54 protein-coding genes, 1 other RNA gene and 1 pseudogene (1 of these 56 cut by a window edge) are annotated in these 57317 nt (G+C 62.9%); 40 read left to right on the top strand and 16 right to left on the bottom strand.

Going from position 1 to position 57317, the window contains the following annotated elements:
- The 14 genes from C266_RS17365 to C266_RS17300 all read left to right on the top strand — a co-directional run.
- Nucleotides 1-210, top strand: the final stretch of a protein-coding gene (locus tag C266_RS17365) for an SCP2 domain-containing protein (protein WP_010805065.1). 426 nt of this gene lie to the left of the window's left edge; only the last 210 of its 636 coding nucleotides appear in the window; its start codon lies beyond the left edge, outside the window; it ends in the stop codon at nt 208-210.
- Between the two features lie 3 nt (nt 211-213).
- Entirely contained in the window at nt 214-1773 is a 1560-nt protein-coding gene (ubiB, locus tag C266_RS17360; protein WP_010805066.1) for a ubiquinone biosynthesis regulatory protein kinase UbiB, read from the top strand.
- A 47-nt stretch (nt 1774-1820) separates the two neighbouring features.
- Nucleotides 1821-2507 carry a methyltransferase domain-containing protein gene (locus tag C266_RS17355; RefSeq protein WP_010805067.1) on the top strand — a complete coding sequence of 229 codons (687 nt, stop codon included), beginning with the start codon at nt 1821-1823 and terminating at the stop codon, nt 2505-2507.
- 372 nt (nt 2508-2879) lie between these two features.
- On the top strand, nt 2880-4325 hold the full coding sequence (locus C266_RS17350; RefSeq protein ID WP_010805068.1) for a sodium:solute symporter family protein: 1446 nt from the start codon (nt 2880-2882) through the stop codon (nt 4323-4325).
- Nucleotides 4326-4486: 161 nt separating this feature from the next.
- Nucleotides 4487-4825 (top strand): FmdB family zinc ribbon protein, encoded by a 339-nt coding sequence (locus C266_RS17345; protein ID WP_010805069.1) that lies wholly within the window; start codon nt 4487-4489, stop codon nt 4823-4825.
- Between the two features lie 144 nt (nt 4826-4969).
- On the top strand, nt 4970-5614 hold the full coding sequence (locus C266_RS17340) for a DUF502 domain-containing protein (protein ID WP_010805070.1): 645 nt from the start codon (nt 4970-4972) through the stop codon (nt 5612-5614).
- Nucleotides 5615-5661: 47 nt separating this feature from the next.
- On the top strand, nt 5662-7464 hold the full coding sequence (gene aspS, locus C266_RS17335; RefSeq protein ID WP_010805071.1) for an aspartate--tRNA ligase: 1803 nt from the start codon (nt 5662-5664) through the stop codon (nt 7462-7464).
- Between the two features lie 172 nt (nt 7465-7636).
- Nucleotides 7637-8131, top strand: coding sequence for a dihydroneopterin triphosphate diphosphatase (gene nudB / locus C266_RS17330; protein WP_371257117.1), 495 nt, complete (start codon nt 7637-7639; stop codon nt 8129-8131).
- 18 nt (nt 8132-8149) lie between these two features.
- Complete coding sequence (gene clsB, locus C266_RS17325; RefSeq protein ID WP_010805073.1) at nt 8150-9307, top strand: cardiolipin synthase ClsB; 1158 nt, start codon at nt 8150-8152, stop codon at nt 9305-9307.
- 223 nt (nt 9308-9530) lie between these two features.
- Complete coding sequence (locus tag C266_RS17320; protein WP_010805074.1) at nt 9531-10124, top strand: TetR/AcrR family transcriptional regulator; 594 nt, start codon at nt 9531-9533, stop codon at nt 10122-10124.
- A gap of 48 nt (nt 10125-10172) precedes the next feature.
- Entirely contained in the window at nt 10173-11960 is a 1788-nt protein-coding gene (locus C266_RS17315; RefSeq protein ID WP_010805075.1) for an acyl-CoA dehydrogenase C-terminal domain-containing protein, read from the top strand.
- A 17-nt stretch (nt 11961-11977) separates the two neighbouring features.
- The gene (locus C266_RS17310; RefSeq protein ID WP_010805076.1) at nt 11978-14422 is read left to right on the top strand and encodes a 3-hydroxyacyl-CoA dehydrogenase/enoyl-CoA hydratase family protein; all 2445 of its coding nucleotides are present in this window, start codon (nt 11978-11980) and stop codon (nt 14420-14422) included.
- Between the two features lie 17 nt (nt 14423-14439).
- Nucleotides 14440-15639, top strand: coding sequence for an acetyl-CoA C-acyltransferase (locus C266_RS17305; protein ID WP_010805077.1), 1200 nt, complete (start codon nt 14440-14442; stop codon nt 15637-15639).
- A gap of 186 nt (nt 15640-15825) precedes the next feature.
- Nucleotides 15826-16593 (top strand): enoyl-CoA hydratase, encoded by a 768-nt coding sequence (locus tag C266_RS17300; RefSeq protein WP_010805078.1) that lies wholly within the window; start codon nt 15826-15828, stop codon nt 16591-16593.
- 99 nt (nt 16594-16692) lie between these two features.
- Here the strand turns inward: C266_RS17300 and C266_RS17295 are convergent, their stop codons facing one another.
- Complete coding sequence (locus C266_RS17295; protein WP_010805079.1) at nt 16693-17112, bottom strand: acyl-CoA thioesterase; 420 nt, start codon at nt 17110-17112, stop codon at nt 16693-16695.
- Between the two features lie 204 nt (nt 17113-17316).
- Between C266_RS17295 and C266_RS17290 the strand changes: the two genes are divergently transcribed.
- The 7 genes from C266_RS17290 (at nt 17317) to C266_RS17260 (ending at nt 25207) form a co-directional block, all read left to right on the top strand.
- On the top strand, nt 17317-19221 hold the full coding sequence (locus C266_RS17290) for an ABC transporter ATP-binding protein/permease (protein ID WP_010805080.1): 1905 nt from the start codon (nt 17317-17319) through the stop codon (nt 19219-19221).
- A gap of 126 nt (nt 19222-19347) precedes the next feature.
- Entirely contained in the window at nt 19348-20304 is a 957-nt protein-coding gene (locus tag C266_RS17285; protein ID WP_010805081.1) for a LysR family transcriptional regulator, read from the top strand.
- A gap of 290 nt (nt 20305-20594) precedes the next feature.
- Complete coding sequence (locus tag C266_RS17280; protein WP_010805082.1) at nt 20595-21881, top strand: Glu/Leu/Phe/Val dehydrogenase; 1287 nt, start codon at nt 20595-20597, stop codon at nt 21879-21881.
- 165 nt (nt 21882-22046) lie between these two features.
- On the top strand, nt 22047-22955 hold the full coding sequence (locus tag C266_RS17275; protein WP_010805083.1) for a glutamate/aspartate ABC transporter substrate-binding protein: 909 nt from the start codon (nt 22047-22049) through the stop codon (nt 22953-22955).
- Nucleotides 22956-23064: 109 nt separating this feature from the next.
- The gene (locus C266_RS17270) at nt 23065-23805 is read left to right on the top strand and encodes an amino acid ABC transporter permease (RefSeq protein WP_010805084.1); all 741 of its coding nucleotides are present in this window, start codon (nt 23065-23067) and stop codon (nt 23803-23805) included.
- Nucleotides 23805-24485: a glutamate/aspartate ABC transporter permease GltK gene (gene gltK, locus C266_RS17265; RefSeq protein WP_010805085.1), complete on the top strand. Its 681-nt coding sequence runs from the start codon at nt 23805-23807 to the stop codon at nt 24483-24485. Before C266_RS17270 ends, gltK begins: the two co-directional genes overlap by 1 nt.
- Nucleotides 24482-25207, top strand: coding sequence for an amino acid ABC transporter ATP-binding protein (locus C266_RS17260; RefSeq protein WP_010805086.1), 726 nt, complete (start codon nt 24482-24484; stop codon nt 25205-25207). The genes gltK and C266_RS17260 overlap by 4 nt, the downstream gene beginning before the upstream one ends.
- A 92-nt stretch (nt 25208-25299) precedes the next feature.
- Here C266_RS17260 and C266_RS17255 read toward each other — a convergent pair whose 3' ends face one another.
- Complete coding sequence (locus tag C266_RS17255; protein WP_010805087.1) at nt 25300-26130, bottom strand: class II glutamine amidotransferase; 831 nt, start codon at nt 26128-26130, stop codon at nt 25300-25302.
- 194 nt (nt 26131-26324) lie between these two features.
- Between C266_RS17255 and pyrC the strand changes: the two genes are divergently transcribed.
- The 3 genes from pyrC to rnpB all read left to right on the top strand — a co-directional run bounded on the left by pyrC (nt 26325) and on the right by rnpB (nt 28677).
- Nucleotides 26325-27362, top strand: a complete 1038-nt coding sequence (pyrC, locus tag C266_RS17250) for a dihydroorotase (protein WP_010805088.1) — start codon at nt 26325-26327, stop codon at nt 27360-27362.
- Nucleotides 27359-28192, top strand: a complete 834-nt coding sequence (locus C266_RS17245; protein ID WP_010805089.1) for a DUF3025 domain-containing protein — start codon at nt 27359-27361, stop codon at nt 28190-28192. The genes pyrC and C266_RS17245 overlap by 4 nt, the downstream gene beginning before the upstream one ends.
- A gap of 75 nt (nt 28193-28267) precedes the next feature.
- An RNA gene (gene rnpB / locus C266_RS26410) (RNase P RNA component class A) lies at nt 28268-28677 on the top strand.
- Between the two features lie 66 nt (nt 28678-28743).
- On the opposite strand, the gene C266_RS17235 is transcribed toward rnpB, so the two are convergent.
- The gene (locus C266_RS17235; protein WP_010805090.1) at nt 28744-29166 is read right to left on the bottom strand and encodes an OsmC family protein; all 423 of its coding nucleotides are present in this window, start codon (nt 29164-29166) and stop codon (nt 28744-28746) included.
- A gap of 648 nt (nt 29167-29814) precedes the next feature.
- Between C266_RS17235 and rplM the strand changes: the two genes are divergently transcribed.
- The 4 genes from rplM (at nt 29815) to erpA (ending at nt 32338) form a co-directional block, all read left to right on the top strand.
- Nucleotides 29815-30243 carry a 50S ribosomal protein L13 gene (gene rplM / locus C266_RS17230; RefSeq protein ID WP_010805091.1) on the top strand — a complete coding sequence of 143 codons (429 nt, stop codon included), beginning with the start codon at nt 29815-29817 and terminating at the stop codon, nt 30241-30243.
- Nucleotides 30244-30252: 9 nt separating this feature from the next.
- Nucleotides 30253-30648, top strand: a complete 396-nt coding sequence (gene rpsI / locus C266_RS17225) for a 30S ribosomal protein S9 (RefSeq protein ID WP_010805092.1) — start codon at nt 30253-30255, stop codon at nt 30646-30648.
- Between the two features lie 183 nt (nt 30649-30831).
- Entirely contained in the window at nt 30832-31875 is a 1044-nt protein-coding gene (gene argC, locus C266_RS17220) for an N-acetyl-gamma-glutamyl-phosphate reductase (protein WP_010805093.1), read from the top strand.
- 97 nt (nt 31876-31972) lie between these two features.
- Complete coding sequence (gene erpA, locus C266_RS17215) at nt 31973-32338, top strand: iron-sulfur cluster insertion protein ErpA (protein WP_010805094.1); 366 nt, start codon at nt 31973-31975, stop codon at nt 32336-32338.
- Nucleotides 32339-32492: 154 nt separating this feature from the next.
- Here the strand turns inward: erpA and C266_RS17210 are convergent, their stop codons facing one another.
- The 4 genes from C266_RS17210 to C266_RS17195 all read right to left on the bottom strand — a co-directional run bounded on the left by C266_RS17210 (nt 32493) and on the right by C266_RS17195 (nt 37190).
- Nucleotides 32493-33647 carry a PLP-dependent aspartate aminotransferase family protein gene (locus C266_RS17210; RefSeq protein WP_010805095.1) on the bottom strand — a complete coding sequence of 385 codons (1155 nt, stop codon included), beginning with the start codon at nt 33645-33647 and terminating at the stop codon, nt 32493-32495.
- Between the two features lies 1 nt (nt 33648).
- Nucleotides 33649-34161 carry an SET domain containing protein gene (locus C266_RS17205; RefSeq protein ID WP_036663415.1) on the bottom strand — a complete coding sequence of 171 codons (513 nt, stop codon included), beginning with the start codon at nt 34159-34161 and terminating at the stop codon, nt 33649-33651.
- 406 nt (nt 34162-34567) lie between these two features.
- A complete protein-coding gene (locus C266_RS17200) occupies nt 34568-35716 on the bottom strand; it encodes an anhydro-N-acetylmuramic acid kinase (RefSeq protein WP_010805097.1) in 1149 nt (382 codons plus the stop codon).
- 103 nt (nt 35717-35819) lie between these two features.
- Nucleotides 35820-37190, bottom strand: coding sequence for a M23 family metallopeptidase (locus C266_RS17195; RefSeq protein ID WP_010805098.1), 1371 nt, complete (start codon nt 37188-37190; stop codon nt 35820-35822).
- A gap of 199 nt (nt 37191-37389) precedes the next feature.
- Here C266_RS17195 and tyrS point away from each other — a divergent pair, with 199 nt between their 5' ends.
- The 4 genes from tyrS (at nt 37390) to C266_RS17175 (ending at nt 40700) form a co-directional block, all read left to right on the top strand.
- Complete coding sequence (tyrS, locus tag C266_RS17190; protein ID WP_010805099.1) at nt 37390-38634, top strand: tyrosine--tRNA ligase; 1245 nt, start codon at nt 37390-37392, stop codon at nt 38632-38634.
- 49 nt (nt 38635-38683) lie between these two features.
- Nucleotides 38684-39151: a D-aminoacyl-tRNA deacylase gene (dtd, locus tag C266_RS17185; protein ID WP_010805100.1), complete on the top strand. Its 468-nt coding sequence runs from the start codon at nt 38684-38686 to the stop codon at nt 39149-39151.
- 149 nt (nt 39152-39300) lie between these two features.
- A complete protein-coding gene (locus C266_RS17180) occupies nt 39301-39927 on the top strand; it encodes a YbhB/YbcL family Raf kinase inhibitor-like protein (RefSeq protein WP_010805101.1) in 627 nt (208 codons plus the stop codon).
- Between the two features lie 56 nt (nt 39928-39983).
- A complete protein-coding gene (locus C266_RS17175; protein WP_010805102.1) occupies nt 39984-40700 on the top strand; it encodes a histidine phosphatase family protein in 717 nt (238 codons plus the stop codon).
- 79 nt (nt 40701-40779) lie between these two features.
- Here C266_RS17175 and C266_RS17170 read toward each other — a convergent pair whose 3' ends face one another.
- The 3 genes from C266_RS17170 to ruvC all read right to left on the bottom strand — a co-directional run bounded on the left by C266_RS17170 (nt 40780) and on the right by ruvC (nt 43498).
- Nucleotides 40780-41769: an oxygenase MpaB family protein gene (locus C266_RS17170; RefSeq protein WP_010805103.1), complete on the bottom strand. Its 990-nt coding sequence runs from the start codon at nt 41767-41769 to the stop codon at nt 40780-40782.
- Between the two features lie 36 nt (nt 41770-41805).
- The gene (ruvB, locus tag C266_RS17165) at nt 41806-42876 is read right to left on the bottom strand and encodes a Holliday junction branch migration DNA helicase RuvB (protein WP_010805104.1); all 1071 of its coding nucleotides are present in this window, start codon (nt 42874-42876) and stop codon (nt 41806-41808) included.
- A gap of 79 nt (nt 42877-42955) precedes the next feature.
- The gene (gene ruvC / locus C266_RS17160) at nt 42956-43498 is read right to left on the bottom strand and encodes a crossover junction endodeoxyribonuclease RuvC (RefSeq protein WP_010805105.1); all 543 of its coding nucleotides are present in this window, start codon (nt 43496-43498) and stop codon (nt 42956-42958) included.
- Nucleotides 43499-43797: 299 nt separating this feature from the next.
- Here ruvC and C266_RS17155 point away from each other — a divergent pair, with 299 nt between their 5' ends.
- From C266_RS17155 to C266_RS17145, 3 genes are all read left to right on the top strand, one after another.
- Nucleotides 43798-44214: a CopD family protein gene (locus C266_RS17155; protein ID WP_010805106.1), complete on the top strand. Its 417-nt coding sequence runs from the start codon at nt 43798-43800 to the stop codon at nt 44212-44214.
- 89 nt (nt 44215-44303) lie between these two features.
- Complete coding sequence (locus C266_RS17150) at nt 44304-44924, top strand: 2-hydroxychromene-2-carboxylate isomerase (protein WP_010805107.1); 621 nt, start codon at nt 44304-44306, stop codon at nt 44922-44924.
- Nucleotides 44925-44994: 70 nt separating this feature from the next.
- Nucleotides 44995-45978 carry an NAD(P)-dependent oxidoreductase gene (locus C266_RS17145; RefSeq protein WP_010805108.1) on the top strand — a complete coding sequence of 328 codons (984 nt, stop codon included), beginning with the start codon at nt 44995-44997 and terminating at the stop codon, nt 45976-45978.
- A 54-nt stretch (nt 45979-46032) separates the two neighbouring features.
- Here C266_RS17145 and C266_RS17140 read toward each other — a convergent pair whose 3' ends face one another.
- Nucleotides 46033-46878, bottom strand: a complete 846-nt coding sequence (locus C266_RS17140) for an SIS domain-containing protein (protein WP_036663648.1) — start codon at nt 46876-46878, stop codon at nt 46033-46035.
- Between the two features lie 415 nt (nt 46879-47293).
- On the opposite strand from C266_RS17140, the gene edd reads away from it, so the two are divergent.
- The 5 genes from edd (at nt 47294) to C266_RS17115 (ending at nt 53235) form a co-directional block, all read left to right on the top strand.
- Entirely contained in the window at nt 47294-49129 is a 1836-nt protein-coding gene (gene edd, locus C266_RS17135; protein ID WP_036663414.1) for a phosphogluconate dehydratase, read from the top strand.
- 36 nt (nt 49130-49165) lie between these two features.
- A complete protein-coding gene (gene eda, locus C266_RS17130) occupies nt 49166-49792 on the top strand; it encodes a bifunctional 4-hydroxy-2-oxoglutarate aldolase/2-dehydro-3-deoxy-phosphogluconate aldolase (RefSeq protein ID WP_010805111.1) in 627 nt (208 codons plus the stop codon).
- A gap of 94 nt (nt 49793-49886) precedes the next feature.
- The gene (locus C266_RS17125) at nt 49887-51242 is read left to right on the top strand and encodes a GntP family permease (RefSeq protein WP_010805112.1); all 1356 of its coding nucleotides are present in this window, start codon (nt 49887-49889) and stop codon (nt 51240-51242) included.
- A gap of 78 nt (nt 51243-51320) precedes the next feature.
- On the top strand, nt 51321-51854 hold the full coding sequence (locus tag C266_RS17120) for a gluconokinase (RefSeq protein WP_010805113.1): 534 nt from the start codon (nt 51321-51323) through the stop codon (nt 51852-51854).
- A gap of 49 nt (nt 51855-51903) precedes the next feature.
- Nucleotides 51904-53235, top strand: coding sequence for a class I SAM-dependent RNA methyltransferase (locus C266_RS17115; protein ID WP_036663646.1), 1332 nt, complete (start codon nt 51904-51906; stop codon nt 53233-53235).
- Nucleotides 53236-53314: 79 nt separating this feature from the next.
- On the opposite strand, the gene C266_RS17110 is transcribed toward C266_RS17115, so the two are convergent.
- The 5 genes and pseudogenes from C266_RS17110 to C266_RS28130 form a co-directional block, all read right to left on the bottom strand.
- Nucleotides 53315-54400, bottom strand: coding sequence for a hypothetical protein (locus tag C266_RS17110; RefSeq protein ID WP_010805115.1), 1086 nt, complete (start codon nt 54398-54400; stop codon nt 53315-53317).
- A gap of 150 nt (nt 54401-54550) precedes the next feature.
- Nucleotides 54551-55312: a 5'-methylthioadenosine/adenosylhomocysteine nucleosidase gene (locus C266_RS17105; RefSeq protein WP_010805116.1), complete on the bottom strand. Its 762-nt coding sequence runs from the start codon at nt 55310-55312 to the stop codon at nt 54551-54553.
- A gap of 91 nt (nt 55313-55403) precedes the next feature.
- Nucleotides 55404-56846: an NAD(P)(+) transhydrogenase (Re/Si-specific) subunit beta gene (locus C266_RS17100; RefSeq protein ID WP_010805117.1), complete on the bottom strand. Its 1443-nt coding sequence runs from the start codon at nt 56844-56846 to the stop codon at nt 55404-55406.
- On the bottom strand, nt 56843-57163 hold the full coding sequence (locus C266_RS17095; protein WP_010805118.1) for an NAD(P) transhydrogenase subunit alpha: 321 nt from the start codon (nt 57161-57163) through the stop codon (nt 56843-56845). The genes C266_RS17100 and C266_RS17095 overlap by 4 nt, the downstream gene beginning before the upstream one ends.
- Before the next feature lie 16 nt (nt 57164-57179).
- Nucleotides 57180-57317, bottom strand: a pseudogene (locus C266_RS28130) (NAD(P)(+) transhydrogenase (Re/Si-specific) subunit alpha); the annotation flags it as partial.

Here is a 57317-nt window from a genome sequence, read left to right as displayed (position 1 = left end):
GACACGCTGGCACGATCGCTCGCGGATTACCTCGTGGAAGAGAATCCGTTGCTCGTGGCGCGTGGGCGCCTCGACGCGATACGCAACGATATCGGCACATTGCGCGACGACCTCGCGCGTCTGGAGAAACGCATCGAAAAGCTCGAACGCCAGAAGGGCGTGCGCAACAACGCGCCCGCCCCGGCATCCCGCACTCAGGGAGGCCGCTGACCGATGCGTCTTCTGCGCCTGATCAAGATCTTTTTCGTCTGCTATCGATACGGGCTCGATGAGCTGGTGCTCTCGAGCATTCCCCATCCCTTCGCGCGCGGGGTGTTGCGCGTGCTGTCGTTCGGACGCAGCGGGCTGAAAGCCCCGCGCGGCGAACGCCTGCGCCTCGCCCTCGAATCGCTGGGCCCGATCTTCGTGAAGTTCGGACAGGTGCTCTCGACGCGTCGCGATCTGATGCCGCCCGACATTGCGCAGGAGCTGGCCCGACTGCAGGATCAGGTGCCGCCGTTCGATCCCGAGGTGGCGCGCGCCGCCATCGAGAAGTCGCTGGGGCACCCGCTCGAAGAGGTGTTCGTGGAGTTCGAGCGCACGCCGGTTGCGAGCGCGTCGATTGCGCAGGTGCACTTCGCACGCATTCGTCACGGCGAACATGCGGGCAAGGAAGTCGCCGTCAAGGTGCTGCGCCCGAACATGCTCGGCGTGATCGACAGCGATCTGGCCCTCATGCGCGATCTGGCGGGCTGGGTGGAGCGCCTGTGGCCGGATGGCAAGCGTCTGAAGCCGCGCGAGGTGGTCGCCGAATTCGACAAGTATTTGCATGACGAACTCGATCTGATGCGCGAAGCCGCCAACGCAGCGCAGCTTCGCCGCAATTTCCTCGACTCGGGCATGTTGATGGTGCCCGAGATCTACTGGGAGTTCAGCTCCAGCTTCGTTCTCGTGATGGAACGGATGCACGGGGTGCCGATTAGCCAGATCGAAGTGCTGCGCGAGGCGGGTGTCGATCTGAAGAAGCTCGCACGCGAGGGCGTCGAGATTTTCTTTACGCAGTTCCTGCGCGACGGCTTTTTCCACGCCGATATGCACCCAGGCAACATTCTTGTCAGCCTCGACCCCGCAACGTTCGGCCGTTACATCGCGCTTGATTGCGGCATCGTCGGCGCGCTGTCCGAATTCGACAAGAATTATCTGGCCCAGAACTTCCTCGCGTTCTTCCGTCGCGACTACCACCGGGTGGCTTCGCTGCACCTCGAGTCGGGCTGGGTGCCGCAGGATACGCGCGTCGAAGAGCTGGAAGGGGCCATTCGCGCAGTCTGCGAACCGTACTTCGACCGGCCGCTCAAGGAAATTTCGCTGGGGCTGGTGCTCATGCGTCTGTTCCAGACGTCGCGCCGGTTCAATGTCGAGATTCAGCCGCAACTCGTGCTGCTGCAAAAGACGCTGCTCAATATCGAAGGACTCGGTCGTCAGCTCGATCCGGATCTGGATCTGTGGAAGACGGCCAAGCCGTTCCTCGAGCGCTGGATGGCCGAGCAGATCGGCCCGCGCGGCTGGCTCGAACGCCTGAAGACCGAGGTGCCGCAGTGGAGCAAGACGATGCCGCAACTGCCGCGTCTCATTCATCAGGCGCTGGCGGCCCATGCACGTCCGCAAGACGACACGCTGCTGCTTGCGCTGCTGCAGGAGCAACGCCGCACCAACCGGCTGCTGACGGGCGCGTTCTGTCTGGTGGGCGGGCTCGCCATCGGCGTGTTGGCGGCCTTCGCCTGGCTCTATAGCTGATTCTCGAACAGGAGCCGATGGTGCCCTTCGCTCGGAAAATATCTGTCATGCCCGCCGCACCTCGCGGCGATGACCGCCCGGAAGCGGGCGGGGCGCCCGTGCCATCAACGGCGCCGTCGACGGCATCCGTGCCATCCGCACCCTCTTTTTCCCACCGCGATCCGTCGCGTGCGGAATTCTGGGATGAACGCTTCGCAAACGCGTTCATGCCGTGGGATGCCGCCGGTGTGCCGCAGGCGCTGCGCGATTTCGTGGCGGCAGAGAGCGCACCACGCGCCACGCTGATTCCAGGCTGCGGCGCGGCGTACGAAGCGGCGTGGCTCGACGCACAAGGCTGGCCTGTGCGCGCCATCGATTTCTCTCCGGTCGCCGTCGAATCGGCGCAAGCCCAACTGGGGCCGCGTGCATCGCTTGTCGAGCAGGCCGATTTCTTCACCTACACCCCACCGTTCGCGCTCGACCTGGTCTACGAGCGGGCGTTTCTCTGCGCCTTGCCTCGCAAACTTTGGCAGGACTATGCCCGCCGCATGGCGCAACTGCTGCCGCAAGGGGCGCGTCTGGCCGGATTCTTTTTCCTCAAAGAGACGGTAAAAGGCCCGCCGTTCGGCATCGCGCCCGACGCGCTTGACACCCTGCTGGCCCAGGACTTCGTCTGCGAGACGAATCGGCAGGTCGACGACTCGGTGCCGGTCTTTGCCGGGGCCGAGCACTGGATGGTCTGGCGCCGCCGCTGAGCCGCAACCTGCTGTTGCGGCGAACTGACCGCAGCCGAGCGTTGATGCCAACTGCCGGTAAGTCGCCCCAGACATTGGGCATTTCCCGATATTTGCCATGATCCGCGGGGGGAATTGTGATTTTTTCCCCGCGCGTCTTTCGCGCCGCTATAATCGGCCGGAAATTTTTTCGCCAGGTGGCAAAACGGGCGCCCCCGAGTGCTGAATCGCATCAGCCCCGTCATGCTCGACCTGATTTTCTGTTGCCCGGAAGGCTGCGGCCCAAGGCTCGGTATCGTTAGCTCGCGCGGCGGCTTCATGCGGCCGGATCATGCCCGCAGCTGACGCCGCTCTGCCAAGACCGTCGCCCTGGGGCTTGGCTGGGGCCGCGTTATGCTGATCTGGTTTGTCATTCTGTATTGGGTCATTTCGGTGGCCATCGGGCTGTTGGCCGCCCTCAAGGTCCGCAATACCAAGGATTTCACCGTCGCCGGCCGCCGTCTGCCCTACGGCATGGTCGTTGCCGTCGTGTTCGCCACGTGGTTCGGCTCGGAAGCGGTGCTCGGCATCCCCGCCACCTTCCTCGGAGAAGGCCTGCGCGGCGTGGTCTCCGATCCGTTCGGGTCGTCGATGTGTCTGGTTCTCGTGGGCATGTTCTTTGCCCGCAAGCTGTATCGCATGAACCTGATGACGATCGGCGACTTCTACAAGCTCAAGTACAACCGCACGGTCGAACTCGTGACCAGCATCGCCATCGTGATCTCGTACCTCGGCTGGGTCGGTGCGCAGATCAAGGCGTTGGGCCTCGTGTTCCATACCGTGTCGGGCGGTGCGATGTCGGAGCCGACGGGCATGATCATCGGCGCGATCTCGGTGCTGGCCTACACGCTGCTCGGCGGCATGATCTCGGTGGCGGTGACCGACTTCATCCAGATGATCATCATCGTCGTCGGCCTCGTGTACATCGCCGTGGTCGTCTCGGGTATGGTGCCGGGCGGGGCGAGCGCCGTGATCGCGCACGCCTCGGAGGCCGGCAAGTTCGTGTTTCTGCCTGAGATGAATCCTGCGGACGTATTGGCGTTCATTGCGGCCGGTGTGACCATGATGTTCGGATCGATTCCGCAGCAGGACGTGTTCCAGCGTGTCATGTCGTCCAAGTCGGAGAACATCGCGGTGTCCGGCTCGGTGACGGGCGGCGTGCTGTATTTCTTCTTCACCTTCATCCCGATCTTCCTCGCCTACTCGGCGCTGCTGATTGCCCCGTCGATGGTGCAGAAATACATTGGTACCGATCCGCAACAGATTTTGCCGCAGTTGGTGCTTACTAGTGTGCCGATCGTCGCCCAGGTGATGTTCTTCGGTGCACTGCTCTCGGCGATCAAGAGCTGCGCGTCGGCCACGCTGCTGGCGCCGTCGGTGACGTTTGCCGAGAACATCGTTCGCCCGATGCTCAAGGGCCGTATCGACGACAGGCACTTGCTGCGCCTCATGCGTATCGTCGTGCTGTGCTTCACGGCGCTCGTGCTGGTGTATGCGCTGAATTCGAAGGCATCGATCTTCCAGATGGTCGAAAGCGCGTACAAGGTCACGCTCGTGTGCTGCTTCGTGCCCCTGGCCTTCGGTCTGTACTGGAAGCGTTCGAGTTCGCTGGGCGGCACGCTGGCCGTCTTCTTCGGGCTGATCGTGTGGATCGCCTGCGAAGCGATGGTGCCCGACGCGCTGGTGCCGCCGCAACTGGCCGGTTTGCTGGCGTCGATCACCGGTATGGTGCTCGGTTCGCTCCTGCAACCCGCGTCGGCGCGCGATCAGCCGCCGGAGCAGCAGATTTCGACGATCTGACGGCGTGCGACGGCAGGTGGTGTGCCCGCTACGCCAAGTGCGGGCACGCTGCCATCTTGATCTTGCGCGGCTGTGGCCCCATATATCTCCGACAAATCCCGAAAGCCTTGTGAAGCGGTTATAATTCAAGGCTTTGCGCGCCTTTTTCCGTCGGAAGAATCATGCCTATCTACGCTTATCGTTGCGAAACATGCGGTTTCGCCAAGGATGTGCTGCAAAAAATGAGCGATGAACCGCTCTCCCAATGCCCGGAATGCGGCAAGGACACGTTTCGCAAGCAGGTGACTGCGGCCGGGTTCCAGCTCAAGGGGTCGGGATGGTATGTGACTGACTTCCGCGGTGGTTCGGGCGGCACGAGTGCCCCGGCTGCCGGGGCATCGTCGTCCGCAGCGGCACCGGCAGCATCGTCGGGCGAGAGCGCATCGTCGGCATCGTCGTCCGGCGGCGAGTCGTCCGGCACCCCGTCGGCAAGCTGTGGCGGCGGTTGCGCCTGCCACTGAACGAGACAAACGAGACAAGACACTGCACGCCGAGCCTGGCGGCCTGGCGTGCAATAGTACCGAAGCCGCCCCGGGCGCCTCTGGCGTCTGGCGCTGTGAAACCCTGCTGATACCCCGTAGCCGCCAATATTCGCGAGTCCTGCCATGAGCGTTAAGAAACCCGCGCTGAAGACGATTTTCCTCACCGGCCTGCTGGTGCTGGTGCCTCTCGCCATCACGCTGTGGGTACTGGGTCTGATCATCGGTACGATGGATCAGACCTTGCTGCTGCTGCCGGACGAATGGCAGCCGTCGCGCCTCATCGGCATGCGCGTGCCGGGCTTCGGCGTGGTGGTCACGCTGGCGTTCGTTTTCGTCGTCGGTCTTCTGGCGCATAATTTCATCGGCCAGAAGCTGGTCGGCTGGTGGGAGGCCGTTCTGACGCGCATTCCCATCGTTGGACCGTTGTACGGCAGCGTCAAGCAGGTATCCGACACATTGCTCTCGAGCAACGGCAACGCGTTTCGCAAGGCGTTGCTCGTGCGTTATCCGCATGCGGATTCCTGGACCATCGCCTTCCTGACCGGCGCGCCGGGCGGCGATGTGGTCAATCACTTGCAGGGCGACTACGTGAGCGTCTATGTCCCGACGACACCGAACCCGACGTCAGGCTTCTTCCTGATGATGCGGGCGAGCGACGTCGTTGAACTCGACATGTCGGTCGACGCGGCCCTCAAGTACATCGTATCGATGGGCGTGGTGGCGCCCGCCCACAACCCGCGCCAGCAACGTCCCGGCCCGCTCCTTTGAGCCACTGGGAATCGCCGGCGCCATTTTTTGAAAATCGGAACAGCAAAATGTCCATGCGTACCTCCTACTGCGGTCTGGTGACCGAGCAACAACTGGGCCAAACGGTCAAGCTTTGTGGCTGGGTCAATCGCCGCCGTGATCACGGCGGGGTCATCTTCATCGACCTGCGTGATCGCGAGGGTCTGGTGCAGGTCGTGTGCGATCCGGACCGCGCGGAGATGTTCAAGGCCGCTGAAGGCCTGCGCAATGAGTTCTGCGTGCAGATCACGGGCCTGGTGCGCAGCCGTCCGGCCGGCACCGAGAACGCCAACCTGACGAGCGGCAAGATTGAAGTGCTGTGCCACGCGCTGGAAGTGCTCAACCCGTCGGTGACGCCCCCGTTCCAGCTCGACGACGAAAACCTGTCGGAAACCACGCGCCTCACGCATCGTGTGCTGGACCTGCGTCGTCCGCAGATGCAATACAACCTGCGCCTGCGCTACAAGGTGGCGATGGAAGTGCGCAAGTATCTGGACGCGCAAGGCTTCATCGACATCGAAACCCCGATGCTCACGAAGAGCACGCCGGAAGGCGCGCGCGACTATCTGGTGCCGTCGCGTGTGAACGCCGGCATGTTCTTCGCGCTGCCGCAGTCGCCGCAGCTCTTCAAGCAGTTGCTGATGGTGGCCGGCTTCGACCGCTACTACCAGATTACCAAGTGCTTCCGCGACGAAGACCTGCGCGCCGACCGTCAGCCGGAATTCACGCAGATCGACTGCGAAACCTCGTTCCTCTCGGAGCAGGAAATCCGCGATCTGTTCGAGAACATGATCCGCCACGTGTTCAAGGAAGCGATCAACGTGGATCTGGACGCCAAGGTGCCGGTCATGGAGTACTCGGAAGCGATGCGTCGCTTCGGCTCCGACAAGCCCGATCTGCGCGTGAAGCTCGAGTTCACCGAGCTGACCGACGTGATGGCCGATGTGGACTTCAAGGTCTTCTCGGTGCCGGCCACGACCGAAGGCGGCCGTGTGGTCGCGCTGCGCGTGCCGGGCGGTGCGGAGATCTCGCGTAGCGAAATCGACGCTTACACCGAGTTCGTGAAGATCTACGGCGCGAAGGGTCTGGCGTGGATCAAGGTCAACGAAGTGGCCAAGGGCCGCGACGGTCTGCAAAGCCCGATCGTGAAGAACCTGCACGACGCCGCGCTCGCCTCGATTCTCGAGCGCACCGGCGCGCAAGACGGCGACATCATCTTCTTCGGTGCCGACAAGGAAAAGGTTGTCAACGACGGCATCGGCGCGCTGCGTCTGAAGATCGGTCACTCGGAATTCGGCAAGAGTCACGGCCTGTTCGAAGCCGGCTGGCGTCCGCTGTGGGTCGTCGACTTCCCGATGTTCGAGTACGACGAAGAAGATGCCCGCTGGGTCGCTTGCCATCACCCGTTCACGAGCCCGAAGGACGAGCACATCGACTATCTCGAGACCGATCCGGGCAAGTGCCTGGCGAAGGCCTACGACATGGTGCTGAACGGCTGGGAAATCGGTGGCGGTTCGGTCCGTATCTTCCAGGAAGACGTGCAGAGCAAAGTGTTCCGCGCGCTCAAGCTGGGTGAGGAAGAGGCCCGTGCGAAGTTCGGCTTCCTGCTCGACGCGCTCCAGTACGGCGCGCCCCCGCACGGCGGTATCGCCTTCGGCCTCGACCGCATCATCACGATGATGGCGGGCGCCGATTCGATCCGGGACGTGATCGCGTTCCCGAAGACGCAGCGTGCACAGGATCTGCTCACGCAGGCGCCGTCGCCGGTCGACGAGCGTCAACTGCGCGAACTGCACATCCGTCTGCGTCAGCCGGAAGCGCCGAAGGCCTGACGGCACCGGCAAACGCCGGTGTGCTGAACTCGAACCCCCTCGACCGAAAGGCGAGGGGGTTTTTGTCTTACGCCGTGCAGCGGCCTATTTCGGACTAATACGCGGCATTGCAGCAGCGAGACAGTGCCATTGCCCATTACAATGAGGCGCTCAAGCCGGTCTTCCGTCGTTCATGAGTCGATTTCACGCTACCGCCGCCTGCATGAAGCCCTTCAAGATTCCCGAATCCGTGCTTGTCGTGATTTATACGCCGGCGCTCGACGTCCTGCTCATCGAGCGTGCCGATGCCGAAAATTTCTGGCAGTCCGTCACCGGCAGCAAGGATCGGCTTGATGAGCCGCTGGTCGAGACGGCTGCGCGCGAGGTGTTCGAAGAGACCGGCATCCGCGTGGCAGACGGGACGGCAGTACCCACGACTGCCCTGACCGACTGGCAGCACGAGATTCAGTACAACATCTATCCGCGCTGGGCGCATCGCTACGCGCCGGGTGTCACGCGCAACACCGAGCACTGGTTCGGCTTGTGCGTGCCGGAGAACACGGCCGTGACGCTCGCGCCGCGCGAGCACGTCGCCTACGCCTGGTTGCCATGGGAAGAGGCTGCCGCACGCTGTTTTTCACCCTCGAACGGCGATGCCATCCGGCAGTTGCCGTTGCGCGTGCGCTAGCCGCAGCGTCGCGCACCGATGAGCAAGTATCTTCCGTTCTCTCACAACAATGATCTGACGCTGCTCTACCTCGGTCAGAACTACTTCACGGCGCTTGTCGCGGCGATCGACGGCGCCACTCGCGAAGTCGCCCTCGAGACTTACATCTTCGAGGCGGACGAGGCCGGGGCGAACGTCTCGGCTGCACTGCAACGGGCGGCACAACGTGGGGTCGAGGTGCGCGTTATCACCGATGGCCTCGGTACCAGCCAGCGCCTGGCATTATTCGCCGACTGGCGTGAGAGCGGGATGGCGCATCGCATCTACAATCCGCGTCTGTTCGGCAAGTTCGGTTTCTCGCGTACGCACCGCAAACTCGCCATCATCGATCACGAGGTGGCTTTCGTCGGTGGCATCAACATCATCGACGACTTCAACGGCGGGGGCGGCACACGCATGAGCGATCCGCGTTGGGACTTCGCCGTGCAATGCCGGGGACCCATCGTTGCCGAGATCGCCATTGCATTTCATATTCAGTGGCAGCGTCTCGCCCCAGGGTATCTGGGCACGCCGTTTCGTCACCGGCGCCGCGGGCAACGCGGACGACTGCATGCGCCGTATGCCGGTCAGGCCGCCTTCGTAGCGCGTGACAATCTGCACAATCGCCGCGCGGTCGAAAGGGCCTATCTGATGGCACTGGGGCACGCTCGTCATGAAGTCTGGCTTGCGAATCCCTACTTCGTGCCCGGCCGGCGGCTGCGGCGCGCACTGACACAGGCGGCCAGGCGAGGTGTGGCGGTGCATCTGCTGATTGGTCGCAAGGAGTTCCGTCTGCTCGACACGGCGGTGCCATGGCTTTACGCCAAGTTGCTCGACGCCGGCGTTCGCATCGGCGAGTACGACATGCGCCAACTGCATGGCAAGGTGGCCGTGGTCGACGATGTCTGGGCAACGGTCGGCTCGTCGAATCTGGACGCCTTGTCCCTGTTCGTGAATCACGAAGCCAATGTGGTCGTGCTCGACGACCCGGTGGTCATCGAGCTGCGCGACCATATCCGCCAGGCCTTCGCCGAGGCGCGTCTCATCGACCCCCACCGCTATGGCGGCCGCTCCCGCTGGCGGCGCTTGCGCCAATGGGCGGCCTACCGCCTCTACCGTCTCGTGATGAAGGTTCTCACGCGCGGCAGGTACGACTGACCCACGACTGACGACCAACCCGCAGCCGGCGGCTTTCCGCCTGCCTGCCATGCCTGCCGGCCCTTGTGCAGTCAAGGCCGAAGCCCCTCCCGGCAACGAAACCGATTAGGTATTCCGATCTAATAAATTCCTTGTTCGCCCATGAGCGTCCCCCAATAATAGGACGGCCGTTCGATTTTTTGGTTAGCATCGGGGAACGGATAACGATAGCGATGCCATACACATGCGAAAGGGTGAACAGACACGTGCCGCAATCCTGAATGCCGCGCTGGAGCTGGCGGGGCGGGACGGACTCGAGGGACTGACGATCGGCTTGCTGGCCGATCGTATGCAAATGAGCAAGAGCGGCGTCTTCGCGCACTTCGGTTCACGCGAAGACTTGCAGATCGAAGTGCTGATGGAATACCACAGGCGCTTCGAGGAAGAGGTGTTCGCTCCCAGCATGGAAGCGCCGCGCGGCCTGCCGCGACTCAGAGTGCTCATGGATCGCTGGATAGACAAGCGCATTCGGGAAGTGACGACGGGCTGCATTTATATCAGCGGTGCCGTCGAGTATGACGATCGCGCGGCCAGCCCGGTGCGAGAAGCCTTGGTGAAGAGCGTTCGGTTGTGGCGATCTGCCCTGCTGCGCGCTATCACGCAAGCGAAGGAGGAGGGACATCTGCGTGCGGACACCGATCCGCGCCTGATGCTTTTTGAAATGTACAGCCTGACACTCGGCCTGCATCACGACGCGCGTTTCCTTCGGGAGCCCGGCGCCGTCGACATGACCCGGGTGGCACTGGAAAAACTGATTTCGTCATATCAGCGCGGGTGAGGCGCGAGCCGTCCGCGATTCAATTCGATTTGTTCGGAGGAGTAGGTCATGGGACAGTACAACGCGCCCCTGCGCGACATGCAATTCGTCATGCACGAACTGCTGGGCGTGGAAAACGAATTGAAGGCATTGCCGAAGCACGCGGACATCGATGCCGACACCATCAATCAGGTGCTGGAAGAAGCCGGCAAGTTCTGTAGCGAAGTGGTCTTCCCGCTGAATCAAGTGGGCGATCGCGAGGGCTGCAAGTACGCGGGCGACGGTGTCGTCACCACGCCCACCGGTTTCAAGCAGGCCTATCGCCAATACATCGATGCCGGCTGGCCGGCACTGGCGTGCGATCCCGAGTTTGGCGGGCAAGGCCTGCCGCAGGTCATCAACAATGCCCTGTATGAAATGCTCAACTCGGCCAACCAGGCGTGGACGATGTATCCCGGCCTGTCGCATGGCGCCTACGAGTGCCTGCACGCCCATGGCACTCCCGAACAGCAAGCCACCTATCTGCCCAAGATCGTCTCCGGTGAGTGGACCGGCACGATGTGCCTGACCGAGCCGCACTGCGGCACCGATCTGGGCATGCTGCGCACGAAGGCCGAGCCCAACGGCGACGGCTCGTATGCCATTTCCGGCACGAAGATCTTCATCTCTGCCGGCGAGCATGACATGGCCGCCAACATCATTCACCTTGTGCTGGCACGTCTGCCGGATGCGCCGCCGGGAACGAAGGGCATTTCGCTGTTCGTCGTGCCGAAGTTCATCCCCGACGCGAATGGCGCACCGGGCGAGCGCAACGGTATCAAGTGCGGCTCCATCGAGCACAAGATGGGCATTCACGGCAACGCCACCTGCGTGATGAACCTCGATGGCGCCCGTGGCTGGCTCGTCGGCGAGCCGAACAAGGGCCTGAACGCCATGTTCGTGATGATGAACGCTGCGCGTCAGGGCGTTGGCATGCAGGGTCTGGGGCTGACGGAAGTCGCTTATCAGAACTCGCTGGCGTATGCGAAGGAACGCATCCAGATGCGCTCGCTCACCGGCCCGAAGGCACCGGACAAGCCGGCCGATCCGATCATCGTGCATCCGGACGTGCGCCGCATGCTCCTCACGCAGAAGGCCTATGTGGAAGGTGGCCGCGCGTTCTCGTACTGGACCGCGCTGCACATCGACAAGGAACTGTCGCATGGCGACGAAGCCGAGCGTCGCGAGGCCGCCGATCTGGTCGCGCTGCTCACGCCCATCATCAAGGCGTTCCTGACCGACAACGCGTTCGAGTGCACGAACCATGCGTTGCAGATCTACGGCGGCCACGGCTATATCGCCGAGTGGGGCATGGAACAGTACGTGCGCGACGCGCGTATCAACATGATCTACGAAGGCACCAACTCGATTCAGGCGCTCGATTTGCTGGGCCGCAAGGTGCTCGGCGACATGGGCGCGAAGCTCAAGAAGTTCGGCAAGCTCGTGCAGGACTTCGTGGAAGCCGAAGGCGTGAAGGAAGAGATGCAGGAGTTCGTCAACCCGCTCGCGGACATCGGCGACAAGGTCCAGAAGCTGACGATGGAAATCGGCATGAAGGCGATGGCCAACCCGGACGAAGTCGGTGCGGCAGCCGTGCCGTATCAACGCGTGGTCGGTCATCTCGTGTTCGCCTACTTCTGGGCGCGCATGGCACGTATCGCGCTCGACAAGCAAGGCAGCGGCGACAAGTTCTACGAGTCGAAGCTCGCCACCGCGCGATTCTACTTCGCCAAGCTGCTGCCGGAGACCGCGTATCACATCCGCGTAGCTCGCGCTGGCGCGAAGACGCAAATGGAAGTCGACGTCGACCTGTTCTGAGAGCGGAGGAGATTACCGTGAGTCAAACCAATAAACCCCTGATCGTACGCAAGGTCGCCGTGCTCGGCGCCGGCGTGATGGGCGCGCAGATCGCCGCGCACCTCGTCAACGCGAAAGTGCCCGTTGTCCTGTTCGATCTGCCGGCCAAGGAAGGCCCGAAGAACGGCATTGTCACGCGCGCCATCGACGGTCTGAAGAAGCTGAGCCCCGCGCCGTTTGCCGACAAGGCCGACGCGCAATACATCGAAACGGCGAACTACGAGGACGACCTCGAGAAGCTCGCCGGCTGCGACGTCGTGATCGAAGCGATCGCCGAGCGCATGGACTGGAAGCACGACCTGTACAAGAAGGTCTCGCCGCATCTGGCCAAGCATGCGATCTTCGCGTCGAACACGTCGGGCCTGTCGATCACCGAACTCTCCGAGGGCTTCGACGCCGACCTGAAGTCGCGCTTCTGCGGCGTGCACTTTTTCAACCCGCCGCGCTATATGCATCTGGTCGAGTTGATTCCGACCGCGACCACCGAGCCGGTAATTCTCGATCAACTCGAAACGTTCCTTACGTCCACGCTCGGCAAGGGCGTGGTGCGCGCGAAGGACACGCCGAACTTCATCGCCAACCGCGTGGGGGTGTTCTCGATTCTGGCGGTGTTCGCCGAAGCGCAGAAGTATGGCATTCCGTTCGACGTCGTCGACGACCTGACCGGCAGCAAGCTCGGCCGCGCCAAGTCGGCCACGTTCCGCACGGCCGATGTGGTCGGTCTGGACACGATGGCGCACGTCATCAAGACGATGCAGGACGGCCTGAAGGACGACCCGTTCGCCCCGACGTACGCCACGCCGCCCGTGCTCAGGGCACTCGTGGAGAAGGGGGCACTGGGTCAGAAGACGGGCGCCGGTTTCTACAAGAAGGAAGGCAAGGTCATCAAGGTGCTCGACCCGCAATCGGGCGAGTACGTCGAGTCGGGCAAGAAGGCCGACGAGATGGTCGTGCGTATTCTGAAGAAGGCCCCGGCCGAGCGTCTGCGTCTGCTGCGCGAGTCGACCAACCCGCAAGCCCAGTTCCTGTGGGCCGTGTTCCGCGACGTGTTCCACTACATCGGCGTGTATCTTGAGCAGATTGCCGACAACGCACGTGAAGTGGACTTCGCGATTCGTTGGGGCTTCGGCTGGAGCACCGGTCCGTTCGAGGACTGGCAGGCCGCGGGGTGGAAGGATATCGCGCAGTGGGTGCAGGAAGACATCGACGCAGGCCGCGCGCTGTCGGGTGCACCGCTGCCCAAGTGGGTGACGAGCGGCAAGGTCGCCGAGGCGGGCGGTGTGCACACCGCTGACGGCTCGTATGCGCCGGCCCAGGACGCCTTCGTGCCGCGCAGCACGCTGCCGGTGTATCGGCGTCAGGTGTTTCCGGCATCGCTCGTGGGCGACGCCAGCGCCGACCCGCGCAAGTTCGGCAAGACCATCGAAGAGAACGACGCCGTGCGCCTGTGGGTCGACGAGACCCCTGGTCAGGACGACGTGCTCATCGTCTCGTTCAAGTCGAAGATGAATACCATCGGGCCGGACGTCATCGACGGCCTGATCCGCGCCATCGATCTGGCCGAGCAGCAATATCGCGCCGTGGTCGTGTGGCAGCCGACGTCGCTGCAACTCGGCGCGCCGGGCGGTCCGTTCTCGGCCGGTGCCGATCTGGCGGCCGCCATGCCGGCCTTCATGATGGGCGGTGCGAAGGGGATCGAACCCTTCATCAAGAAATTCCAGGACGGCATGATGCGCGTGAAATATGCGCAGGTGCCGGTCGTCTCGGCGGTCTCCGGCATTGCGCTGGGCGGTGGATGCGAACTGCTGCTGCATAGCGCCAAGCGCGTGGCGGCACTCGAGAGCTACATCGGTCTCGTGGAAGTCGGCGTGGGCCTCGTGCCGGCCGGCGGCGGCCTGAAGGAAGCCGCGATTCGCGCGGCCGACGCCGCGAACGCCGCGAGCAGCGTGCAGTATCTCCAGTTCGTGACGAAATCGTTCACCAACGCGGCCATGGCGAAGGTCTCGGGCTCGGCGCTCGATGCCCGCGACATGGGCTACCTGAAGCCGACGGACACCATCGTCTACAACGTGCACGAACTGCTGTCGGTCGCCCGCAATGAGGCGCGCGCGCTGGCGGTGGCCGGGTATCGTCCGCCGCTCAAGCCGGCCGGCATTCCGGTGGCAGGCCGCTCGGGTGTCTCGACGATCAAGGCGCAACTCGTGAACATGCGTGACGGCAACTTCATTTCGGCACACGACTTCCTGATCGCCTCGCGCATTGCCGAAGCCGTGTGCGGCGGCGACGTGGAAGCCGGCAGCTTCGTGAACGAAGAATGGCTGTTGACGCTCGAGCGTCGCGCCTTCATCGAATTGCTGGGCACGTCGAAGACCCAGGAACGCATCATGGGCATGCTGCAATCCGGCAAGCCGGTGCGCAACTAAGCCGATCGGAGACTGACATGAGCAAACAACTGCAAGACGCCTACATCGTTGCCGCCACGCGTGCGCCGACCGGCAAGGCACCCAAGGGCAGCTACAAGAACACCCGTCCCGACGATCTGCTCGCGACCATCCTCAAGAGCACGCTCGCGCAGGTGCCGGATCTCGATCCGAAGGTGATCGAAGACGCGATCATCGGCTGCGCCATTCCCGAAGCCCAGCAAGGTCTGAACGTGGCGCGCATCGGCGCGCTGCTCTCGGGCCTGCCGAACACGGTGGGTGGCGTGACCGTCAACCGCTTCTGCGCCTCGGGCCTGACGGCGCTCGCCATGGCCGCCGACCGCATCCGTGTGGGCGAAGCCGACGCGATGTTCGCCGGCGGCGTGGAAAGCATGAGCATGGTGCCGATGATGGGCAACACGCCGTCGCTTTCGCCGTCGATCTTCGAGCGCGACGAGAACGTGGGCATTGCCTACGGCATGGGGCTGACGGCCGAGAAGGTAGCGCAGCAGTGGGGTGTGACGCGCGATGCGCAGGACGCCTTCGCGCTGGCCTCGCATCAGAAGGCGATCAAGGCGCAACAGGCCGGTGAGTTCACCAACGAGATCACACCGATCGAGATCGTCGAACGATTCCCGAACCTGGCAACGGGCGAATTGTCCATCAAGACGCGCACGCTCTCGCTCGATGAAGGTCCGCGCCCGGATACGTCGATCGAAGGGCTGGGCAAGCTGCGTCCGGTGTTCGCGAACAAGGGCTCTGTCACGGCCGGCAATAGCTCGCAGACGTCGGACGGTGCCGGTGCGCTGCTCGTCGTGAGCGAGAAGATTCTCAAGCAGTTCAACCTCACGCCGCTCGCCCGTTTTGTATCGTTCGCCGTGCGCGGTGTGCCGCCGGAGATCATGGGCATCGGTCCGAAGGAAGCCATCCCGGCCGCGCTGCGTGCCGCAGGGCTCACGCAAGACCAGATGGACTGGATCGAACTGAACGAGGCGTTCGCGGCGCAAGCTCTGGCCGTCATCAAGGATCTGGATCTCGATACCAGCAAGGTCAACCCGATGGGTGGCGCGATTGCGCTGGGTCACCCGCTGGGCGCGACCGGTGCGATTCGTGCGGCAACCGTGGTGCACGCGCTGCGCCGTCACAACCTGAAGTACGGCATGGTGACGATGTGCGTGGGTACCGGCATGGGCGCTGCGGGGATTCTGGAGCGTATGTAAATAGGTAAGCGCAGACGGCGCCGGCCGTCGGCCGGACGTCGACAGACGTCCGGTAGATTGGCCGGCGACGGTGCAGGGCGCCGGGGTGCGGGTTCGCGAATGCGGGGCCGCCCCCGGCGTTGTCATCTACAGCGGGCGATGATCCGGCGCCCCCGGATTCGCGGAAAACCCGAGGAGACACAAGAGATGGAAGACGTATTGGTGCAGCGTCAGGGCGCCGTGCAGGTGCTGACTTTCAACCGCGTACACAAGAAGAACGCGATTACCGCCGAGATGTATCAGGCCATCGCCGAGGGTATTGCCGAAGCGGAGGCCGACCCCTCGCTGCGCGTGATCCTGATTCAGGGGCAGCCGGAGGCCTTTTCGGCGGGCAACGATCTCGAGGATTTCCTGAAGCATCCGCCGAAGGACGACGATGCACCGGTGTTCCAGTTCCTGCGCGCGATCAGTCAGGCGACCAAGCCGATCGTCGCGGCCGTGTCGGGCAACGCGGTCGGTGTCGGCACGACACTGCTGCTGCACTGCGACGTGGTGTATGCGGCCGATACGGCGCGCTTCTCGCTGCCATTCGCGCAACTGGCACTGTGCCCGGAGGCGGCGTCGAGCTGGCTGCTGCCGCGCGTGGCGGGTTACCAGCGTGCGGCCGAGAAGTTGCTCTTCGGTGAGCCGTTCGACGTGAACGAGGCGGTGGCGATGGGGTTCGTCAATCGCATCGTGCCGGCGGCCGAACTGGCGGAGTACGCCGCGAAGCGCGCCGCCCAACTGGCTGCCATGCCTGCGGGATCGCTGCGCGCGACCAAGCAGTTGATGAAGGGCGACAGCGCACACGACGTGCAGGAGCGTATTCGCGACGAAGCGCTGGAGTTCGGCAAGCGGCTGGTGTCGCCCGAAGCGCGCGAAGCCTTCACCGCATTTTTCGAGAAACGTAAGCCGGATTTCGGCCAGTTCTCGTAATACAGACCACCGTCGCCGGACGTCCCGGCGGGCGGGCAGAAACACGAACGCCGCATGCCCCGGTTCGCGAGGCGGCGGCGTTTGTCGTTCGAGGGCCGCTCAGATCAGCGTTTCGAGTTCGGGCAACGGCCGCGGACGGCGGTTTTCGTCAGTCGCCACGTAGGTCACCATCGCTTCGGTGACTTTGACGATCTCGTGCGACAGGCGCATACGCTGCGCATACGCCTCGACGTAGACGGTAATCGACGTGTGGCCTGTCTTCACGATCGTGGCGTAGAAGCTCAGCAGATCACCGACGAACACCGGCTCCTTGAACAGGAACGAGTTGACGGCGATGGTCGCCACGCGGCCGTTGGCACGCTGCGCGGCGGGGATCGAGCCGGCAATGTCGACCTGCGACATGATCCAGCCGCCGAACACGTCGCCATGGGCATTGGCGTCGGCGGGCATCGGCAGCACGCGTAGCGCCAGTTCTTTTTCTTCAGGCAGGGCCGTGAGGGCAGGGGTTGGGGTGCTCATGAGATTCCTTGCTTGAGCCGGAAAAGCCGGAAACCGCGGGGACGACGGGCATTGGCAGGCGCCACCGGTCATTCCGTGGCCCTTGACTGGCGGGAGGGCCGCCCGGCGTCGGCTCAGCATGAGACGCCGGGTTCTGCGAAAATACGCCATTGACGATTTTAGCGGAAAGCCCTCTCGCGAGCCGGACGCCGCCCCAACCCCATCATGAGACGTTTCACTCCGGCCGAGCCTGCGCCGGCGGCCTCCGGCGCTCCCAAGCCTTCTCGCGGCGACTGGCAAGTCATCAAGTCGCTGTTTCCCTATCTGCTCGAATTCCGTGGACGCGTTACGCTGGCCCTGTCGTGCCTCGTTCTGGCCAAGGTGGCGAACCTCGGTGTGCCCATCATCATGAAGCACATCGTCGACGCGCTCGGCCCGGTGACGGCGCTCTCGGCCACGGCCCGCGCGACGGGCGACGCGAGTCTGATCGTCGTGGGCAGCCTTGGGCTGCTGGTCATCGCGTACGGGATCGTGCGTCTGTCTACGTCGCTCTTCACCGAGTTGCGGGAAATGCTGTTCTCGAAGGTGACCGAGAGCGCGGTGCGGCAAATCGCGCTCAAGGTGTTCCGGCACCTGCATGCGCTGTCGCTGCGCTTTCACCTGGAGCGTCAGACGGGCGGCATGAGCCGCGATATCGAGCGCGGCACGCGAGGCATCCAGTCGATGATCTCGTATTCGCTCTACAGCATTCTGCCGACGCTCATCGAAGTGGCGCTCGTGCTGGGCTTCTTCGTGGTGCGCTACGACGCCTTCTACGCCATCGTCACGCTCATCGCGCTCGCGTTCTACATCGTGTTCACGGTGAAGGTCACGGAGTGGCGCACGCACTTTCGCCGCACGATGAACGAACTCGACTCGAAGGCCAATGCCCGTGCCATCGATTCGCTGATCAACTACGAGACGGTGAAGTATTTCGGTAACGAAGCGTTCGAGACGCAGCGTTACGACGAGAACCTCAAGCGCTATCGTGCCGCGGCGATTCGATCGCAGAACTCGCTGTCGGTGTTGAATTTCGGGCAGCAGGTCATCATCGCGGGCGGGCTTATCCTGATTCTCTGGCACGCCACGCAGGGTGTGATGAGCGGACGCATGACGCTTGGCGATCTGGTGCTCGTCAACACGTTCATGTTGCAGCTCTACATTCCGCTGAACTTTCTCGGCGTCATCTATCGCGAACTCAAGCAGGCGATGACGGACATGGATCGCATGTTTACGCTGCTCGATGTCAATCGTGAAGTGGCCGATCCGCCGGGGGCACAGCCGCTCGTCTGCCGTGGCAGCACGGTGCGTTTCGAGCACGTGAATTTCGGCTATGAACCGTCGCGTCAGATTCTGCACGACGTCGATTTCACGGTGGCGGCAGGGACGACCACGGCGGTTGTCGGACACAGTGGCTCGGGCAAATCGACGCTCTCCCGGCTGTTGTTCCGCTTCTATGACGTTGGCTTCCCCGGCGTGCCGGCGGGACGCATCACTATCGACGCCCAGGATATTCGCGACGTGACGCAGGATTCGTTGCGCGCGGCCATCGGTATCGTGCCGCAGGATACGGTGTTGTTCAACGACACCATCTACTACAACATCGCCTACGGCAATCCGTCGGCATCGCGCGAACAGGTTATTGCGGCGGCCCGTGCGGCGCACATCCACGACTTTATCGAGAGCCTGCCGGCCGGTTACGAGTCGATGGTCGGTGAGCGCGGCCTCAAGCTCTCCGGGGGCGAGAAGCAACGTGTGGCGATTGCCCGCACCATCCTCAAGAACCCGCACATCCTGATTTTCGACGAAGCGACCTCGGCGCTGGATTCGCGCTCGGAGCAGGCGATTCAGTCGGAGTTGCGCAACATCGCCCGCGAGCGCACAACGCTCGTCATCGCGCACCGGCTCTCGACGGTCGTGCATGCGGCGCAGATCATCGTGCTCGACAAGGGGCGCATCGTCGAGCGCGGTACGCACGACGAGTTGCTGCGTGCCGAAGGGCTCTACGCGCAGATGTGGGCGTTGCAGCAGCAACGTCGCGGCGGGGAAGGGGATGCCGAGGCGTCGCACTTCGCGACGGTGGTGTCCTGAACCCTGGCGGGGCAAGCGAGGGCGAGCGGGACGATGGCATGACGCGTGATGATGGGCGCAGGCCTGTCATCCGGGCGGGCGATTGAGTAGACTAGCGCGCTGACATTGCCGACGCGGGAGCACCGCATGGAAATCAAATGGCTCGAGGACTTCGTGTCGCTCGCCAAGACGAACAGTTTCAGCCGTTCGGCCGAGTTGCGCCATGTGACGCAGCCGGCGTTCTCGCGCCGCATTCAGTCGCTCGAGGCGTGGCTCGGCAGCGAACTCATCGACCGTTCCAGCTACCCGACGCGGCTCACTCCGGCCGGCGAGGTGTTCTACGAGCAGGCGCTTGCGCTGCTCTCTCAGGCACAGGAAGCCCGCGCCCTGCTGCGCGAACAGCGCTCGGCCGATCATTCGGTGCTCGATTTCGCCGTGCCGCATACGCTGTCGATGACGTTCTTCCCGCGCTGGCTCAAGGCGCTGGAAAAGCGCATGGGCCTGCTGCGCAGCCGTCTGCGCGCGCTCAATGTGCACGACGCCGCCATGTCGCTCACCGACGGCGGCTGCGATCTGCTCATGTGCTACTACCACCCGAGCCAGCCGCTGCAACTCGACGCGGCACGCTACGAGATGATCGTGCTCGGCAGCGAACGCTTCAGCCCCTACAGTGCGCCGACGGCGCAAAAGCGCGCACGGTTCAGGCTGCCCGGCACACCGGACGCACCGGTGCCTTATCTGGCCTACACGTCGAATGCCTACCTCGGACGAATGGCGGATCTGCTTGCCGGGGATGCATCGAGTCCGCCATATCTGGACAAGGTGTATGAGACGGACATGGCCGAGGCGCTCAAGGCGATGGTGCTGGCCGGGCACGGTGTGGCCTTTCTTCCGGAAAGCGCGGTGATCGATTCGGTCGCACGTGACGAACTGATCGATCTCGCGCCCCCAGGCAAGGCGGCCGCACCGTGGCACCTGGATATGGAGATTCGCCTGTATCGCGACCGCCTCGCCTATACCGACGCCAGCAACCGGCGCGAGCGCGCCAAGCGCGATGTGGTGGAGGCGTTCTGGCAGGCCGTGCGCGATCAGGTCAAAGGCTGACGCCGCGTCGGCGCGGCATTCTCCGCGCAGAGGACATTTCCCCCCTTTGCCGGGGAGAGACCCGTCCCAAAGTCGGGGCTCGCCGGCGCGTGGGCGTTCGAGGGTTTTCGCAGGCTTTCGCGTGGCATAACGGCGAAATAGCCATCAAGTCGCCACTAAGTCGAAACTATGCACAAAACGCATAGATACATGTTTATTCGGCATTGGATTGTTCTTCGCGGTTCTTTGTAAAGTGCCAGCCATTCGTGCCGTGCGTGCGGCACTGAATGATCAAGCCGGAGAATCCAACGATGTCGCAAACGTCACATGTCTTGCCCTCTTACCTCGACGCCGAGCACCTCGGTCCGTGGGGTAACTACCTCCAACAGGTGGATCGCGTTACGCCCTATCTGGGTCCGCTCTCGCGCTGGGTCGAAACCCTCAAGCGTCCGAAACGTATCCTGATCGTCGATTGCCCGATCGAACTCGATAACGGCACCATCGCCCATTTCGAGGGCTATCGTGTCCAGCACAACACCTCGCGCGGCCCCGGCAAGGGCGGCGTGCGCTTTCACCAGGACGTCACGCTCTCCGAAGTCATGGCCCTGTCGGCCTGGATGTCTGTCAAGAACGCCGCCGTGAACGTGCCGTACGGCGGCGCCAAGGGCGGTATCCGTGTCGATCCGCGCCAGCTCTCGCGCGGCGAACTTGAGCGCCTGACGCGTCGTTACACCAGCGAAATCAACATCATCATCGGGCCGACGAAGGACATTCCGGCGCCGGACGTCAACACCAATGAGCAGATCATGGCGTGGATGATGGATACCTACTCGATGAACGAGGGTTCCACGGCCACGGGGGTTGTGACCGGCAAGCCGATTTCGCTGGGCGGCTCGCTGGGCCGTCGCGAAGCGACCGGCCGCGGCGTGTTCGTGGTGAGCTGCGAAGCGGCCCGCCGTCTGGGCATGGACGTGCGCGGTGCGCGCGTGATCGTGCAGGGCTTCGGCAATGTGGGCGGTATCGCCGCCCGCCTGTTCCACGAAGCTGGCGCCCATGTCATCGGCGTGCAAGATCACACCGGCACGATCTACAAGTCGGACGGCCTCGATGTGACGAATCTGCTCAAGCATGTGGCCGAGACCGGCGGCGTGGGCGGTTTCCCGGCAGCCGAGACCATCAAGGACGACGAATTCTGGTCGCTCGACTGTGAATTCCTGATTCCGGCGGCGCTGGAAAACCAGATTACCGAGAAAAATGCCGACAAGATCCGCGCGAAGGTCGTGGTCGAAGGCGCCAACGGCCCGACGACGACGGCAGCCGACGACATTCTGCGCAGCAAGAACATTCTTGTCGTGCCGGACGTCGTAGCCAACGCCGGCGGCGTGACGGTCTCGTACTTCGAGTGGGTGCAGGACTTCTCGAGCTTCTTCTGGACCGAGGAAGAGATCAACCACCGTCTGGAGCGCATCATGCGTGAAGCGTTCGATGGCGTGTGGAACGTGGCGCAGGAACATAAGGTTTCGCTGCGTACCGCCGCATTCATCGTCGCGTGTACCCGTATTCTGCAAGCCCGTGAGATGCGCGGCCTGTACCCCTGATACGAGGGGGCTGTCGAGCTAAGTAGTAATACGCATTAATGCGTGAAAACAGAATGTTCGGGGCGATTTACGTCAAAAAAGACGTCCGTTCCGAACATTCGAGAATAAAAAAATGGGCAATTGCAGTGCTAAAATGCATTCGTTTTGTGCCAAGGAGACCAAGGAATGACCCTCTCGAAAATTGCGTTGGCGATGTGCTGCGTGGGCCTGATGGCAGGTGCTGCTCAGGCGCAGGAAAGCGGTACCCTCAAAAAAATCAAGGACACAGGCATTATCTCGCTGGGGAACCGCGAGTCGTCGATCCCGTTCTCGTTCTATGACAACAACCACAATGTCGTCGGCTATGCCAACGATGTGGCCATGGCGATCGTCGCCGAAGTCAAGAAAGAACTGAAGTTGCCGAAGCTGGAAGCCAAGCAGACCCCGATCACGTCGCAGAACCGCATTCCGCTGGTTCAAAATGGCACGATCGACATCGAGTGCGGTTCGACCACGAACAACGCTGATCGTCAGAAGCAGGCTGCGTTCTCGAACACGTTCTTCATCATCGGCACGCGTCTGCTGGCGAAGAACAGCTCGGGCATCAAGGACTTCGCCGACCTCAAGGGCAAGAACGTCGTGACCACGGCGGGTACGACCTCCGAGCGTCTGCTGCGCGAGATGAATCAGAAAGAAAACATGGGCATGAACATCATCAGCGCGAAGGACCATGGCGAAGCAGCAATCACGCTGCATTCGGGCCGTGCCGTCGCATTCATGATGGATGACGCCCTGCTCGCCGGTGAGCGTGCCAAGTTCAAGGACGCCAAGGACTACAGCATTGTCGGCAAGCCGCAATCGTACGAAGCCTACGGCTGCATGATGCGCAAGGACGATCCGGCCTTCAAGAAGCTGGTGGACAAGGCTGTCGGTGACTACCAGAAGTCGGGCCAGGCGCAAAAGGACTACGCCAAGTGGTTCCAGCAACCGATTCCGGCACTGGGTGGCGTGAACATGGACTTCCCGCCGTCGGCTGAAATGGCCACCCTGTGGAAAGCGCCGAACGACAATGCTGACGTTCAAGGTGCCAAGTAAGCCTCGCCGGCTTGATGGAACGCTGAGCACCGTCAGTGCGTAAGCCCGAAGCGGAAGGAGTCAATCCTTCCGCTTCTTTTTAAGCAAGACAAGTAGAAAAGGGGAGATCATGGCTCTCGGTCTCGATTTCAGTTTTTTCTTCCAGCCGGTAGCTACCGGTGAGGGCACGACCTACTTCGGGTGGTTGCTCTCGGGCTTCAAGCTCACGCTTGCGGTCGGCCTTGGCGGCTGGATCATTGCGCTAATCGTGGGCTCCGTGCTCGGCGTGATGCGTACCATTCCCAACAAATGGATTTCCGGCTTCGCGGCAGGTTACGTGGAGCTATTCCGGAATATCCCGCTGCTCGTGCAGTTGTTCTTCTGGTATTACGTAGCGCCCGACTTCCTGCCCGAAGGCGTTCGCCAATGGCTGTTCTCGCTCAATCCGGCGAATGTCTCGCTGCTCACCGGGGTGATCGGCCTGGGGCTCTTTACGGCGGCCCGGGTATGTGAACAGGTGCGCTCAGGTATCAATTCGCTGCCCAAGGGCCAGAAAAATGCCGGTCTGGCCATGGGGCTCACGCTGCCGCAGACGTACCGCTTCGTGCTGCTGCCGGTGGCCTTCCGTGTGGTGATTCCGCCAATTACCTCGGAATTCGTCAACATCTTCAAGAACTCGGCCGTGATCTCGACCGTGAACCTGCTCGAACTGACAGGTCAGGGCAAGCAGCTCATCGATTACACGGCGCATAGCTACGAGTCGTTCATCGCGGTGACGCTCGCGTACATGCTTATCAACATCGTCGTGCTCACGTTCATGCGTTGGCTCGAATCGAAGACCCGCCTGCCGGGCTACATCGGGGGCAAATAATGGGTGAAATCTTCGCTTGGGGCGGCGCCGTCGATGCGATGCCGCTGCTCGTCAAGGGCATGATCACCACGCTGCAGGTCACGGGTCTTGCGGTGTTCGTGGGTATCGTCTGGGGCACACTGCTCGCGATGATGCGCCTGTCCGGCGTGACGGCGCTGAAGTGGTTTGCGGATCTGTATGTAAACGTGTTCCGCTCGATCCCGCTGCTGATGGTGCTGCTGTGGTTCTTCCTGATCGTGCCGCAGGTGCTGCGGACGTTGCTCGACGTGCCGCCCACGTGGGACATCCGGATGGTCTCCGCGCTCGTCGCTTTTTCACTGTTCGAAGCGGCGTATTATTCGGAAATTATCCGCGCGGGTATCCAGAGCGTGTCGCGCGGGCAGTTGTCCGCCGCCTTCGCGCTGGGCATGTCGTACTGGCAGGCGATGGGTCTCGTGGTGCTGCCGCAGGCGTTCCGCAACATGGTGCCTTTGCTGCTCACGCAGGGCATTATTCTGTTTCAGGATACGTCGCTTGTATATGCGATCGCTTTGTCCGATTTCTTCGGCATGGCGTATCAGGTGGGCCAGCGTGACGGCACGCTGCCTGCGATGATTGTGTTTGCCGGAACGGTCTACTTCGTGATCTGCTTCTCGGTTTCGATGTTGGTTAAACGTCTTCAAAAGAGGTTGGCGAAATGATTACCCTTAAAAAAGTCTCCAAGTGGTATGGCCAGTTCCAGGTGCTTACGGACTGCTCCACTGAAGTCAAGAAGGGTGAAGTCGTGGTGGTGTGCGGCCCGTCGGGGTCGGGCAAGTCCACGCTCATCAAGACCGTCAACGGTCTGGAGCCAATCCAGCAAGGCGAGATCATTGTCGACGGCACGTCGGTCGCCGACCCGAAGACGAATCTGGCCAAGCTGCGCTCGCGCGTCGGCATGGTGTTCCAGCACTTCGAACTGTTCCCGCACCTGTCGATCACCGAAAACCTGACGCTCGCGCAGATCAAGGTGCTCGGCCGCAGCAAGGACGCTGCTCGCGACAAGGGCCTGAAGCTGCTTGAGCGCGTAGGTCTGAAGGCGCATGCCCACAAGTTCCCGGGCCAGCTTTCGGGCGGTCAGCAACAGCGTGTGGCCATCGCCCGTGCCCTGTGCATGGACCCGATCGCCATGCTGTTCGACGAGCCGACCTCGGCACTCGACCCGGAAATGATTAACGAAGTGCTCGACGTGATGGTCGAACTCGCTCAGGAAGGCATGACCATGATGGTGGTCACGCACGAAATGGGCTTCGCCAAGAAGGTCGCGAACCGTGTGATCTTCATGGATCAGGGCATCATCGTCGAAGACGACAAGAAGGACGAGTTCTTCGCGAATCCGAAGTCTGACCGCGCCAAGGACTTCCTGGCCAAGATCCTGCACTGATTCCGGTCAGCCGCTGGAAAAAAGCGTGCCTTCGGGCACGCTTTTTTTATGGGCGTCGCGGGCAGACGGATGTTCGCCCGGTGCTGTCTGCCTTACTGGCAGGCCGTGTTTTGCGCGTTGCGCAGACGCACCGCTTCCGGAATCGGCACCACCGCGCGCAGGGACGGCGCGCCCTTTTCGAACAGAATCAATTCGCCCGGCTCGAAGGTCGTCCAGACTTCGTTGTCCGTGAGCGGCGCGGTGGCGATCACCGCGACGCGATCGGCCGGCGTGGTGAACTTGGCGAAATCGATTTCCCAGTCGGCGTCGATCAGATGCGCCTTCGCGAACGGCCATTGGCGGGCGATGAAGTGCAGCCGCGTCGAGCAGTGGGCGATAAGTGCCTGGCCGTTTGAAAGCACGAAGTTGAATACGCCGTGCCGGGTGATCGTGCGCGTAATGTCCTCGACGGCATGGAACAGCTCGTCGAGCGGCGGTTGCGAGCCGGGGAAGCGCTTGCGCAAGCCCTGCATGATGTCGCAGAAGGCGCGCTCGCTGTCGGTCGTCCCCACAGGTTGATAGACGCCCGAAAGAAACGGGTCGTAGTCGTGCAGATCGCCGTTATGCGCGAAGATCCAGTGGCGTCCCCACAGTTCGCGCTGGAACGGATGGCAGTTCTCCAACTCAACGATGCCTTGCGTCGCTTTGCGGATATGCGCGATGACGTTTTTCGACTTGATCGGGTATTTCTTCACCAGTTCGGCGATGGGCGAATTCGCCGCCGCCTGATGATCGATGAAGAGACGGCAGGCCTTGTCTTCGAAAAACGCGATGCCCCAGCCGTCGGCATGGTGATCCGTACCTCCCCCACGCGCTGCGAAACCGGTAAATGAGAACGTGATATCGGTCGGTTCCGCGCAATTCATTGCGAGCAGTTGGCACATGGGACAGGCTAATCGAAGGTTGGCTGCGCACGTCGTGTCTGAGCGCCGCTGCCGTTACAATATGGGGTTGCACAAGCATAGCACCGGCCCCTGTGCACGTACATTCCCGCCCAAGAAGTCCGTCGCGCCGACGCGTCACCACGCAGCCGCGGTTTCATGGGCCAGAGCAGCCTTCCCAGCCCCCGGAAAACGCCATGACCACAGAACTGACAATCACTCGTCCCGATGACTGGCACTTGCACGTGCGCGACGGCGCCGTGCTCAAGAGCGTGCTGCCCGACAGCGCCCGCCAGTTCGGCCGCGCGATCATCATGCCGAACCTCAAGCCGCCGGTCACCACGACCGAACATGCGGCGGCGTATCGCGAGCGCATTCTCGCGGCGCGTCCGGCGGGCAACACGTTCGAGCCGCTGATGACCCTGTATCTCACCGACAACACGCCTGCCGACGAGATTCGTCGCGCGAAGGCGTCGGGCTTTGTGCACGCCGTGAAGCTGTATCCGGCGGGCGCAACGACGAATTCTGACGCCGGCGTGACCGATCTGGCCAAGTGCCGCAGCGCGCTCGAGGCCATGCAGGACGTCGGTATGCCGCTGCTCGTGCACGGTGAGGTGACCAGTGCCGACATCGATATCTTCGACCGTGAAAAGGTCTTCATCGACAAGGTCATGTCGCCGCTGCGCCGCGATTTTCCGGGCCTCAAGGTGGTGTTCGAGCACATCACGACGAAGGACGCCGCAGAGTATGTCGCTCAGGCCGAAGGCCCCATCGCTGCGACGATTACCGCGCATCACCTGCTATACAACCGCAACGCCATCTTCACGGGCGGCATTCGTCCGCATTACTACTGCCTGCCGGTGCTCAAGCGCGAGACCCATCGCGAGGCGCTGGTGAAAGCGGCAACCTCGGGCAGCGCACGCTTCTTCCTGGGCACCGACAGCGCGCCGCACGCGCGCGGCGTGAAGGAAGCCGCCTGCGGTTGCGCGGGCTGCTACACGGCACTGCATGCGGTGGAGTTGTATGCCGAGGCGTTCGACAAGGCCGGCGCGCTCGACAAGTTCGAAGGGTTCGCCAGCTTCCACGGCCCGGATTTCTACGAACTGCCGCGTAACGCCGGCAAGATCACGCTGGTGCGCGAAGATTGGGAACTGCCGGCCGAACTGCCGATGGGCGACGAGACCGTCGTGCCCCTGCGCGCCGGCGAAGTGATCGGCTGGAAGCTCAAGGGGTGAGTGTGGGCGGCGCCGTGGCGCCTGCGGGGTGTGCGCCTTCCGGCCTGCCGGAGATCGACTGGCGCTCACCGTGGTTCGACGCCGTATCGGAACGCGGCCAGGCCGCATTGGCCGACGGCAATTGGCGCGAGGCGCTTTCGGCCTACGCCGCCGCCGCCGGGCTGGTGAGCGGTCAGGGACGGGCGCTTCGCTTCGTCGCGCAGGAAGACCTGCCCGCCGCCACGGCTTACGAGGCGTTCATCGCCGCCACCGGCGGCGTGCCGACGCGCCGGAACCTGCATGACTTCTTCAACGCGCTGATCTGGCTGACCTATCCGCGCGGCAAGGCAGCGCTCAACGCGCGTCAGGCCGTGGCGATCGCGACCGAAGGTGTGCAGGCCACGCGCGGCGCTACGCGCGACGCCGCGACTGTCTTCGATGAGAACGCCGTCCTCTTCGCATGCAGCGACGCGGCCCTCGGCGCTGCGCTGCGTGCATTCGACTGGCACACGCTGTTCGTGGCGCGCCGCGCCGATTGGGGACGCGCCTGCGAAGTCCAGCCCTTTGGGCATGCCTTGCTGGAAAAGCTTGTTGCACCTTACAAATCGGTGACGGCGCATGCCTGGATCGTGGACGTTCCCCGTGACTATTTTGGCTGGACACCGTCTGAGCGTCGCGCCTGGCTCGACGGCCGGATCGCGCCAGCGCTCGCCAGCGCCGCGTGGACCACACGCGACTTCGCGCCGTTGCCGGTGCTTGGCATTCCCGGCTGGTGGCCTGCTAACGATGACCCTTCCTACTATCAGGATCTGTCGGTCTTTCGGCCGGGGCGGCGGCAAAAGGGCGGATGACATCGGCTGGGCGCGGTCTCGGCGCGCAGGACCGACGGGCAATGACGGCAGTCCGCGTGCTACACTTCGGCCCGCAGAGTCGGCCAGACAATCGCCGCCTCCCTTTGGGAGGGGGAGGAAAGTCCGGACTCCACAGGGCAGGGTGATGGCTAACGGCCATCCGTCGTGAGACGCGGAACAGGGCAACAGAGAACAGACCGCCGATGGCCCCTGGCGCAAGCCAGGCGGATCAGGTAAGGGTGAAACGGTGCGGTAAGAGCGCACCGCGGCGTGCGGCAACGCACACGGCACGGTAACCTCCACCCGGAGCAATTCCAAATAGGCAGGTGAGCGGCATTCGCCTCGTGCGGGTGCCGGCAACGGGGCCCCCGGGAGCCTGCGGGTAGGAAGCTTGAGCGGCGTAGTGATGCGTCGCCTAGAGGAATGATTGTCAGGCGCGGCGCGAGTCGCGTTCACAGAATCCGGCTTATCGGCCGGCTCTGCATCCCAACAAAACACAAAAGGCTCCCGGTGGGAGCCTTTTGTGTTTCTATCGCCAGTGCGTACGAATCTTAGCCTTCGACAATCTCGACGCTGTGTGTCAGCTCGGCGGTCTTGGCGAGCATGATCGACGCCGAGCAGTACTTGTCGTGGGAGAGCGTCACGGCCCGCTCCACGGTGGCAGGGTTCAGGTTACGGCCCGTGACGGTGAAGTGGAAGTGAATCTTGGTGAAGACTTTCGGGTCTTCGCTTGCGCGTTCGGCCTTGAGCGTGACGCTGCAGTCCTTCACTTCGGCACGGCTCTTCTTGAGAATCAGCACCACATCGTAGGCGGTGCAGCCGCCGGTGCCGACCAGCAGCATTTCCATCGGGCGCGGTGCCTGATTGTGGCCGCCGCCTTCCGGCGCGCCATCCATCGCGACGATGTGGCCGCTACCCGTCTGAGCGACGAAGGCCATACCCTCCTGGCCCATCCAACTCACCTTGCATTCCATATTTCGAAACCCCGATATCCCGTTCAAGCGAAAATTGTAGCGGCTTCCGCAAACCCGCGTACGACGCCGCCCGCAAACCCTGAAAGCCATCCCTTCCGGCCTTGGTTGCTGCGTCGCAATATTGGCGCTTTTTTGATCGGGTTTTCAGAGGGATAAACCCTAAATTCAAATGTCGGGTGTGACTGGTCGGGGTGCGGTGTGCGATTTTTATTGGTAACTTATTGATTTTTCAGATTATGTTCTGAGGTGCTCAATCCCTCGGAAATTTCATATTATGGTATCTAATTTCGTACTATAAATTTTCTTGCATCGCACAATTCGATTTGCTAGACTGCAGTCATTGGTTGTTGTGCTTCACAGCAATCCTGCAAGTGTCTCCTCCACCCTCCTCCTTTGGTGGATTTAACCCGGACCCATGAGGTTCGGGTTTTTTTTTGTGCGCCGGAAACGCGGTTTACCTGCTGCGCTTTACCGGTGGGTGGTTTTTTCTGTATAATCAACGACTTTTCCGGAAATGCCCACGGAAAAAGCATCAGGGAGAGCCTGCAAGCACAGGACTGCGCCATGCGACCAAATCGCAAGGACGCGGCCGGCAGACAAGCAGGAAGTTGGTGTTAATGGGGCAAATGCATTTTATTTGGATCGATCATGAAGACGTTTTCCGCTAAGCCGGCAGAGGTGACGCGCGAATGGTTTGTGATTGACGCGACGGACAAAGTCCTCGGCCGTGTCGCCAGCGAAGTGGCACGCCGTCTGCGCGGCAAACACAAACCGGAATTCACGCCGCACGTTGACACGGGTGATTACATCATCATCGTCAATGCTGCCAAGCTGAAAGTTACGGGCGCAAAGCAAACCGACAAGAAGTACTACCGCCACACGGGTTACCCGGGCGGTATCTACGAAACCACGTTTGGCAAGATGCAAGAGCGTTTCCCGGGCCGCGCGCTCGAGAAAGCCGTGAAGGGCATGCTGCCGAAGGGTCCGCTGGGCTACGCGATGATCAAGAAGCTGAAGGTTTACGCCGACGGTAATCATCCGCACGAAGCGCAGCAACCGAAGTCGCTCGAGATCTAAGGGCCAGCCATGTTCAAAAACGATTGGAATTACGGCACCGGCCGTCGCAAGAGCGCTGTTGCTCGTGTGTTCATCAAGGCTGGCAAGGGCGACATCGTCGTCAATGGCAAGCCGATCAAAGAGTACTTCGCTCGTGAAACGTCGCTGATGATCGTTCGTCAGCCGCTCGAGCTGACCAACCACGCTGAAACGTTCGACATCAAGGTCAACGTTTCGGGCGGCGGTGAAACGGGTCAGGCCGGTGCGGTTCGTCACGGTATCACCCGCGCACTGATCGACTACGACGCGACGCTCAAGCCGACGCTGTCGACCGCAGGCTTCGTCACTCGCGACGCCCGTGAAGTCGAACGTAAGAAGGTTGGTCTGCACAAGGCCCGCCGTCGCAAGCAATTCTCGAAGCGTTAATCGCCCGGGTGTTTGTGGGCATCTGCCTCTGGCAGGTGCAGAGAAAGGCCGCCTCGCGCGGCCTTTTTTCTTTTTTCGCCGTGTTCTGTCCGCGTGTAAAAGAGAGGCGTCCGTTGGGGCACCGTCTCACGCGTGTCGTGGAAGCTTGATAGAATCGCATTTCCGATTGAGAGGGGGTAGGGCATGGTCAAGGTAGGTATCGTAGGCGGCACCGGCTATACCGGTGTGGAACTGCTCCGTTTGCTGGCGCAGCACCCGGAAGCGCAGTTGACGGCGATCACTTCGCGTAAGGAAGCGGGCACGCCGGTCGCCGATATGTATCCGAACCTGCGAGGCCGTGTCGACCTGGCGTTTTGCACGCCTGACGACGCCCGTCTGACCGATTGCGACGTGGTGTTCTTCGCTACGCCGCACGGGGTTGCCATGGCGCAGGCGCGCGAGCTGCTTGCTGCCGGTGTGCGCGTGATCGATCTGGCGGCAGACTTCCGGCTGAAGGACATCGCCACGTTCGAGAAGTGGTACGGCATGCCCCATGCCTGCCCGGACATTCTCGAGGAAGCCGTGTACGGCCTGCCCGAGATCAACCGCGAGCGAATCAAGAGCGCCCGCGTGATCGGTCTGCCGGGCTGCTATCCGACGTCCGTGCAACTGGGCTATGCGCCGTTGTTCGCCGGTGGCCGCAAGCTGGTCGATCCGAAGCATCTGATCGCAGACGCCAAGTCGGGTGCGAGCGGTGCCGGCCGGAAGGGCGAGACGTCGCTGATCCTCGCGGAGACGGCCGACAACTTCAAGGCGTATGGCGTGAAGGGCCATCGCCATCACCCGGAAATCAAGCAGGGCCTCGAGGCGATCGCCGGTTACCCGGTGGGGCTGACGTTCGTGCCGCACTTGCTGCCGACGATCCGTGGCATTCACTCGACGCTGTACGCGACGATTTTGCCCGAAGCGCGCGACACCGACTTCCAGGCGCTGTTCGAGACGTACTACGCGGGCGAGCCGTTTGTGGACGTGCTGCCGGCCGGCTCGATGCCGGAAACGCGCTGGGTGCGCGCGTCGAATTATGTCCGTATGGCGGTGCATCGCCCGGGCAATGAAGATACGCTGGTGATCCTCGTGGTCGAGGACAATCTGGTCAAGGGCGCGTCCGGTCAGGGCGTGCAGTGTATGAACCTGATGTTCGGCTTGCCGGAGAACATGGGGCTGACCCATATTCCCGTACTGCCGTAACGGTATTTATCGTCTCTAAGCCATTGATTTTCCGACTATCGGCACAATTTTGGATTAGGGACTAGAATGATACCGAACCGATTTTTGGAGATTTGCGATGAACGCACCGCTTGAGGCTGCCGTCACGGAAATGCCCGCATTCCTGGTCTTTACTGACAGCGCTGCGGACAAGGTCAAGCAACTGATCGACGAAGAAGGCAATGCCGAGCTGAAACTGCGCGTTTTCGTGCAGGGTGGCGGTTGCTCCGGCTTTCAGTATGGTTTCACCTTCGATGAAGATGTCAACGAAGACGATACCGTGCTCGACAAGAACGGCGTGTCGCTGCTGATCGACTCGATGAGCTATCAATACCTCGTCGGCGCCGAGATTGACTACAAGGAAGACATCAACGGCGCACAGTTTGTGATCAAGAACCCGAACGCAACCACGACCTGTGGCTGCGGTTCTTCGTTCTCGGTCTGAGCGACGCCGTTGGTTGTTCCTTTGAGCGCAGCTCGAAGGATCGCCAGGATTCAGGCATTCTGCACCCCTCCGCGAGAGGGGTGTTTTTTTGTGCCGCGAATGACGCGATGGGGTGTCCCGTACGACGCAAAGTCGAAGGGCCATACGTCGATGGTTAAGCGTTATCCAGCGCCTGAATGAGATCTGCCTTGAGGTCGTCAATATGCTCAATGCCGACCGAGTAACGAATCAGATTGGCCGGAATCGGTGCGGTTGCCGGTCGTGTTCCCGACCACATCGTGGCGACATGAATCACAAGTGAATCGACCCCGCCCAAGCTACCGGCATTGAAAGGGATGCGAAGCGCAGAAACGACACGCTTTGCCGCGTCGGAGCCTTCGTGTAATCCAAAGACAAACACGCCGCCAAATCCCTTCATTTGTCGATGCGCCAAATCGAACTGAGGGTGCGTTTCCAGTCCCGGGTAGATAACGCGTTCGATGCGCGGGTGTTGAGAAAGAAATCTTGCCAGCGCCAATGCGTTTGCATTGATTCGTTCCATCCGTATCGGCAGCGTACGTAATCCGCGCAGCAATAGCCACGCATCCATAGGAGACAGCACCGATCCAAGGGTAACGTGTGTACGCCAGATCTGTTCGGCAAGGGAACGGCTTGTGCAAACCACGCCGCCGGTCAGGTCGTGATGTCCGCCGAGATACTTGGTTGCGCTATGGACAATAATGTCGACGCCAAGCGCATGAGGCTGCTGATTTATTGGAGACGCAAACGTATTGTCTGCAACAGTGAGGATGCCGCGCGCACGCGCGATCTTGGCAACACCCTCGATATCCGTCAAATCGAGCAATGGATTGGCGGGAGATTCCAGCAAAATGAGTTTTGTATTCTCCCGAATCGCCGACATAAATGCGGACGGTTCCGTCTGGTCGACCAACGAGACTTCGACTCCTAATCGACTCAGCATTTCATCGAATAGGTTCGTCGTGCTCATGTAATGGTGGGTCTGCGCGATGACGTGATCGCCCGCACTGAGCAGTGCAAGCAGCGTGGTGGCCATTGCGCCCATGCCGGAACTCATCACCAAGGCGGTTTCGGTGCCTTCAAGTGCGGCCATGATCGACTTGACTCTTTCGTGAACCGGGTTGCCATAGCGAGTGTAGTTCCGGGCATGCTGCGGCACGCTCGACATCTCTGCGAATTCTTCGCTATCGGATGCTGCAAAAACCGCAGAGTAATGAATTGCCGGCGCAACGCCTTTTTCGCCCGTAATTTCCCGGTCGCCGATGATCGAGGTGGTTTCGACGCGTGACATATCACGCCTCCGTCGAGGACTCTGCTGCTATTTTTGAGGGGCGGATTTTCGCCAGATAGGCTTTGCCCTCGTTATTGGGCAGTTCTTTGAATCCAGTGATCCATTTTCTGCAATTGGGCGCCCCGCACTGGCACTCGAACTGCCTGAACAGAACATCTTCCGTGGACGCATAGTCCATCGTCAGAAACTCATTCGCCTCAATATCCCGCAGCGCCCAGACTTCCAGACGCTGCATATCAAGACCGACAGATGGCGAGCATGAGTGAAGCAACAGTCCGGAAAAGTAGGGGTCGTACAAGTGGATCGTCTCAGTCACCTGCAATGTATGCAGTCTGCGGCTGTTGGAAATCAGCCCGGTCATTCGACTGACAAGTTCTCCCCGTGAAAACGGTACAAGTGTTCGGACGCCATACCCTTGCCCTTCCGAGTTCAGGGCCACTTCGAATCTGTCATTCGATGTGGAGCGCTCTTCGTCAAGCCATTCGATTGGATAGAGAAATTTCTTTTCTGTCATGGCAAAGGAATGATGAGAGAGATTGGACTTCCTGTACTTCCGGATGATGTCGTGACGACGCCTTAAGCGTTGCATGTTGCGGGTGGAGAACGAGGGAATCCGCTGATTTTTTGGGGTGAATCCTAAATTTGGGATTCTGGAAGACCGGTGAGGGGAGGGGGGGGCACGCGGAATTTGCCGGTCGAAGAGGGCCGCGAAATCACGGCGCCGAGTGCTATCGGCAGCCGGATTCGTGGTGTCAAGCGAGGGGAAGCGGAGCGTAGGCGCGGATCAATGCCGGGCGCCGGACATCGTCATCGGAATATTCCGCGCATGACGCGCGAAGTGCGGCGTGGGAGGGTTGTCGGCAATCCGCTGCGATCGCCATATGGCAGACCGCAAATCGTTTCCCCCGGCGTGCCTGCCTTCAGCGGGGATAGATTGCGCCCAGAATGCGCGGGCCATTCGCGCCGGTCACGGTGGGCAGACTGCCCGGTTGTCGCGCCAGACACCGTTCGGCCAGCCATGCAAAAGCGAGTGCTTCGACTTGATGAGGTGGCACACCGAGCGCCTGCGTCGTCGCAACGGTCACGCCCGGCAGACGGGCCGCGATGGCTTGCATGAGCGCTTGATTGCGAGCGCCCCCGCCGCAGGCATAAAAGCCCTGACAGCCGGGGGCATAGCGAAGCACGTCGTCGGCGACGCACTGGGCGGTGAGGGCGACGAGCGTTGCCTGAACGTCTACGGGCGTGACTCGTGGGAATGCCCCCAACCGTGTGTCGAGCCATTTGGCGTGGAACAAATCGCGTCCGGTGCTCTTGGGGGGCGTTTGGGAGAAATAGGGTTCGCTCAGCAGCGCAGCCAGCAGGGTGTCGTCAACGCTTCCACTCGCCGCCCACGCGCCACCGTCGTCGTAGGTTTTGCCGAGGTGGCGTGCGGCCCAGCCATCGAGTAGCGCGTTGCCGGGGCCGCAATCGAAGCCGCAGACCGGTTTGCCTGACGCGGCTGAAGGCAGAATCGTCACGTTGCTGATGCCGCCAAGATTACAGACGACGCGCGTTTGTCCTGGGTCAGAGAACACCGCCTGATGATAGGCCGGCACGAGCGGCGCACCCTGGCCGCCGGCTGCGACGTCCCGGCTGCGAATGTCCGCGACGACGTCGATGCCGGTCAGTTCGGCGAGCAGCGCGGGAGCATTGAGCTGGCGCGTGTAGCCAACACCGTCGAATTCACCCGGGCGATGGCGGATCGTCTGCCCGTGCGCACCGATGGCGGCGATCGCCGATGCGGGCAGCCCGGCAGTCGCCAGCAATTCACGCACGCAATCCGCATAGACGCGCACCAGGGCGTTTGCCGCTAGCGCTTCGCGGTGCAATTCGTTTTCCGAAGGCGCTTGCAGCACCATCAGTGTCTCGCGCAAATCGCTCGGGAACGGAAGATAGGCTTCTGCGAGCACCCGGCCATCTGCCGACGCTACCAGCACGCCGTCAACGCCGTCGAGGCTCGTGCCGGACATCAGGCCGATGAAATGGGAGGCGGAATCCGGAGAGCCGGAGTGATGAGCGATGTCGGTCATGAGCGTAGCGCGAGCGCGCGGGGAGCCGAAGAAATCAAGTCCGCGCCGGCAGGGCAAGCATGTCGAACACATGTTGCTCGCGCAGCGCGGCTTCCAGCATACCTTAATCGCGCTCGGCGACTTGTACCGTGCGCATCAGATCGATGCGCTTGAGCAGGTTCTCGGCGTACATGTCGAACACCTTCAGGCGGGCGCCTGAGAGCGGTGCGACGGCCGCGACATCCGTCGAGAACGGATTGCGCGGAACGCCGTTGTAGCGCAGTTCGTAATGCAGATGCGGACCTGTCGCCCAGCCTGTCTGACCGACGAAGCCAATGACTTGGCCCTGCGTGACCCGCGTGCCGGCTTTCATGCCCTGACCGAAGCCGGACAAGTGAGCGTAGCGTGTCTGGTAGTTGCCCGCGTGATCGATCATCACCAGATTGCCGTAGCCGCTCTGCGAGCCGACGAACGTGACGACGCCGTCACCCGCCGCGAACACGCGCGTGCCGATGGGGGCTGCCAGATCCACGCCCTCGTGCTTCTTCCACTGGTGCTGGAACGGATGCTCGCGGCCACCGAACGCCGACGAAATTCGCGAAAACTCGACCGGCGTGCGCAGGAATGCCTGCTTCAGGTTGCGGCCGTCAAAGCCGTAGTAAGCGCCCTCGGGCGCCCCCTGCGGCTCGGCGTACCAGATGGCCTGATGCGTCTTGCCCTGATTGATGAACTCGACGGCGAGCACGCGCCCGGTGCGAACCGTACGGTCCTGCTGCTTGACGACTTCGTACACAAGGCGGAAGCGGTCACCGCGGCGCACGTCGCGCTGGAAGTTGATCACGCCGGAGAAGATGTTCACCATCTGCGCGACGACGGCGTCGGGTACGCCCGCATCGTCCATCGCGGTGAAAAAGTTATCCGCAATGGCGCCGGAGCGCATGGCCCATTCGGTGTCGTTCGTGAGCTGTTCCATGCGCGCGCGCAGACGGTCGTCGTCGTTGCGCTCGATCACCAGTTGCTGAGCGCCGGTGCTGCCGGTCGACAGGACGGTGGATAGCGAGACGAGCTTGCCGTCGTCGTCCGTTTCGGCCTGCACGACCTGCCCGGCGGGCACGCCGATCAGGCGCCGGGCGACGGCGTTCTCACGAATGAAGCGTTCTGCGGTGGGGTCCTGGATCGACAGGCGCGAGAGCATATCGCCAAGGGTTTCGCCACGTCGCAGCGCCACCTGATGGATAAAGGTCTGGGATTGCGCGTCGAGCTGCTGGATCTGTTTGGCCAGGTCGGGGAAGGTGAGCGGTAAAGTCACGCTCGCGCCGTTGCGCGCCGCTTCGGGCACCATGGGCGCCACGCCGAAAGCGGTCACCATTCCCAACGTCAGGGCCGAACCGACCGTTGCCACGATTTGCACCTTTCTGCGACGGTGCTTCGGCTGCGTGGGATCGATCAGGGTCAGCAGTTCACGCGCAAAAAAATCACGGAGTTTTGGCCACATCACGTAAAATTCTGCGCAACTTACGAAAAAAGCCCGGGCGGAGCGACATGCTTCGAGATTGCCTGCCGGAATTCCGGGGCAACCCGGCGTCGCTTCGGCCCGAGCCGAGAATTGAGCGGCGATTATAGCAGACCCGCCGCTGCCTCCGCCTTTACTGGCTGGCTAAGGGAAACCCTGAACCAGTCTGGACAATGATGTTATGACAAGTGAACACGCACTCACCTCGGAAAAGAAGTACCCCGTGACCGACGCCACGCGGGCCGCTCTGGCGATCGCCAAGCGCGGTTGCGACGAGCTTCTCGTGGAAGATGAGTTCCTGCAGAAGCTGGCGCGCAGCGAAGCCACCGGCAAGCCGCTGCGCATCAAGCTGGGGCTCGACCCGACGGCACCCGACATCCACATCGGTCATACCGTGGTGCTCAACAAGATGCGTCAGTTGCAGGATCTGGGGCACACGGTCATTTTCCTGATCGGCGATTTCACCTCGCTGATCGGCGACCCGTCGGGCCGCAACAGCACGCGCCCGCCGCTCACCCGCGAGCAGATCGAGTCGAACGCCAAGACCTATTTCGAGCAGGCCGCACTCGTACTCGACCGCAACAAGACTGAAATCCGCTACAACAGCGAATGGTCGATGAAGCTGGGTGCCGACGGCATGATCAAGCTCGCGTCGCGCTACACCATGGCGCGCATGCTAGAGCGTGAGGATTTCACGCGGCGCTTCCAGAGCGGCGTGCCCATCGCCATCCACGAATTTCTCTACCCGCTCATGCAGGGCTACGACTCGGTGGCACTGGAGTCGGATCTGGAGTTGGGCGGCACGGACCAGAAGTTCAACCTGCTCGTGGGCCGCGAACTGCAAAAGCAGTACGGTCAGGAGCCGCAGTGCATTCTGACGATGCCGCTGCTCGAAGGGCTGGACGGTGTCGAGAAGATGTCGAAGTCCAAGGGCAACTACGTGGGCATCAGCGAGAAGCCGAGCGAAATGTTCGGCAAGCTCATGAGCATCTCGGACGATCTGATGTGGCGCTACTACGAGTTGCTCTCGTTCCGTTCGCTCGAAGAGATTGCCCAACTGCGCAAGGACGTCGAAGGCGGGCGCAATCCACGCGACGTGAAGGTGCTGCTCGCGCAGGAGATCGTGGCGCGTTTCCACTCGCAGGCCGACGCCGAGCACGCACTCGAGGATTTCAACGCTCGCGCCAGGGGCGGCGTGCCTGACGATATTCCGGAAGTCTCGCTCGACGGTGCGCCGCTGGGCATCGCACAATTGCTCAAGCAGGCGGGGCTGGTGCCGTCGACGTCGGAAGCCAACCGCAACATCGAGCAGGGCGGCGTGCGCATCGACGGCGAGGCAGTGTCCGACAAGGGCGTGAAGATCGACGCCGGCACCTACGTCGTGCAAGTCGGCAAGCGCCGCTTCGCGCGCGTGACGCTCGCCTGAGCGTCGTCGGCTCGGTGTTCCCGCTGCCGTACATGAGATATCGCTCGCGATGATCGCGCTCATCCAACGTGTGCTCGAAGCCTCGGTAACGGTCGATGGCCGCACGGTCGGTGCCATCGGCCCGGGCCTGCTCGCGTTGGTTTGCGCCGAACGCGGTGACACCGAGGCGAGTGCTGACAAGTTGCTGGCGAAACTGCTCGGCTATCGCGTGTTCCCGGACGAGGCGGGCAAGATGAACCGCAGCGTGTCGAGTCTCGACGGAAACGGGGCGGCGGGTGGTTTGCTGCTCGTCTCGCAGTTCACGCTGGCCGCCGACACCAACAGCGGCACCCGCCCGAGTTTCACCCCGGCGGCGAGTCCGGCCGACGGCAAGCGGCTCTTCGATCATTTCGTGACGCAGGCGCGCGTGCGCCATCCCATCGTGGAAACGGGCGAGTTCGGCGCATACATGCGTGTCTCGCTCGTGAACGACGGGCCGGTCACGTTCTGGCTTCAGACGCGTCCCGACGCCGTTTGAGTCTTGCGGTGGCATGGCGCCGCCCATGCCTCCGGTCTTATCCCGAAAATCGCTCGGAATCGTCCTGATGTGCAGGACCTATTGCACGCGATTCGCATCGGTGTGATACCGTCGTTGGGTTCCGAAATATCAATGCTTGGGAGAATCTGATGAAAGTCTGGAGTGACTCGTTCGCCGACAATGCGGCGATGGATGCACAGTTCGCCTTCGGCAAACCGGATGCGCAGTCGCATGTCGCGCTGTCGCAGAACAAGAATCCCCATCTGACCTGGTCCGACGTGCCCGCCGGTACGCGTTCGTTTGTCGTGATCTGCACCGACAGCGACGTGCCGAGTCAGGGCGACGACGTCAACAAGGAAGGCCGCGAAGTGCCGGCAGATCTGCCGCGCGCCAACTTCTATCACTGGGTACTCGTCGACGTGCCGGCATCGGTCTCCGAGATCCCGGCGGCAAGCCACAGCAATCACGTCACGCCGCGCGGCAAGTTTGGTCCGGACGCGCTCGACGGCATGCGCCATGGTGTGAACGACTACACGGCATGGTTTGCGGGCGACGAGAGCATGAAGGGCGATTACTACGGCTACGACGGCCCGTGCCCGCCGTGGAACGACACGCTCATGCACCACTACCACTTCACCGTGTATGCGCTGGACATCGCTCGCGTACCGCTCGAAGGCCGCTTCGGCGGCGACGACGTGCTCGCGGCGATCAAGCCGCATGTGCTCGGCAGTGGCACCGTGACCGGCACCTACACGCTCAACCCGAAGGTAGCCTGACGTCGCACCGCCTGCCTCCCGTTTCCTCTGGACTCACGCAAACCGCATTCGTAACGATGACCGGCACGACCACTACCCTCACCTTGATTCGCCACGGCGAGACCGACTGGAACCGCGTCAAACGGATTCAGGGGCACACCGACATTGCGCTGTCGACGGAGGGCGAGCGTCAGGCGGTCTTGCTGGGCGAGCGTATCGCACGCGAGGTTGCGGCGCACGGGCATGTGTTCGACCATGTGCTCACGAGCGATTTGCAGCGCGCGGTGCAGACGGCGGCGCCCGTCGCCCATGCTTGCGGTTTGCCGCTCGTGCGTACGGCGAGTCTGAGGGAGCGTCACTACGGCACCTTCGAAACGCGCATGCCCGATGAGATTCAGGCGGCATTTCCGCAGGAGTATTCGCGCTGGCAGAGCCGCGATCCGGATTTCGTGATTCCCGGTGGCGAGTCGACGCGGGGTTTCTACACGCGCATCACGGATTTCGTCGTGCAACTCGTGCGCGAGTATGAGGGCCAGCATCTGGCGCTGGTAGCCCACGGCGGCGTGCTCGACTGCTGTTATCGGCTCGCGATGGAGCTCGCGTTGTCCGAGCCGCGCTCCTATCCGTTGCTCAATGCAAGCGTGAATCGTCTGGCATACGACGGGGCGCGTTGGCAGGTGTTGAGCTGGGGGGATGTCACGCATCTGGACGACGCGGTGCGCGACGAAAGCAATGACAAGCCGGTCGACGTTCATGGCCGCGCGACGGATCGCGTGGATCCGCGCGTGGTGTAGGGCATCCGCGCGACGTTTTTCCGGCATAACGGCATAACGGCATAACGGCATAACGGCGCAATGGCCTTCCGACGCGCGCTTAGCGCTCCAGCGACGGCTGCACGACGGCGGCGACATCGGGGGTGGCCAGCGCACGGCGTCGTGCCCGGTGAGCGACGCTGTTTCGCATCGACCAGCGCGCGACCTGCGCCATGTGACGCACGGCAGGCCGCACCGTGAGATGGCGCACCATCGACTGCGCTTCGAGTCCGAGCATTACCTGCGACCAGTCCGGCAATAGATCGATACCTGCGCGGAACAACAACCCGCTAAACATGCGCGCACCCGCGAACGGCGCAGGCAAGTTGCGCAATACGCGCACGACTTCTTCGGTGCGCTCGCTCGCGCACAACGCCGGACGCATCATGGCGAGATATTCGTCGATCTGCGACACACTCATCGGCACATCACGTGCGCCGAGCGCCACGGCAATGCGTGAGACTTCCGCGTAGTAACGGTCCTGCTCGCTGCGCGAGAACCCCGGATTTTTGTAGACGAGATAGCTGCGCAGAAAGCTCGACGTCTCCGCCACGTGGACCCACGTCAGCAACCCGGGATCGTAAGCGGCATAGGGGCGGCCATCGGGCGCGGTGCCTGTGACCTTCAAGTGGATGCGCCGCACACGTTCGAGCAATGCTTCGGCGTCGGCCGTGTTGCCGAACGTGGTGCCGCCAATGAAGGTCGCCGTGCGGCGCAGACGGCCGATCACGTCCTGCCGGAAGGTCGAATGATCCCAGACACCGGCCATCGCAAGCGGATGCAGCGATTGCATCAGCAGTGCGCTGATCCCGCCGATCATCATCGAGGTGAAGTCGCCGTGCACATGCCAGCAGGCGGCGTCGGGGCCGAACAGGCCGGGATCGCCGGCCGGGGTGTCGTAGTTCAGACGCGGTGCGCCGGGACCTGACGTCAGGCTCACCAGCCGCATGGCGATGGCGTGCCGCACGCGCCCCGACACGCCCGTCACCGGTCCGGCAGGCCGCAGAGGCGTTGCCGGAGGTGGCGTCGGGAGGTCGTCGTGCGAGGACATACGTCGTTTAGCGTGACGTGACGGCGGACGTCACCGTCACTTGCCGGTGGCGTCCGGGGACCAGAGCGAGCCGCTTTCCGGCGCGCTGCCGGGAGCGCTCAGGCCAAAGTGACGGAACGCCGCGAGGGTGGCGACGCGTCCGCGGGGCGTGCGTTGCAGGAAGCCCTGCTGAATCAGGTACGGCTCGATCACGTCTTCGATGGTGTCGCGCTCTTCTCCGATGGCGGCGGCGAGGTTGTCCACGCCGACCGGTCCACCGTCGAACTTGTGGAGCACGGCTTCGAGCAGTTTGCGGTCCATCACGTCGAAGCCGACCGGGTCGACGTCGAGCATCATCAGGGCGGCGTCGGCGACGGCAGCGGTAATGCGGCCGTCGGCCTTCACTTCGGCGAAATCGCGCACGCGCCGCAGCAAGCGATTGGCGATACGCGGCGTGCCGCGCGCACGGCGGGCGATCTCAAAGGCGCCGTCGTCGGCAATGACCGCGCCGAGCAGGCTGGCGGAACGGCGCACGATACCCGCCAGTTCTTCGGCCGAATAGAACTCCAGACGCGCTACGATCCCGAAGCGGTCGCGCAGCGGATTCGTCAACATGCCGGCGCGCGTGGTGGCGCCGACCAGGGTGAACGGTTGCAGATCGAGCTTGACGCTGCGCGCGGCCGGTCCTTCGCCGATCATGATGTCGATCTGATAGTCTTCGAGCGCCGGATAAAGAATTTCCTCGACGACCGGCGAGAGCCGGTGAATTTCGTCGATGAACAGCACGTCGTTGGCTTCGAGATTGGTCAGCAGCGCAGCGAGGTCGCCCGGGCGCTCGAGCACGGGGCCGGACGTCTGGCGCAGGTGCACGCCCATTTCGCGGGCGATGATGTGGGCGAGCGTCGTCTTGCCCAAGCCAGGCGGCCCGAACAGCAGCACATGGTCGAGCGGTTCCGAGCGGTTCCGAGCCGCCTCGATGAAGATTTCCAGCTGCTCGCGCACCTTGCGCTGACCGACGTATTCGTCGAGCAGCTTGGGGCGCAGTGCGCGCTCGAAGGCTTCTTCGTTGGGCGAGACCGGAGTGGGCGCAATGATGCGCTCGGCGGCGAGTTTGTCGGTTTCGATCATGGCTGCATTGTAGCGCTTCGGACGTCGCTTGCCGGGGCCGGGCGACGGGATTTCCTACGATGCCCGACAGGGGCGGTGTTTAGCCGATCAGGCGTCCGCGCCGCACGCGCAAGCCCTTTGCCGCGAGGGCGGGGGAGACTTCGGCCAGCGCCGCGTACGTCTCGCCGCTGTGCGCGTGACAGATGGCCACACCCAACGCATCGGACGCGTCCTTGCCCGGCGTGCCGGTGAGCGTGAGCAGGCGTGTAACCATCTCCTGCACCTGTTCCTTGCGGGCACGTCCGTAGCCGACCACAGCCTGCTTGAGCTGCATCGGCGTGTATTCGAAGACTTCGAGCCCGCCGACCGATAGCGCGGTAATGGCCGCACCGCGCGCCTGCCCGAGCAGCAGCGTGGATTGCGGGTTGACGTTGACGAACACTTTCTCGACAGCGGCCTGATCGGGCCGGTAAGTGTCGACCAGTTCCGCCACGCCTTCGAAGATGATGCGCAGCCGCGCGGGCAGCGTGCCTTCGCCGGTGCGGATGACGCCACTGGTCACATACTGCAGACGGCTGCCGTGCTTTTCGAGCACGCCAAAGCCGGTGACACGCAGCCCGGGGTCGATGCCAAGAATTCTCATGCGGGGGCCAATGATCGGCGTACAGACCGATTCGGGCAAAGAAGCCAATATGGCCCGTATTCTGGCACAGCCGGGCGCAGGCGTCGCCGAAGTCGTGTTTCGTCGGGTGAGACGCGTCAATGTCCTGCGTCAGTGCGCTGCCTTGCCAAGCCGGATTGGCGTGCTCGCCCGGTCGCGTCGAAATGCCGCAGGTTCCATGCGCGAAGGCGCTGGGCGCTGGGCATCGCGGCATGGCAGATTGTTGTACATTGTTTGCTGTTCAAAATATCCGACGGCCTGCGTGCAGGCCGCTGTCCCCGATGCTCTGGATCAAAGCGTTTCACATCGTTTTCGTCGCCTCGTGGTTCGCCGGTCTGTTCTATCTGCCGCGCATCTTCGTCAACCTCGCGATGGAGAGCGACGCCGCCGCCACGCAACGTCTGCTGCTCATGGCGCGCAAGCTGTATCGCTTCATGACGATACTCGCGGTGCCTGCCCTCGCTTTCGGACTGATCCTCTGGCTGTATTACGGCATCGGCCGCTACGGCGGCTGGTTGCACGCCAAGTTGCTGATCGTGGTGTTGCTGTTGGGCTATCACCATGCGTGCGGCCGTCTGCTGCGCAAGTTCGAGAGCGGCCGCAACACGCATTCGCATCGCTGGTATCGCTATTTCAACGAATTCCCGGTGCTCGGATTGCTGGCCGCGGTGATCCTCGCGGTCGTCAAACCGTTCTGACGTGCCCCTTGTTCCATCCCGCACACGTCGTTATGCAATTAGAGCGCTACGTATGAGCGCCAACCACCGATAGTTGAGAGGAGTCTGCCGTGAGTCTGACCTGCGAATATTTTGTGGCGCCGCCGTCGCCCTTTGTGTACATGGGGCACGCACGCTTTGTCGAACTGGCACGTCGCCATAGCGTACAGATTCAGTTCAAGCCGATCGATCTCGGACGAATCTTCGCGGGCTCGGGTGGGCTGCCGCTGGCCAAGCGCACCCCACAACGGCAGGCGTATCGTCTGGTCGAACTCGCGCGCTGGTCGAAGTACCTCGGCGTGCCGCTCAACCTGCAACCGAAGTTCTTCCCGGTGGCGGGCGATCCGGCCGCGCGTTTGCTGATCGCCACGCAACTCGCGCACGGAACGGACAAGGCACTCGACCTGTCGGCCGCCATCTCGAAGGCGCTCTGGACCGAGGAGCGCAACATCGCCGACGACGCCACGCTGCAAGCCATTGCCGAGAGCCTGTCGCTCGACGGCAAGGCGCTGCTCGCGGCGTCGAATGGCGCGAGCGTACAGGCGGCCTACGACGCCAATACCGACGAAGCCGCGAAGGCGGGCGTATTCGGTGCGCCGTGGTTCGTCTTCGAGGGCCAGCCCTATTGGGGGCAGGACCGCCTCGATTTTCTCGAACGGGCTTTTGCTGAAGCGCGCGGCGCAAAGCGCTGAACCGGCAAGCCGATCATTTCGTCTGCCGCCTGCGGGTGCTAGCGGCGGCAACCCCCCAGGAGTGAACAGGATGAGTCGTCCGGAAGTTGTGTTGTACAAGAGCGTGCCGCCTGATGTGCGTGCGCGATTGGCCGAGGCATTCACGCTCAGCGAATTCAAGGGAGTGAACGACGGCAACCGGGCGGAATTCGCGGCGGCGCTGCATCGTGCCGACGGCGCCATCGGCGTGGGCATGAACGTGACGCCGGCGTTGCTCGACGCGGCACCGAAGCTCAAGGCATGGGCCACCATTTCGGTGGGCTACGACCCGTTCGATGTGCCCGATCTCACGCGCCGGGGCATTGTGTTGATGAATACGCCCGACGTGCTCACCGAGACTACGGCGGATACCGTCTTCTCGCTGATTTTGGCGAGTGCCCGGCGGGTGGTCGAGCTTGCCGAACTGGTGAAGGCTGGCGGCTGGAAGTCTAGTCTCGGCGAGGAGTATTTCGGTACCGACGTGCAAGGCAAGACGCTGGGCATCGTCGGCATGGGACGCATTGGCGGGGCCGTCGCACGTCGTGCGGCGCTCGGATTCGGCATGAAGGTGCTGTACAGCAATCGTTCGCGCAACGACGCAGCGGAGCAGGCGTATGGCGCTCAATACCGGACGTTGCCGGAATTGCTCGCACAAGCCGATTTCGTCGTGACGCTGGTGCCGTTGTCGCCGGCCACCGAGCGTTTGATCGGCGCACGCGAATTCGCGCAGATGAAGCGCGGTGCGATCTTCGTCAACGCGGCACGCGGCATGGTGATCGACGAGGCAGCGCTGGTCGACGCGCTGGCGTCCGGCCATCTGCGCGCGGCCGGTCTGGACGTGTTTGAGCGCGAGCCGGTGCCGGTGGATTCGCCGTTGCTGAAAATGAAGAACGTGGTGGCGCTGCCGCATATCGGCTCGGCAACGCACGAGACGCGTCACGCGATGGCATCGTGCGCGGCGGACAACCTGATTGCCGCGCTTACCGGCAAGCCGCTGCAAAACGCCGTGAATCCGCAAGCGCAGCAGCGCGGATAACGCCAGCGGCACTCAGGCGACGAGAGACGGCGGCAGAGAATGCCGCCGTCGCCGCTATCGGCCGTCGTTGGTCGTTCTGCGGCGATTGATGACTTCCTTCGCGCGGGCCAGTTGTGCGGGCAAGCGCTCACCCAGACGCAGTGCCATGCCCACGGCGAGCACGTCGCCAATGGCCAGATGCGCGATGCGTGACGTCAGCGGCGAGTAGACGTCGGTGTCTTCGTCGACGTCGGCAAAGAGCGCCACGCTGGCCAGCCGCGACAGCGGCGAGTTGCTGTGCGTAATCGCGATCACGCTGGCGCCTGCCGTGCGTGCCAGTTGCGCCGCTTCGAGCAGATCCTGCGTGCGGCCGGTGTTGGAGATCGCCACCACCACATCCCCCTCGCGCAGCAACGCGGCCGACATGCCGTAGACGTGCGGATCGTTATACGCCACGGCCGGCACACCGAGCCGGAAGAACTTGTGCTGCATGTCGAGCGCCGCAATCCCCGACGCCCCTGCACCGTAGAACTCGATGCGCCGCGCCCCCGCGAGCAGGTCGATGGCTTGTCCGATGCTATCGGGCGACAGGTTGTTGCGAACCTGCATGAGGCTGCCGATGGTGCGGTCGAGCACCTTGCTCGCGATGCCGGGTACCGGTTCGTCGGGCCGCACATCGCGATGCACGAACGGCACACCCTGCGCGATGCCCTGTGCCAGCCGGATCTTGAATTCACGATAGCCGCTGCATCCGACCGCCTGACAGAATCGCGCGATCGTGGGCTGGCTGACGCTGGCGCGCTCGGCAAGTTCGTTCATCGACAGATCGACGACTTCGCGCGGGGCGTCCAGCACATAGGTCGCGAGCTTGCGCTCGGACGGGCGCAATTGGGTCAGCGTGGCTTCGATTCGGTTGAGCATGGCAGGCAGGCACCCACAAAAGCAGAGCGCGCAGCGGACATCGCCACGCGCCGTCATTCCCCTAATTCCCCTGTTTCCCGTAACGCTTCGATCGCGCACGCCCTGTGATGCAGGCGTGCGCCGGGTCCGGCGGGGCAGGCGCCCACTATAGCACCCGCAACGCGTGGCGCCGTCGCGCAGCGCCGGGTGTTGCGGCCGGGTGATTGCGGCAGAAATGTACAAAAACTACAAAAATTCTTCATTTCATATTATGGATTGTCATTTCTCAATATGACAATAATTCATGTAATTCATGGAGAATGCTAAGTAAAACCCCGGATGCCGATGGCTTTTGATTGATGAGATGTAGAATTTCTACTAAACTCCGCTCCCAATCGCGCCTGCCCCTGGGTGCGTCGCAATCCCGTTCCCCGGCATGACGTCAGAGCAAACGAAGCCCCTGCACCCGACCGTAATGGCAGTCACTGCGCGCATTGCCGCGCGCAGCCGCGACACGCGTGCGGCGTATCTGGCTCGCATCGATGCGAGCGCCGGCCGCTTCCCACAGCGCGGTGCGCTGTCTTGTGCCAATCTGGCGCACGGTTTCGCCGCCATGCCGGCCAACGACAAGCTCATCCTGCGCGAGCAGCGCCGTCCGAACGTGGGCATCGTCACCGCTTACAACGACATGCTCTCGGCGCACCAACCCTACGAGCAGTACCCGGCGCGCCTGCGCGAGGCGGCACGCAAGCTCGGAGCGACGGCACAGGTCGCCGGCGGCGTGCCGGCCATGTGCGACGGCGTCACGCAGGGCAACGCGGGCATGGAACTGTCGCTGTTCTCGCGTGAAATCATCGCGATGAGCACGGCCATTGCGCTCTCGCACAACATGTTCGACGCTGCGCTGATGCTCGGCGTGTGCGACAAGATTGTGCCGGGCCTTGTCATCGGGGCGTTGCAGTTCGGCCATCTGCCGACAATCTTTGTGCCGGCCGGCCCGATGGCGAGCGGCTTGTCGAACGACGAAAAGGCCAAGATCCGCCAGTGGTACGCGACCGGTAAAGTCGGCCGCGACGCGCTTCTCGAATCCGAGTCACAGGCTTACCACGGCGCGGGCACGTGCACCTTTTACGGCACGGCCAACAGCAACCAGCTCCTGATGGAAATCATGGGTCTGCACCTGCCGGGTGCGGCGTTCGTGCATCCGCAACTGCCGTTGCGCGACGCGCTGACCGACGCCGCCCTCGCGCGCGTGCTGGCCATCGGCGCGGATACCCCCGAATACACCCCAATCGGCCATGTGGTCGACGAGCGTGCCGTGGTCAACGGCATCGTCGGCCTGCTGGCCACGGGCGGCTCGACCAATCACACGCTGCACCTTGTGGCGATGGCCCGTGCGGCGGGCGTCGTGATCGATTGGGACGACTTCGACGCCTTGTCGGCCGTGGTGCCGCTCATGGCGCGCGTCTACCCGAACGGCAAAGCCGACGTGAATCATTTTCACGCGGCCGGCGGCATGGGCTTCCTGATCGGCGAACTGCTCGACGCGGGGCTGTTGCACAACGACGTGAAGACGGTGGCCGGCCCCGGGCTGGCCCGTTACCGCACGGAGCCCTGGCTCTCTCCCGAAGGGCTGGCATGGCGCGCCGGGAGCGCCTACAGTGGTGATCGTGACGTTTTGCGCGGCCATGCCGAGCCGTTCGCCCCCGATGGCGGACTGCGGCTCATGCACGGCAATGTAGGGCGTGGCGTCATCAAGGTGTCGGCGGTCAAGCCGGAACATCGGCGCGTGAGCGCAACGGCACGCGTATTTACTTCTCAGGAAGCGGTTCAGGCCGCGTTCGATGCCGGCGAGTTGCATCGCGACGTGGTTGTGGTGCTGCGTAGCCAGGGGCCGCGCGCCAACGGCATGCCCGAGCTGCATCGCCTCACCCCGCTGCTTGGTGTCTTGCAGGACGAAGGGTTCGCAGTGGCACTCGTGACCGACGGCCGGATGTCCGGCGCATCGGGCAAGGTGCCTGCCGTGATTCACGTGTCGCCCGAAGCCGCCGGCGGCGGCCCGATCGCCCGCGTGCGCGACGGCGATCTGATCGTGCTCGATGCGAACGTCGGCATGTTGCACGTCGAGGTGGCGCCGCAGGAATGGGCGGCGCGCGAGATCGCGCAGGTTCCGGTCTCGGGCGACGACACCGGGCGTGTGCTCTTCAGTCATATGCGCGCGGCAGTGGGCGCGGCAGAAACCGGCGCTTCCGTGTTCTTCGGTACTGAGTGACGTGCAGTCCACGTCATGGCATTCAAGGAAAACGTAATGGACATCAATGACATCGTTCGTGCCGGCCCCGTGGTTCCGGTGCTCCAGTTCGACAGCGTCGAGCAGGGCGAGCATGTCTCGCGCGCGCTGCTCGCGGGCGGGGTGCGGGTACTCGAAATCACGCTGCGTACGCCGGCTGCAATGGACGTCATTCGCCACGTCGCAGGGCTGTCCGACGACCTGATCGTTGGTGTGGGCACGCTCACACGTGCGGACGAAATGGCGCAGGCCGTGGCTGCCGGGGCGCGCTTCGGTGTCTCGCCGGGCTACACGAGCGCGCTGGGCGCTGCGGCCAAGGCGGTGGGTCTGCCGCTGCTGCCGGGCGTGGTTACGCCGTCCGACATTCTGACGGCGCTCGCCGACGGCTACGAGACGGTGAAGTTCTTCCCGGCCGAGCCCTCGGGTGGCGTTCCCATGCTGCGGGCACTGTACGGCCCGTTCCGCCAGGTGCGTTTCTGCCCGACGGGCGGCATCAGCGCAGAGTCGGCGCCGTCGTATCTGGCGCAACCGAACGTGGTGTGTGTGGGCGGCTCGTGGCTGACGCCCAAGGCGCTCGTCGACGCCGGCGATTGGGGCGGCATCACGCGTCTGGCCCGCGCCGCCGCGGCATTGCCGCGCGGCTGAGCGCGGCAATGCCGGTGTTACCCATAACAAGATTTCAATAATCGGGCGCAAGCCCATCGGGCATCCGCCCAACTAGCCAAACGAGGAGACCCCCATGGTCGCGGTGCAAGGCAACTTGTTGCTGGTGTACGCGCTTGTCGCGGTAATCGCGCTGATTGTGCTGATCGCGCGCTTCAAACTGAGTCCGTTCATCACGCTGATCGTCGTTTCGCTCGTGCTCGGGCTGGCGGTGGGCATGCCCATGGGCGGCATCGTCAAGGCATTCGAGACGGGCGTGGGCAACACGCTGGGGCACATCGCGCTCGTGGTGGGGCTTGGCACGATGCTCGGCAAGATGATGGCCGAGTCGGGCGGCGCGGAGCGCATCGCGCGCACGCTCATCGGCTTCTTCGGCGAGAAGAACGTGCACTGGGCGATGGTCGTGATCGCGTTTATCGTCGGTCTGCCGGTGTTCTTCGAAGTCGGCTTCGTGCTGCTGATTCCGATTGCCTTTAACGTTGCCAAGCGTACCGGTACGTCGATGGTGCTCGTCGGTATTCCGATGGTCGCGGGGCTGTCGGTCGTACACGGCCTGATTCCGCCGCACCCGGCGGCGTTGCTGGCCGTGACCGCTTACAACGCGGACATCGGCCACACCATCATGTACGCGCTGATCGTCGGCATTCCGACGGCGGCAATTGCCGGTCCGCTCTTCGCGAAGCTGATGTCGCGCTACGTCGTGCCGAACCCGGACAATCCCCTGCTCGCGCAGTTCGTCGAAAAAGATCGTGCCATGAGCGAACTGCCGGGCTTCGGCGTCACGCTGTTCACGATTCTGCTGCCGGTGATCCTGATGCTCATCGGTAGCTGGGCCGACCTGTTCTTCGCGCCGAAGACTTTCGCCAACGATTTCCTGCGCCTCATCGGCAACTCGGTGATGGCGCTGCTCATCGCCACGCTCGTGAGTTTCTTCACGTTCGGCAAGCGGCGCGGCTTCAATCGCGACCAGATCCTGAAGTTCACCAACGAGTGTCTGGCGCCGATTGCCACGATCACGCTGGTAGTGGGTGCGGGTGGCGGTTTCGGGCGTATTCTGATGGACAGCGGCGTGTCGAAGGCGATCGTCGATGTGGCGACGCACGCGAACCTCTCGCCGCTGTTGCTGGGCTGGCTGGTGGCAGTGCTGATCCGTATCGCGACGGGTTCGGCCACAGTGGCGATGACCACCGCGTGCGGCATTGTCGCGCCGATCGCGGCGGCCGCAGGCACCGTGGTGAAGCCTGAGCTGATGGTGCTGGCCACGGGGGCGGGGTCGCTGATCCTGTCGCACGTGAACGACGGCGGCTTCTGGCTGGTCAAGGAGTACTTCAACATGACCGTGCCGCAGACCTTCAAGACCTGGACGGTTTGCGAGACGATCATTTCAGTCGTGGCGTTGTTGCTCACGCTCGGCCTGGCGACGGTGGTCTGAGGTCGCGATGCAGAAAACGCAACGCCGGCAACACGCCGACGCGAGTCGGCAGGTGGCTAAGTGATAAGGAGGCGAGCCATGATCGTCGTGGTAATGGGCGTATCGGGCAGCGGCAAGAGCACGGTCGGGCAGCAACTCGCCGACCGTCTGGGCTGTGGGTTTTCCGACGCAGATTCGTTTCACAGTCCCGCGAACATCGAGAAGATGCGTCGCGGCGAGGCGCTGGGCGATGACGACCGCGCCCCGTGGCTTGCCGCGATCCGTGAAGCCATCGTCGCGCGCCGGTTGTCGGGGCGTCATCATGTGTTCGCGTGCTCGGCGTTGCGCTCGCGCTATCGCGATGTTCTGGGCGAGCACGACGGCGACGTCGTGTTCGTGTATCTGAAAGGCGCCCCGGAGGTGATTGGCGAGCGGTTGGCGTCGCGCTCGGGGCATTTCTTCGATCCGGCGCTGCTGCAAAGCCAGTTCGACACGCTCGAAGAGCCGCGCGACGCGCTGGTGATCGATATCCGCGAGTCGCCCGACGCCATCGTCGAGACCCTGCTGCACAAACTCGCCGCCTGCCCTGGTGGTGTGCCGCTGACGTCCGTCGGGGCGGCGCGCGTACAATAGCGGTTTATTCCCTCCGCCGGCACTTCGCGTGCCGGTCGTACGCATCGAAATGGCTTCCTTCGAATTCTTCGCGCCCTGTCCTCGCGGACTGGAAGAGGCGCTTGCCGCCGAACTGGCAGAGCTGGGCCGTCTGGCGCCGGTATCGGTGGGCAAACAGGTGCCGGGTGGCGTGCATTTCGCCGGTCCGTGGGCAGCCGGCATGGCCGCCAACCTGCATTCGCGTATCGCGAGCCGTGTGTTGCTGCGCGTGGCCCAGCAGGCTTATCGCACCGAGCAGGACATCTACGCCTTCGCGCTCTCGCAACGCTGGGAAGAATGGTTCTCCTATCAGCAGACGTTGCGTGTGGACGTCACCGGCATCAAGGCGCCGGTGCGCAGTCTCGAATTCGTCACGCTACGCATCAAGGACGCCGTGTGCGACCGTCTGCGCGAGAAGACCGGCGCGCGGCCGAACATCGATACGTCGGAGCCTGACGTTCGTGTGTTCGCGTTCCTGACCGCGACCGACGCCACGCTCTATCTCGACACCTCCGGCGAAGCGCTGTTCAAGCGCGGCTGGCGTCTGGACAAGGGCGCGGCCCCGCTGCGTGAGAATCTGGCCGCCGGCATCTTGCGACTGGCCGGCTGGCGCACCGATACGGCCGCCGACATGGTGCTGTACGACCCGATGTGCGGCAGCGGCACGTTCCTCGCGGAAGCCGCGCAGATCGCACTGGGCGTGCCTGCGGGCGCCGGCCGCCGCTTCGGTTTCGAGAAGCTCAAGGGCTACGACATCACGGCGTGGCAAGCGCTGAAGGTGCAGGCGTCGGACGCACAGCGCGACGCGCGCGTGCGCGGCGTGCCGTCGACGATTTTCGGCAGCGATATTTCGGGCGACATGCTGGTCAAGGCGCGTGCCAATCTGGAGCGTGCGGGGGTGGGCGACATCGGGCTCAAGCAGGTGGATGCGCGCGATATGTCGCCGCCGGTGGATCGTCCGGGGATCATCGTCGCGAATCCGCCGTACGGCGAGCGTATCGAAGTGCGCGGACGCCGTGCTTCGCGCGATGGACGTGACAACCGGGACGACGACGAGCGCCATTCTCCCGATGTGCAGGGCAATCGCGGCGCGTTTCAGCGTAACCAGCCGGATGGCGTGGACGCCGAGTTCTTCCGCGCCTTTGGCGATGCCCTCAAGCAACGCTTTACCGGCTGGAGCGCGTATCTGCTGACGGCCGACATGAGCCTGCCGGGCCAGATGCGTCTGCGCGAATCGCGCCGCACGCCACTGTACAATGGCGCGCTGGAATGCCGCCTGTTCCGCTTCGATCTGATTGCCGGTTCGGTGCGCAAGCGTGGCGAGAGCGAAGACAAGGGAGATGACGGCGCGCCGCAAGCGTAAGCGAGCCGTCGCCCGACGTTGCGAAGAAGACCGGCGATTGCCGGTCTTTTGCATTGTGGAGGGCACCGATTACACGAGGCTATCGGCTCTCATCGGAGGGGGACATATTCACGCCGTGCGAAGGCGAAACGAAGGGGGGCGCCGAGGTTGCCCGTACCGCCCGTCGCCCGGTGGGCGATGCCGCGCGGCGGTCCCACAGTTCGCTTGGCCTGATGGGGGGCAGGGCGGGATCGCCCGTCAGGTTGTCCGGGTCGGAGAGATCGCTGTCGTAGTCGGGGCCGGTGCGTGGCGAGTGACCCGGGATGTCGACGCATCCCACGACCGTGACGTTCCTGAGCCACCGCTCTGTCTCGCAGGTCACCGCATTGTGGGACACGATGTCGTCCCGAAATGTTGCCCCACGCGGGTCCGGATAAATCTCCCAGAGCCCGTTTCTCACCTCCCAATGCGGCCAGACTTGTCCGCCTGCGCCATGGTGCGTATGCGCCAACGCCTGATAGGCCCTGCGGCAGGCGTCGCGTACGCAGTCGTCGTCCAGTCGATCCATGGTCGCCATATCGAGCAGTTGTCTGAGACTTCCTGTCTCGCTCGTGGAGGCGCTGTAGAAATGCACCCATTTGTTGGTGACATCGAACGACCAGGGCACGGCGACGTCGTGGCCGAAGGCCTGCAAGATACGCAGTGTCAGAACATCGTCGGCGACATGGACCGCCTCGTCTCGCTCCAGCACCGAGCGCGCCCAGGCGTTCAGGTTCGGCGTGAGCACGAGCCGCTCGAAGATTGACCAGCCTGTCGGGAGCGCGATCAGGCGATGCACGAGGTCGACGGCAATGGCGTTGGGCAGACCGGCATCTCTGAGCAAATCCACCGTCACCTCATGATCTTCCAGCACAGCGAGGTGACGCAGCGTGAGGTGCTGTTGCGCGTTACGGGCAGACTCCCCGATGGGCGTCTTGCCGACGTAAGCCTCGATTTCTTGTCCGAATACGCTGTCAGGGTGTGCGGCGGCGAGCGCCACTGCGGCTTTCGTCGGATTGCATTTCGGATTGAGGGCCCGGATCTGGACAACGTCGCTCCAACTGAGCGATCGGTAAATCGGCGCCAGTGCCGTCGTACCCAGGTGCGCCTGCGCGCCTGCCGCGACATGAGAGTCTCCAACGTTCATCGACAATTTCCTTCGGACAATGTGAAAGGGGCATTGTCGGGAGGGAATTCGGCGCGCGATGTCGATATCGTGCGGCGGATTGTCCAAACGGGGAGGGTGATGCACGCACGGCGCCGGACGCAGATGTCCGGCGGCGCCGTGCTCGTCAGTCTACGCTTGCCTTGCCGTCAGGAAACGACGCAGGATGCCGTGCGAGTAATGGCTGGCCACCTCGCGCAGGAAGCGTGCGAAGTCGACGTGCGCGTCATCGTCGGCGGCATCGGAGAGCGTGCGCATCACGGCGAACGGGATGCCGTATTCGTGACACACCTGGGCCACGGCCGCGCCTTCCATCTCCACGGCGAGTGCCTCGGGCAGCGCGTTGCGCAGACGATCGACTTCTTGCGCGCTGGAGACGAACCGGTCGCCACTCGCAATCTTTCCGATGTGCACACGCGGCGCGGTCATCTGCAATTCGGCGCGCAACGCAGCGCAAACCTGTGCCGGCATCTCGTCGGCGAGCCAGTCGCGGGCGGCTTGTGCGAGCGCGTCGCGCAGTGCCGGGGCGGTGTCGAAGGCGGCACGTCCGAGCAGGGGGATTTCGAAGCGGGGGAAGAGAGGGCTGGCGTCCATGTCGTGTTGCACGAACGTGTCTGCTACCACGACATCGCCGACCGACAATCCATGAGCGAGCCCGCCCGCCAGGCCGGTGAAGACGATTTCGTCGACATCGAACCGGTGAATCAATGCGGTCGTGGTGGCCGCTGCCGCGACTTTGCCGATACGCGCGAGCACGATGACACAGTCGTGTCCGTGCAATTTGCCTACATGATAGTCGCGCATGCCGATGTGCTCGACGTGCGCCCCAGGGGCCATTTCGGCGAGCAGATCGGCAATTTCTTCATGAAGGGCAGCGACAATACCGAGCGTCATGACGCGATTCCAGCGGGCAACGAGAAGCGCGCATTGTAGCGCGGGGCTGCGCCTTGCCGCCCCGCGTCTCCGCCGATGCCGGTTCGTCGCGTTAATCCACCGCTTTGACCATCTCTTCGACAACCTTCTTCGCATCGCCGAAGACCATCATGGTCTTGTCGAGATAGAACAGTTCGTTATCGAGACCGGCGTAACCCGCCGCCATCGAACGCTTGTTGACGATGACCGTCTTGGCCTTGTACGCCTCGAGAATCGGCATCCCGGCAATCGGCGATTGCGGATCGTTCTTTGCCGCCGGGTTCACCACGTCGTTCGCGCCGAGCACCAGCACCACGTCCGTCTGGCCGAATTCGCCGTTGATCTCGTCCATTTCCAGCACTTGATCGTATGGCACTTCGGCTTCGGCGAGCAGCACGTTCATGTGGCCCGGCATACGGCCCGCCACCGGGTGAATGGCGTAGCGCACGTTCACGCCCTTCTCCGTGAGCTTGTCGGTCAGTTCCTTGAGCGCGTGCTGCGCACGAGCCACGGCCAGACCGTAACCCGGCACGATCACCAGCGATTCGGCGTTGCTCATGAGGAACGCGGCGTCATCCGGCGAGCCCGATTTCACCGGGCGTTGCTGTTGCTCGCCGCCCGCTGCGCTTGCGCCGGGCGTTGCCCCGAAGCCGCCGAGAATTACGTTGAAGAACGAGCGATTCATGGCGCGGCACATGATGTACGAGAGAATCGCGCCTGACGAGCCAACCAGCGAACCCGCGATGATGAGCATCGGGTTGTTCAGCGAGAAGCCGATGCCTGCGGCGGCCCAGCCGGAGTACGAGTTCAGCATCGACACCACGACCGGCATGTCTGCCCCGCCAATCGGGATGATGATGAGCACACCCAGCACGAAAGCAATGGCCGTCATCAGAATGAACGGCAGCCAGCTTTGCGACAGGAAGAAGATCACACCGAAACCGAGCATCGCGATGGCGAGCAGCAGGTTGATCGTATGTTGACCGGTGAACTGGACCGGTGCGCCCTGGAACAGGCGGAACTTGTACTTGCCCGAGAGCTTGCCGAAGGCGATGACCGACCCCGAGAACGTGATCGCGCCGACGAACGTACCGATGAACAGCTCGATGCGGTTACCCGGCGGCAATACCGTTTCCCCGGCAGGCACGATACCGAACGCGGCTGGTTCTGCGACGGCGGCCACCGCGATACACACGGCGGCCAGACCGATCAGCGAGTGCATCGCCGCGACCAACTCCGGCATCTTGGTCATCTCGACCTTGCGCGCAACGAACGCACCGATGCCGCCACCGACAACGAGGCCCGCGAGGATCAGGCCGAGGCCCGAATAGCCGCCGCCCATCAGCCGTCGCAACTCGTAGATCAGCGCAAGCGTGGTGAGCGCCGCAATGGCCATGCCGATCATGCCGAACGCGTTGCCGCGACGCGCCATCTTCGGGTTCGACAAGCCCTTGAGCGCCTGAATGAAACAGATCGACGCGACCAGATATAGCAGCGTGACGAGATTCATGCTCATTGCTTGTCCCCTTCAGCCTTTGCCGGCTTGTCTTTCTTCTTGAACATCTCGAGCATGCGCTGCGTGACGAGGAAGCCCCCGAACACGTTCACGGCGGCGAGCGCCACAGCGACTACGCCCATCGTCTTGCCGAGACTGCCTTCGGTCAGGCCCGCCGCGAGCATCGCCCCCACGATCACGATGGCCGAGATCGCGTTCGTCACCGCCATGAGCGGCGTGTGCAGCGCAGGCGTGACGTTCCACACCACGTGATAGCCGACGTACACCGCCAGCACGAAGATGATCAGATTGATCACCGTGTGATTGATCATTTCCATGGTTGTGACTCCCCCCTTAAGCTGCACGCAGCACTTCACCGTCGCGGCACATCAGGCACGCGGCAACGATGTCGTCGTTGGTATCGATGACGAGCTTGCCTTCCTTGTCGACGATGAGCTTCAGGAAGTCGAGCACGTTACGTGCGTACAGTGC

Origin of the sequence: Pandoraea sp. SD6-2 (assembly GCF_000389825.1) — a bacterium.
Classification (GTDB): domain Bacteria; phylum Pseudomonadota; class Gammaproteobacteria; order Burkholderiales; family Burkholderiaceae; genus Pandoraea; species Pandoraea communis.
This window is presented reverse-complemented; position numbering and strand designations above follow the sequence as displayed.

Coding starts and splice junctions, on each gene's coding strand:
- argC (WP_010805093.1), top strand. CDS start 30,832: ATGGTCAAGGTAGGTATCGTAGGCGGCACCGGCTATACCGGTGTGGAA.
- aspS (WP_010805071.1), top strand. CDS start 5,662: ATGTCCATGCGTACCTCCTACTGCGGTCTGGTGACCGAGCAACAACTG.
- edd (WP_036663414.1), top strand. CDS start 47,294: ATGACGTCAGAGCAAACGAAGCCCCTGCACCCGACCGTAATGGCAGTC.
- C266_RS17175 (WP_010805102.1), top strand. CDS start 39,984: ATGACCGGCACGACCACTACCCTCACCTTGATTCGCCACGGCGAGACC.
- C266_RS17320 (WP_010805074.1), top strand. CDS start 9,531: ATGCGAAAGGGTGAACAGACACGTGCCGCAATCCTGAATGCCGCGCTG.
- C266_RS17260 (WP_010805086.1), top strand. CDS start 24,482: ATGATTACCCTTAAAAAAGTCTCCAAGTGGTATGGCCAGTTCCAGGTG.
- C266_RS17210 (WP_010805095.1), bottom strand. CDS start 33,647: ATGTCACGCGTCGAAACCACCTCGATCATCGGCGACCGGGAAATTACG.
- C266_RS17280 (WP_010805082.1), top strand. CDS start 20,595: ATGTCGCAAACGTCACATGTCTTGCCCTCTTACCTCGACGCCGAGCAC.
- C266_RS17270 (WP_010805084.1), top strand. CDS start 23,065: ATGGCTCTCGGTCTCGATTTCAGTTTTTTCTTCCAGCCGGTAGCTACC.
- C266_RS17300 (WP_010805078.1), top strand. CDS start 15,826: ATGGAAGACGTATTGGTGCAGCGTCAGGGCGCCGTGCAGGTGCTGACT.
- ruvB (WP_010805104.1), bottom strand. CDS start 42,876: ATGATCGAAACCGACAAACTCGCCGCCGAGCGCATCATTGCGCCCACT.
- rpsI (WP_010805092.1), top strand. CDS start 30,253: ATGTTCAAAAACGATTGGAATTACGGCACCGGCCGTCGCAAGAGCGCT.
- C266_RS17235 (WP_010805090.1), bottom strand. CDS start 29,166: ATGGAATGCAAGGTGAGTTGGATGGGCCAGGAGGGTATGGCCTTCGTC.
- C266_RS17355 (WP_010805067.1), top strand. CDS start 1,821: ATGCCCGCCGCACCTCGCGGCGATGACCGCCCGGAAGCGGGCGGGGCG.
- C266_RS17100 (WP_010805117.1), bottom strand. CDS start 56,846: ATGAGCATGAATCTCGTCACGCTGCTATATCTGGTCGCGTCGATCTGT.
- ruvC (WP_010805105.1), bottom strand. CDS start 43,498: ATGAGAATTCTTGGCATCGACCCCGGGCTGCGTGTCACCGGCTTTGGC.
- rplM (WP_010805091.1), top strand. CDS start 29,815: ATGAAGACGTTTTCCGCTAAGCCGGCAGAGGTGACGCGCGAATGGTTT.
- C266_RS17200 (WP_010805097.1), bottom strand. CDS start 35,716: ATGACCGACATCGCTCATCACTCCGGCTCTCCGGATTCCGCCTCCCAT.
- C266_RS17350 (WP_010805068.1), top strand. CDS start 2,880: ATGCTGATCTGGTTTGTCATTCTGTATTGGGTCATTTCGGTGGCCATC.
- pyrC (WP_010805088.1), top strand. CDS start 26,325: ATGACCACAGAACTGACAATCACTCGTCCCGATGACTGGCACTTGCAC.
- C266_RS17285 (WP_010805081.1), top strand. CDS start 19,348: ATGGAAATCAAATGGCTCGAGGACTTCGTGTCGCTCGCCAAGACGAAC.
- C266_RS17145 (WP_010805108.1), top strand. CDS start 44,995: ATGAGTCGTCCGGAAGTTGTGTTGTACAAGAGCGTGCCGCCTGATGTG.
- C266_RS17125 (WP_010805112.1), top strand. CDS start 49,887: ATGGTCGCGGTGCAAGGCAACTTGTTGCTGGTGTACGCGCTTGTCGCG.
- eda (WP_010805111.1), top strand. CDS start 49,166: ATGGACATCAATGACATCGTTCGTGCCGGCCCCGTGGTTCCGGTGCTC.
- C266_RS17105 (WP_010805116.1), bottom strand. CDS start 55,312: ATGACGCTCGGTATTGTCGCTGCCCTTCATGAAGAAATTGCCGATCTG.
- C266_RS17275 (WP_010805083.1), top strand. CDS start 22,047: ATGACCCTCTCGAAAATTGCGTTGGCGATGTGCTGCGTGGGCCTGATG.
- C266_RS17205 (WP_036663415.1), bottom strand. CDS start 34,161: ATGACAGAAAAGAAATTTCTCTATCCAATCGAATGGCTTGACGAAGAG.
- dtd (WP_010805100.1), top strand. CDS start 38,684: ATGATCGCGCTCATCCAACGTGTGCTCGAAGCCTCGGTAACGGTCGAT.
- C266_RS17095 (WP_010805118.1), bottom strand. CDS start 57,163: ATGGAAATGATCAATCACACGGTGATCAATCTGATCATCTTCGTGCTG.
- C266_RS17115 (WP_036663646.1), top strand. CDS start 51,904: ATGGCTTCCTTCGAATTCTTCGCGCCCTGTCCTCGCGGACTGGAAGAG.
- tyrS (WP_010805099.1), top strand. CDS start 37,390: ATGACAAGTGAACACGCACTCACCTCGGAAAAGAAGTACCCCGTGACC.
- ubiB (WP_010805066.1), top strand. CDS start 214: ATGCGTCTTCTGCGCCTGATCAAGATCTTTTTCGTCTGCTATCGATAC.
- C266_RS17180 (WP_010805101.1), top strand. CDS start 39,301: ATGAAAGTCTGGAGTGACTCGTTCGCCGACAATGCGGCGATGGATGCA.
- C266_RS17305 (WP_010805077.1), top strand. CDS start 14,440: ATGAGCAAACAACTGCAAGACGCCTACATCGTTGCCGCCACGCGTGCG.
- C266_RS17340 (WP_010805070.1), top strand. CDS start 4,970: ATGAGCGTTAAGAAACCCGCGCTGAAGACGATTTTCCTCACCGGCCTG.
- C266_RS17155 (WP_010805106.1), top strand. CDS start 43,798: ATGCTCTGGATCAAAGCGTTTCACATCGTTTTCGTCGCCTCGTGGTTC.
- nudB (WP_371257117.1), top strand. CDS start 7,637: ATGAGTCGATTTCACGCTACCGCCGCCTGCATGAAGCCCTTCAAGATT.
- C266_RS17140 (WP_036663648.1), bottom strand. CDS start 46,878: ATGCTCAACCGAATCGAAGCCACGCTGACCCAATTGCGCCCGTCCGAG.
- C266_RS17255 (WP_010805087.1), bottom strand. CDS start 26,130: ATGTGCCAACTGCTCGCAATGAATTGCGCGGAACCGACCGATATCACG.
- C266_RS17295 (WP_010805079.1), bottom strand. CDS start 17,112: ATGAGCACCCCAACCCCTGCCCTCACGGCCCTGCCTGAAGAAAAAGAA.
- clsB (WP_010805073.1), top strand. CDS start 8,150: ATGAGCAAGTATCTTCCGTTCTCTCACAACAATGATCTGACGCTGCTC.
- gltK (WP_010805085.1), top strand. CDS start 23,805: ATGGGTGAAATCTTCGCTTGGGGCGGCGCCGTCGATGCGATGCCGCTG.
- C266_RS17290 (WP_010805080.1), top strand. CDS start 17,317: ATGAGACGTTTCACTCCGGCCGAGCCTGCGCCGGCGGCCTCCGGCGCT.
- C266_RS17345 (WP_010805069.1), top strand. CDS start 4,487: ATGCCTATCTACGCTTATCGTTGCGAAACATGCGGTTTCGCCAAGGAT.
- C266_RS17110 (WP_010805115.1), bottom strand. CDS start 54,400: ATGAACGTTGGAGACTCTCATGTCGCGGCAGGCGCGCAGGCGCACCTG.
- C266_RS17170 (WP_010805103.1), bottom strand. CDS start 41,769: ATGTCCTCGCACGACGACCTCCCGACGCCACCTCCGGCAACGCCTCTG.
- C266_RS17120 (WP_010805113.1), top strand. CDS start 51,321: ATGATCGTCGTGGTAATGGGCGTATCGGGCAGCGGCAAGAGCACGGTC.
- erpA (WP_010805094.1), top strand. CDS start 31,973: ATGAACGCACCGCTTGAGGCTGCCGTCACGGAAATGCCCGCATTCCTG.
- C266_RS17315 (WP_010805075.1), top strand. CDS start 10,173: ATGGGACAGTACAACGCGCCCCTGCGCGACATGCAATTCGTCATGCAC.
- C266_RS17195 (WP_010805098.1), bottom strand. CDS start 37,190: ATGTGGCCAAAACTCCGTGATTTTTTTGCGCGTGAACTGCTGACCCTG.